General features: G+C 38.7%; 46 protein-coding genes and 2 pseudogenes (2 of these 48 only partly in view). 30 read left to right on the top strand and 18 right to left on the bottom strand.

Going from position 1 to position 57,671, the window contains the following annotated elements; genetic code table 11:
• The 3 genes in view from IPI99_12295 to IPI99_12285 are tightly spaced (at most 4 nt apart) and all read right to left on the bottom strand, a layout consistent with a single transcriptional unit that may run on beyond the window.
• Positions 1-223: the start of an endonuclease III gene (locus IPI99_12295; protein MBK7341294.1), read on the bottom strand. The gene continues 413 nt to the left of window position 1, outside the view; the window shows 223 of its 636 coding nt (coding positions 1-223); it begins with the start codon at positions 221-223; its stop codon lies beyond the left edge, outside the window.
• A gap of 4 nt (positions 224-227) precedes the next feature.
• Entirely contained in the window at positions 228-1,259 is a 1,032-nt protein-coding gene (locus IPI99_12290; protein MBK7341293.1) for an acyl-CoA reductase, read from the bottom strand.
• Positions 1,260-2,336 (bottom strand): RluA family pseudouridine synthase, encoded by a 1,077-nt coding sequence (locus tag IPI99_12285; protein MBK7341292.1) that lies wholly within the window; start codon positions 2,334-2,336, stop codon positions 1,260-1,262.
• Positions 2,337-2,395: 59 nt separating this feature from the next.
• Between IPI99_12285 and IPI99_12280 the strand changes: the two genes are divergently transcribed.
• The 3 genes from IPI99_12280 to IPI99_12270 all read left to right on the top strand — a co-directional run bounded on the left by IPI99_12280 (position 2,396) and on the right by IPI99_12270 (position 7,082).
• Complete coding sequence (locus IPI99_12280) at positions 2,396-3,604, top strand: aminotransferase class I/II-fold pyridoxal phosphate-dependent enzyme (protein MBK7341291.1); 1,209 nt, start codon at positions 2,396-2,398, stop codon at positions 3,602-3,604.
• A 126-nt stretch (positions 3,605-3,730) separates the two neighbouring features.
• On the top strand, positions 3,731-5,953 hold the full coding sequence (gene purL, locus IPI99_12275; protein ID MBK7341290.1) for a phosphoribosylformylglycinamidine synthase subunit PurL: 2,223 nt from the start codon (positions 3,731-3,733) through the stop codon (positions 5,951-5,953).
• Between the two features lie 28 nt (positions 5,954-5,981).
• Positions 5,982-7,082: a TlpA family protein disulfide reductase gene (locus IPI99_12270; GenBank protein MBK7341289.1), complete on the top strand. Its 1,101-nt coding sequence runs from the start codon at positions 5,982-5,984 to the stop codon at positions 7,080-7,082.
• A gap of 435 nt (positions 7,083-7,517) precedes the next feature.
• Here IPI99_12270 and IPI99_12265 read toward each other — a convergent pair whose 3' ends face one another.
• Positions 7,518-8,339 (bottom strand): MOSC domain-containing protein, encoded by an 822-nt coding sequence (locus IPI99_12265; protein MBK7341288.1) that lies wholly within the window; start codon positions 8,337-8,339, stop codon positions 7,518-7,520.
• A gap of 6 nt (positions 8,340-8,345) precedes the next feature.
• Between IPI99_12265 and IPI99_12260 the strand changes: the two genes are divergently transcribed.
• Positions 8,346-9,962, top strand: coding sequence for a CTP synthase (locus tag IPI99_12260; GenBank protein MBK7341287.1), 1,617 nt, complete (start codon positions 8,346-8,348; stop codon positions 9,960-9,962).
• On the top strand, positions 9,934-10,941 hold the full coding sequence (locus IPI99_12255; GenBank protein MBK7341286.1) for an alpha/beta hydrolase: 1,008 nt from the start codon (positions 9,934-9,936) through the stop codon (positions 10,939-10,941). Before IPI99_12260 ends, IPI99_12255 begins: the two co-directional genes overlap by 29 nt.
• A gap of 66 nt (positions 10,942-11,007) precedes the next feature.
• Here IPI99_12255 and IPI99_12250 read toward each other — a convergent pair whose 3' ends face one another.
• Positions 11,008-12,015, bottom strand: a complete 1,008-nt coding sequence (locus IPI99_12250) for a hypothetical protein (protein ID MBK7341285.1) — start codon at positions 12,013-12,015, stop codon at positions 11,008-11,010.
• Positions 12,016-12,086: 71 nt separating this feature from the next.
• Positions 12,087-12,305, bottom strand: a complete 219-nt coding sequence (locus IPI99_12245) for a hypothetical protein (protein ID MBK7341284.1) — start codon at positions 12,303-12,305, stop codon at positions 12,087-12,089.
• Positions 12,306-12,351: 46 nt separating this feature from the next.
• On the opposite strand from IPI99_12245, the gene IPI99_12240 reads away from it, so the two are divergent.
• Positions 12,352-13,230: a hydroxymethylglutaryl-CoA lyase gene (locus tag IPI99_12240; GenBank protein MBK7341283.1), complete on the top strand. Its 879-nt coding sequence runs from the start codon at positions 12,352-12,354 to the stop codon at positions 13,228-13,230.
• Positions 13,230-13,676: a GNAT family N-acetyltransferase gene (locus IPI99_12235; GenBank protein MBK7341282.1), complete on the top strand. Its 447-nt coding sequence runs from the start codon at positions 13,230-13,232 to the stop codon at positions 13,674-13,676. Before IPI99_12240 ends, IPI99_12235 begins: the two co-directional genes overlap by 1 nt.
• Positions 13,677-14,117: 441 nt before the next feature.
• On the opposite strand, the gene IPI99_12230 is transcribed toward IPI99_12235, so the two are convergent.
• The 5 genes and pseudogenes from IPI99_12230 to IPI99_12210 form a co-directional block, all read right to left on the bottom strand.
• Complete coding sequence (locus IPI99_12230; GenBank protein MBK7341281.1) at positions 14,118-15,734, bottom strand: type I restriction-modification system subunit M; 1,617 nt, start codon at positions 15,732-15,734, stop codon at positions 14,118-14,120.
• A pseudogene (locus tag IPI99_12225) lies at positions 15,731-16,764 on the bottom strand (DUF1016 family protein). Before IPI99_12225 ends, IPI99_12230 begins: the two are co-directional and overlap by 4 nt.
• Entirely contained in the window at positions 16,761-18,137 is a 1,377-nt protein-coding gene (locus tag IPI99_12220; GenBank protein MBK7341280.1) for a restriction endonuclease subunit S, read from the bottom strand. Before IPI99_12220 ends, IPI99_12225 begins: the two are co-directional and overlap by 4 nt.
• A 16-nt stretch (positions 18,138-18,153) precedes the next feature.
• Positions 18,154-18,573, bottom strand: coding sequence for a GxxExxY protein (locus IPI99_12215; protein ID MBK7341279.1), 420 nt, complete (start codon positions 18,571-18,573; stop codon positions 18,154-18,156).
• A 29-nt stretch (positions 18,574-18,602) separates the two neighbouring features.
• Positions 18,603-21,635: a type I restriction endonuclease subunit R gene (locus tag IPI99_12210; GenBank protein ID MBK7341278.1), complete on the bottom strand. Its 3,033-nt coding sequence runs from the start codon at positions 21,633-21,635 to the stop codon at positions 18,603-18,605.
• Between the two features lie 440 nt (positions 21,636-22,075).
• Here IPI99_12210 and IPI99_12205 point away from each other — a divergent pair, with 440 nt between their 5' ends.
• The 4 genes from IPI99_12205 (at position 22,076) to IPI99_12190 (ending at position 27,686) form a co-directional block, all read left to right on the top strand.
• Positions 22,076-23,359, top strand: a complete 1,284-nt coding sequence (locus IPI99_12205) for a hypothetical protein (protein MBK7341277.1) — start codon at positions 22,076-22,078, stop codon at positions 23,357-23,359.
• A complete protein-coding gene (locus IPI99_12200) occupies positions 23,337-26,027 on the top strand; it encodes a gliding motility-associated C-terminal domain-containing protein (GenBank protein MBK7341276.1) in 2,691 nt (896 codons plus the stop codon). The genes IPI99_12205 and IPI99_12200 overlap by 23 nt, the downstream gene beginning before the upstream one ends.
• A gap of 692 nt (positions 26,028-26,719) precedes the next feature.
• The gene (locus tag IPI99_12195) at positions 26,720-27,253 is read left to right on the top strand and encodes an IS30 family transposase (GenBank protein MBK7341275.1); all 534 of its coding nucleotides are present in this window, start codon (positions 26,720-26,722) and stop codon (positions 27,251-27,253) included.
• A gap of 112 nt (positions 27,254-27,365) precedes the next feature.
• A complete protein-coding gene (locus tag IPI99_12190; protein ID MBK7341274.1) occupies positions 27,366-27,686 on the top strand; it encodes an IS30 family transposase in 321 nt (106 codons plus the stop codon).
• Between the two features lie 436 nt (positions 27,687-28,122).
• Here IPI99_12190 and IPI99_12185 read toward each other — a convergent pair whose 3' ends face one another.
• A complete protein-coding gene (locus tag IPI99_12185; protein MBK7341273.1) occupies positions 28,123-29,820 on the bottom strand; it encodes a S8 family peptidase in 1,698 nt (565 codons plus the stop codon).
• A 184-nt stretch (positions 29,821-30,004) separates the two neighbouring features.
• On the opposite strand from IPI99_12185, the gene IPI99_12180 reads away from it, so the two are divergent.
• On the top strand, positions 30,005-30,838 hold the full coding sequence (locus IPI99_12180; GenBank protein MBK7341272.1) for an outer membrane beta-barrel protein: 834 nt from the start codon (positions 30,005-30,007) through the stop codon (positions 30,836-30,838).
• A gap of 6 nt (positions 30,839-30,844) precedes the next feature.
• Positions 30,845-32,749, top strand: coding sequence for a RecQ family ATP-dependent DNA helicase (locus IPI99_12175; protein MBK7341271.1), 1,905 nt, complete (start codon positions 30,845-30,847; stop codon positions 32,747-32,749).
• Positions 32,750-32,918: 169 nt separating this feature from the next.
• Here the strand turns inward: IPI99_12175 and IPI99_12170 are convergent, their stop codons facing one another.
• Both IPI99_12170 and IPI99_12165 read right to left on the bottom strand, forming a co-directional pair.
• The gene (locus IPI99_12170) at positions 32,919-33,326 is read right to left on the bottom strand and encodes a hypothetical protein (protein ID MBK7341270.1); all 408 of its coding nucleotides are present in this window, start codon (positions 33,324-33,326) and stop codon (positions 32,919-32,921) included.
• Between the two features lie 979 nt (positions 33,327-34,305).
• Positions 34,306-34,488 carry a hypothetical protein gene (locus IPI99_12165; GenBank protein ID MBK7341269.1) on the bottom strand — a complete coding sequence of 61 codons (183 nt, stop codon included), beginning with the start codon at positions 34,486-34,488 and terminating at the stop codon, positions 34,306-34,308.
• Positions 34,489-34,532: 44 nt separating this feature from the next.
• Here IPI99_12165 and kbl point away from each other — a divergent pair, with 44 nt between their 5' ends.
• The 11 genes and pseudogenes from kbl (at position 34,533) to IPI99_12110 (ending at position 45,686) form a co-directional block, all read left to right on the top strand.
• Positions 34,533-35,738 carry a glycine C-acetyltransferase gene (kbl, locus tag IPI99_12160; GenBank protein ID MBK7341268.1) on the top strand — a complete coding sequence of 402 codons (1,206 nt, stop codon included), beginning with the start codon at positions 34,533-34,535 and terminating at the stop codon, positions 35,736-35,738.
• 35 nt (positions 35,739-35,773) lie between these two features.
• On the top strand, positions 35,774-36,436 hold the full coding sequence (locus tag IPI99_12155) for a hypothetical protein (GenBank protein ID MBK7341267.1): 663 nt from the start codon (positions 35,774-35,776) through the stop codon (positions 36,434-36,436).
• Complete coding sequence (gene ccsA, locus IPI99_12150) at positions 36,429-37,550, top strand: cytochrome c biogenesis protein CcsA (GenBank protein ID MBK7341266.1); 1,122 nt, start codon at positions 36,429-36,431, stop codon at positions 37,548-37,550. Before IPI99_12155 ends, ccsA begins: the two co-directional genes overlap by 8 nt.
• A gap of 250 nt (positions 37,551-37,800) precedes the next feature.
• Positions 37,801-38,947, top strand: a pseudogene (locus IPI99_12145) (Glu/Leu/Phe/Val dehydrogenase).
• A 136-nt stretch (positions 38,948-39,083) separates the two neighbouring features.
• Entirely contained in the window at positions 39,084-39,572 is a 489-nt protein-coding gene (locus tag IPI99_12140; GenBank protein MBK7341265.1) for an Lrp/AsnC family transcriptional regulator, read from the top strand.
• Positions 39,573-39,666: 94 nt separating this feature from the next.
• A complete protein-coding gene (locus IPI99_12135) occupies positions 39,667-40,404 on the top strand; it encodes a TraB/GumN family protein (GenBank protein MBK7341264.1) in 738 nt (245 codons plus the stop codon).
• A gap of 144 nt (positions 40,405-40,548) precedes the next feature.
• Positions 40,549-42,888 carry a TonB-dependent receptor gene (locus IPI99_12130; GenBank protein MBK7341263.1) on the top strand — a complete coding sequence of 780 codons (2,340 nt, stop codon included), beginning with the start codon at positions 40,549-40,551 and terminating at the stop codon, positions 42,886-42,888.
• 11 nt (positions 42,889-42,899) lie between these two features.
• Positions 42,900-43,826 (top strand): DUF4249 domain-containing protein, encoded by a 927-nt coding sequence (locus IPI99_12125; protein MBK7341262.1) that lies wholly within the window; start codon positions 42,900-42,902, stop codon positions 43,824-43,826.
• Positions 43,827-43,833: 7 nt separating this feature from the next.
• The gene (locus IPI99_12120; GenBank protein ID MBK7341261.1) at positions 43,834-44,190 is read left to right on the top strand and encodes a gliding motility protein GldC; all 357 of its coding nucleotides are present in this window, start codon (positions 43,834-43,836) and stop codon (positions 44,188-44,190) included.
• Positions 44,191-44,200: 10 nt separating this feature from the next.
• Positions 44,201-45,193, top strand: coding sequence for a hypothetical protein (locus tag IPI99_12115; protein MBK7341260.1), 993 nt, complete (start codon positions 44,201-44,203; stop codon positions 45,191-45,193).
• Position 45,194: 1 nt separating this feature from the next.
• The gene (locus IPI99_12110; GenBank protein ID MBK7341259.1) at positions 45,195-45,686 is read left to right on the top strand and encodes a hypothetical protein; all 492 of its coding nucleotides are present in this window, start codon (positions 45,195-45,197) and stop codon (positions 45,684-45,686) included.
• On the opposite strand, the gene IPI99_12105 is transcribed toward IPI99_12110, so the two are convergent.
• Genes IPI99_12105 through IPI99_12095 form a run of 3 tightly spaced genes read right to left on the bottom strand, consistent with a single transcriptional unit; the run spans position 45,640 to position 47,423 of the window.
• The gene (locus IPI99_12105) at positions 45,640-46,215 is read right to left on the bottom strand and encodes an NTP transferase domain-containing protein (GenBank protein MBK7341258.1); all 576 of its coding nucleotides are present in this window, start codon (positions 46,213-46,215) and stop codon (positions 45,640-45,642) included. The genes IPI99_12110 and IPI99_12105 overlap by 47 nt on opposite strands.
• A complete protein-coding gene (gene fdhD / locus IPI99_12100) occupies positions 46,212-47,048 on the bottom strand; it encodes a formate dehydrogenase accessory sulfurtransferase FdhD (protein ID MBK7341257.1) in 837 nt (278 codons plus the stop codon). The genes IPI99_12105 and fdhD overlap by 4 nt, the downstream gene beginning before the upstream one ends.
• Positions 47,049-47,423, bottom strand: a complete 375-nt coding sequence (locus IPI99_12095; GenBank protein MBK7341256.1) for a hypothetical protein — start codon at positions 47,421-47,423, stop codon at positions 47,049-47,051.
• A 259-nt stretch (positions 47,424-47,682) separates the two neighbouring features.
• On the opposite strand from IPI99_12095, the gene IPI99_12090 reads away from it, so the two are divergent.
• The 6 genes from IPI99_12090 (at position 47,683) to IPI99_12065 (ending at position 57,560) form a co-directional block, all read left to right on the top strand.
• Complete coding sequence (locus IPI99_12090) at positions 47,683-48,690, top strand: PorP/SprF family type IX secretion system membrane protein (GenBank protein MBK7341255.1); 1,008 nt, start codon at positions 47,683-47,685, stop codon at positions 48,688-48,690.
• Positions 48,675-51,158, top strand: coding sequence for a hypothetical protein (locus tag IPI99_12085; protein MBK7341254.1), 2,484 nt, complete (start codon positions 48,675-48,677; stop codon positions 51,156-51,158). Before IPI99_12090 ends, IPI99_12085 begins: the two co-directional genes overlap by 16 nt.
• Before the next feature lie 11 nt (positions 51,159-51,169).
• Positions 51,170-54,772: a gliding motility-associated C-terminal domain-containing protein gene (locus IPI99_12080; protein ID MBK7341253.1), complete on the top strand. Its 3,603-nt coding sequence runs from the start codon at positions 51,170-51,172 to the stop codon at positions 54,770-54,772.
• 301 nt (positions 54,773-55,073) lie between these two features.
• Complete coding sequence (locus IPI99_12075; protein ID MBK7341252.1) at positions 55,074-56,246, top strand: phosphoribosylformylglycinamidine cyclo-ligase; 1,173 nt, start codon at positions 55,074-55,076, stop codon at positions 56,244-56,246.
• Positions 56,247-56,250: 4 nt separating this feature from the next.
• On the top strand, positions 56,251-56,562 hold the full coding sequence (locus IPI99_12070) for a hypothetical protein (protein MBK7341251.1): 312 nt from the start codon (positions 56,251-56,253) through the stop codon (positions 56,560-56,562).
• Positions 56,559-57,560, top strand: coding sequence for an acyl transferase (locus IPI99_12065; protein ID MBK7341250.1), 1,002 nt, complete (start codon positions 56,559-56,561; stop codon positions 57,558-57,560). The genes IPI99_12070 and IPI99_12065 overlap by 4 nt, the downstream gene beginning before the upstream one ends.
• A gap of 17 nt (positions 57,561-57,577) precedes the next feature.
• Here IPI99_12065 and IPI99_12060 read toward each other — a convergent pair whose 3' ends face one another.
• Positions 57,578-57,671 carry the 3' portion of an N-acetylmuramoyl-L-alanine amidase gene (locus IPI99_12060; protein MBK7341249.1) on the bottom strand. The gene runs 1,256 nt beyond the window's last position, so only the last 94 of its 1,350 coding nucleotides appear in the window; its start codon lies beyond the right edge, outside the window — the gene reads right to left on this strand; its stop codon occupies positions 57,578-57,580.

The following is a 57,671-nucleotide window of genomic DNA, read 5'->3' as shown; positions in this document are numbered from 1 at the left end:
CTTCTATGGTTTCAATTTTTAGTGCGCTCATCCTTGAGGGATTATCTGCCAAGGCAAAAAGCGTCGGTATTACTTTGTTAACCCTTTCATCTGTGCATTGAGCTGAGAGCACAACAGCTACTAAGAGTGTATAAGGATCCGTAAAGTGTAGTGGGATTGGAACTTCAGGAAACAACTCTTCCAGTACTACTCGAATTTGTTTCGCTTTTTCTTGTTTTTTCATTTTCCTATAACTCTGCTAAAAATTTCAGAGTGTCTACACCATCGGAATAATCCCAAAGTTCAGGTCTTTGTGCAGATCCGAAAGCGAATAAATCAGCGTGCATTGGGTCGATATCAGATACTATACATTGTAAATTATCCTTTTTACGTTCAAGCGCCAGTATCAGGTTTGAAAAATCATCGTAAAATTCATAATGTAAAACGGAAACAGGAGAATTCAATAGTTTGCTTTGCTTGGCAATGATGGTCTTGCCCTGAAAAAATTCTTCTTTACCCATTATGCATAATGCAAGTTGATAATCATAATTGTTTGCATACTTTGGGTGGTGTGCAAGGTGTGCAAAATCATTATCCAGGGAGGATATTAATTCTTCTAATGGAAATCCTTCAGGTATGAATATTTTACTTACATTTCTACAACCAAGACCAAAGTAGTTGAATATATCTTCTCCCAATTGATGCCACTCTTTCAAAGGATAATTCTTGGTCAATACTGCAACTGAATTTCTGTGAGCTCTGATAATGTGGGGCACTTTTTCAAAATAATGACGAAATTGATTTGATGCGAGATCAGATCCTGTAGCTATGACTGCATCAAAAGAATTAAGCCTCTCAACAAACTTCGTTTTTTGGTTTAAAAGTGGACAATGTTTTTCTAAAATTGTTTTTATCCAATAATACAATTGTTTGTCTTTGGAAGATAATTTTAACTCTGCTTTGTGTGGACTGACCCAGGTGCAAAGCAAATCATGAAAACTGACAAGAGGAATATTTCCCGCAGCAATAATTCCTATTGTTTTCGAAATTGAATAGTTTAAATGATATTTTGATAACCAGTATTCTAATTTTTTCTGATCAAGGTATTTTTCGCAAATCGCATCAATCATTCGCACTATTTCCGGTTGTGTAAACCAGCTGTTCTCTGCCTCGGCGCGCAACAAAAAATTTTCCTTTTGTTCTGATTCCGTTTTTAATTCAGCTTTGAGAATTTGGAGTTGTTCCAATGTTTGATATAAGATATGCTGATTTGGCTCCATCTAATCTTCAAATTCAAATTTACCATCGTCGAGTATTTCTTTGCGGTGAGCCGTATAATGTCTCCACTTGTCTACAAGATTTTTAAAATTTTCCGGTAGTTCCTGCTCAAAGTACATTTTTTTTCCAGAGTTTGGATGGATAAATCCTATGCTTCTAGCATGTAATGCAAAATGGGGTAGTATTTTATTGCAGTTCTGTATAAACTGTTTGTATTTCGTAAATAACGTACCTTTCAAAATTTGATCTCCACCGTATTTTTCATCATTGAATAGGGTATGGCCGATATGTCTCATGTGTACTCGAATTTGATGAGTTCTACCTGTTTCCAATTTGCATCTGACCAAGCTTGTATAATAGAATGATTCTACCAGTTCGTAATGAGTTACAGCATGTTTGCCTTCCAACCCATCTTTGCTTACTCCCATGCAACTTCGCCTTTTGGGATCTCTATATATATTCGCCGTGATAGTACCAATGGCAGGATCAGGTTCGCCCCATACCAATGCCAGATATTCGCGATCTATGGTATGATGAAAAAATTGTTTGGAAAGATGTGATACGCTATGTTCGTTTTTTGCAACCAGCAGCAATCCTGACGTTTCTTTATCGATCCTGTGAACGAGACCCAACCTTTCATTACCATCTGTCAATATCTCTTTCTGGCGATAACCAAGATGCCAAGCCAAACCATTGAGCAAAGTCCCTGTATAAACTCCGGCTGCAGGATGGACGACAACACCTTGTTTTTTGTTGATCACAAGTAGGTCATCATCTTCATAAACCACCTCGAGATTTTGATCTTCAGGGATTAATTCGCTTGTCGAAGGCGACTTAGGAATGTAAAATTCAATCAAATCATTGCCTCTGATCTTATAGTTCGATTTTGACTTTTTTCCATTAACAGTGACCAATTCAGACTCTATGGCGGATTGAATTTTATTTCTTGAGACTTTAGCTATTTTTTCTGATAAAAAGTGGTCCAGTCTTACAGGCGTTTGTCCCGGGTCAATTTTGTATTGAACCAGTTCCGGTTCACTTTCTTCTTGTAATAATTCTGAAAACTCTTCTTCCTGCATCCTGATTTAGCTGCCAATGATTAAAAATAATGTTGAACTTTGTAATTCAATCATTTCAAATGAAAGACAAAGCTATAAAACGTGCGGAAACAATTTGTGCACAAGCCATAAAAGAAAAAAAGAATACACAGCCACACCAAATGTCGGTTTGTTTTAGCTCAGCTTTTCGCTTTGATCAACTCAGTGATAGCATCAAGGCATTTGAAAATCAACCGGGTACGCATGTATACTCCAGGTATGGAAATCCCACGATGGAATCTGTTGCTGCAAAAATAGCTGCTTTGGAGATAGCCGGTAGTGATATAAGTGCCCACGGACTTCTAACCAGTTCAGGTATGTCAGCTATATATCTGGCAGTTACAGCCTTGCTTGGAAAAGGAGACATGATCATTACTCAAGCAAATCTTTATGGAGGAACTACTGAGTTGTTTAACAAAGTAATACAGCCTCAAGGTATCAAGTTGGTCTACATAGATTTGTCAAATCTTGAAAAAGTCGAAAAATCACTCCGACAAAAACCACTACACAAGATCATTTACCTGGAAACTCCATCAAATCCCACATTGCACTGTTATGATATCCAGGCTCTGGCAGAGTTGGCCTCCCGCTATCATGCTTTTTTAATCGTTGACAATACCTTTTGCACTCCAATCATTCAACAACCTTTGTTATTGGGTGCGGATATAGTCCTTCATTCTACTACTAAGTTTATACATGGGCATGGTGCTTCTACAGGTGGGGTAGTACTCGTCAAAGAGAAAACATTATTTCATCAAAAAATTTGGCAAACCATGAAGCTGATTGGTGTGAACTCCAATCCTATGGATGCGTGGATGATCCAACTGGGTATGATGACCTTGCATTTGAGGATGGAGAGACATTCAGAAAATGCATTTTTACTGGCAAAGTATCTTTCTTCACACCCAAAGGTGAGTCATGTTAATTATCCTTTTCTCAGCTATCATCCCAGCTTTGAAATTGCTAAAAAACAGATGTCTGCAGGAGGGGCAATGTTGAGTTTTGAAGCTAAGACGGACGTCTCAGGGTCAAAAAAAATGATCGATAGACTCCGTCTCGCAGCTATTGCACCCTCATTGGGAGAGACCGGCACGATGGTTTTACATCCGGCCACTTCTTCCCACTTGAAGGTAGATCCTGAGTTGAGAAAAAAAGAAGGCATTACCGACGGTCTCATTCGGGTTTCGGTCGGACTCGAACACATCGACGATATCATTTCGGATTTCGATACAGCTTTGAAAAAAGTGTAAAGCTGTCGCTGTTGAACAAGTTTTGTAGGTTTATTAAGATTGGTTATGAGGGTTTACACTTGATAATATATTGCAATGTATAGGTGAGTATATGTACCTTTGCAGGACAACATTATTTATTACTACATGACAGCAGGTGTTGATACCGCACTCAAACTTGGGCTCAATCAAGCAGAGTATGAAAAAATTTGTAAAGTACTTGGAAGGATTCCAAATTTCACTGAGCTGAGTATTTATTCTGTGATGTGGTCGGAACATTGCTCATATAAAAATTCGATTATTTACCTCAAAAAGCTACCCAGAAAGGGTTCCAGATTGCTGGTAGAAGCAGGCGAAGAAAATGCAGGTCTTGTCGATATCGGAGGTGGGCTGGCGTGTGCTTTCAAAATAGAATCTCACAATCATCCCTCTGCCATAGAACCATATCAGGGTGCTGCTACGGGGGTAGGAGGCATCCATCGGGATATCTTTACCATGGGTGCAAGACCCATTGCAGCATTGAATTCATTGCGCTTTGGAGATCTGGCGAGTGCACATACCCGCAAATTAATGAGAGGTGTTGTCAAAGGAATAGGCAACTACGGGAATGCTTTTGGAGTACCAACTGTTGGTGGTGAAGTTTATTTTGACTCTTGTTACCAACAAAATATATTGGTTAACGCAATGTCAGTCGGTGTTGTCGAAGTAGGGAAGACTGTTTCCGCTCGAGCCGACGGACCTGGGAATCCTGTATTTATAGTGGGATCCGCTACAGGCAAAGATGGAATCCACGGGGCTACTTTCGCCTCCGCTGATTTGACAGAAAACTCAAATGAAGATCTGCCAGCTGTTCAGGTAGGCGATCCATTTCAGGAGAAATTATTGCTAGAAGCTAGTTTGGAAGCAATTGCTTCCGGTCAAGTCGTAGGTATGCAAGATATGGGTGCTGCCGGGATTACTTGTTCTACCTCAGAGATGTCTGCCAAATCAGGCACGGGAATGAAAATTTGGCTCGATAAAGTGCCTACTCGCCAGGCGAACATGCAAGCGTGGGAAATCTTGCTTTCAGAAAGCCAGGAACGGATGCTTATCGTTGCACAGAAAGGAGGAGAACAGACCTTGTTGAAAATTTTTGATAAATGGGATCTTGAATGTCATCTGATCGGTGAGGTGACAGATTCAGGTAATTTGGAATACTATATGCATGATACTTTGGTCGCACATGTGCCCGCAGAAAGTTTGGTCTTGGGTGGAGGGGCACCGGTTTATCAGAGGGAATTCAGGACTCCTGATTACATGGAAAAAGTAAATTCGTTTGAGGCAGGGAAAGTTTCTCAACCTGACAACCTTGTGGAAATAAGTAAGAAATTATTTGCTCTTCCCAATATTGCTTCTAAGCGGTGGATATACCATCAATATGACAAAATGGTAAGAACCGGAACTATGAATTCAGTCAATTCCTCAGATGCTGCTGTGGTGAGAATCAAGGATACTGATAAGGCTTTGGCCATGACAGTGGATTGCAATTCGGCATACGTTTACATGGATCCAAAACAAGGAGGGATGATCGCTGTTGCAGAGGCTGCGAGGAATGTCCGATGCTCCGGAGCAGTACCTGTTGCGATCACAAATTGCTTGAATTTTGGCAATCCATACAACCCAGAAGTATATTTTCAGTTCGTCAAAGCACTGGAAGGAATGGGCGAGGCATGCATTAAATTTGATACTCCCGTCACGGGCGGTAATGTCAGTTTTTATAATCAAACTGTGTCCAAATCAGGAAATGTTCCAGTATATCCTACTCCGACTATAGGGATGCTGGGTGTGATGGATTCTGTGAGGTATTTTACTACTTCCGGATTTGTTCAAGAAGGTGACCTTATCTTTCTGATTGGGGTTGAAAATGCTCATATTGCTTATTCGGAGTACCTGAGATACTTTCATGACATCAGCCATGCGCCTGCACCTTATCTCAATTTGGATGAAGAGCAGAAACTTCACGTAGCGATCACTTCTTTAATTCAGCATCAATATCTTCAATCATGTCATGATGTCTCTGAGGGAGGTATTTTTACTTGTCTCACAGAATCTGCGATTCAATCAGACTTAGGTTATGAAATCAATATTCCTGCTGAATTGAGGAAAGACATCTTTTTGTTTGGGGAATCGCAAGGAAGGGTATGCATCAGCATAAAAGAAGAATTGAAAACCCAGGTCGAAAACCATTTAAAGGATTTAGGCGTTCCATTCATTCAGTTGGGTGTCTGCAAAGGAAAAAAAATGATCATCGATCACGAAGATTTTGGATCAGTATCGGAATACGGTCAACTGCATGATATGGGGATTAGCCAATACCTTGAAAAAGAATAATTTTAAGCAAAAGATAAAAAAGCAATCAATGAGATTAGTACAATTTGTTTTATTTCTCGGTTTAGCTGTCATTTTGTTTTCTTCTTGTCAGAAGGGAGCAGTGATTACCGGAGATTTTTCAGATGCGGGCAACGGTAAAGCTGTGCTTACACGCATTGGTCTGGATGACAGTAAAGTAGAACTTGGCCAAGCAGAAATGTCTGGTGGCAAATTTAAAATTCCACTTGGGGAAAATTTCGTCCCTGGACTGTACAGTTTAGGTTTAGGTCAGCAGAGAATAATTTTTGTTATGGACGGAACTGAAAAGAAAATTGAATTCAGTGGTTCTACTGCCAATATCCAAAATGGTCAATATACAGTTTCCGGTTGTCCGGCAACTGCAGAAGTTTTAGAAACATACAAATCACTCTCTCAGGGTCAGCCGGGAGCACAGGATTTGGTGAATAAAGTGAAGAATGCAAAGCATCCTTTGGCGGCTGGATTAATGGCTGCTCAGTTTCTTGGAGGCAGAGCAGATTTTGTCGATACTCACAAGGAGGTTTTGGCAAAAATGAAAAGTGATTATCCCAATTCAGAGTTTACCAAAACTTATGAGTCTTTCATCAATCAAATTGAAGAAATGGCTGCTCAGCAAATGGCAAGTGAAAAAATTAAAATTGGGGTGATGGCTCCTGATATTTCACTCCCTAGTCCCAAAGGCAAAACTTTTCGACTCTCTGATCTGAAAGGAAAGGTGGTCCTGGTTGACTTCTGGGCTAGTTGGTGTGCCCCATGTAGAAGAGCAAATCCACACGTAGTTGAAATGTATAATAAGTATAACAGCAAAGGATTTACTGTATTCAGTGTTTCGCTGGATGGTGTGGACAGCAGGATGAAAAACACGATAACCGATCCAAAACAACTTGACGAATTGACTACAAGAGCTAAGGATGCATGGCTTGCTGCCATAGCCAAAGACGGTTTGAAATGGGATACTCATGTGAGTGATCTTAAAAAATGGGAAAGCGGTCCAGCTGCTGAATATGGAGTGCATTCTATACCTAAAACATTTTTACTGGATAAAGAAGGTAAAGTGGCTGCCCTGGACCCTAGAGATAATCTGGAAGAAGAAATCAAGAAACTGCTATAAAATAAAATAAAAGTATAATTATATTAAAGTCTGGTGAATCATTCGACAGCCTTTTTTTGTTTTGGTGGATTGATAGAGATCAAATGAATCTTGAAGCATATCCATCTGGAATTTATAATCTTGTAATGCGAGATCAAAAAAGAAAGACGGCTTTGAGAAAATTGATCAAAATCTAAATGTAGTATTAAATAATTTTTTTATTGGTTTTAATGAGCTCAAGTGCTTATGCATAGAGCTATTTTAGTAAAGTATATGAGGTAAAGACTAAGGGTAGAGATACTGTAATATTTACTTCCTCATTTTTTTATTGTCCATAATTGAAAAAGATATTTTCGTATAAATTTAAGATAACCGACAGATTCCAGTTATAAAAAAATGGAGATGAAGTTGACCTTGCTTTTTATCAGCTCAATAAGGCAGGGGAAAAGAGAGATTCTATACCTGAAATGCATATATTCCAAAATGGACACTGTTTCCAAAATTTCTATACGATGAGAGTGTTTTTAGTGGCTCCTTCGAAAAATGATCACTTTCGGGCAGTAAGTTTATCATGATGCAACGTACACAAGCTTTAACTTTTCTGAAATGAACACCATCTACCAAAAATTCTTCCTCGAGGTCTTCAGAATACGGCTTGTTTCCATCGTAGATGATACTGGCTCTGAATTGTTCAATAAATAGATTGTCATGGATTCTATCTTTTAGCTCGGCGAATGACCTGACATTGATAAGATGCTCCGGATATCCATCTTCAAAAGCCAGATCCAGCTCGATATTTTTGCTTGCTATTGTTTTTTTTCTTTCACCTTGTATCGCCCTTACCAGTCGTATTGATTTGTGAAATTTTTCAGAAAACCAATTGTTGAGTTCTTTGGATTCTAAATAAACTTGAACTTCTGAAGCCCAGATCTTTGAAATCAGAGTTTGGCTTTCTGTTGAATCAAAGTTTATTTTAATGCCTTCATGTATTTTTTCAGGTTCATAAATATGAAAGCCATCGTCTGCCAATTTAGTTTTTAGTATATTTAGAGCCGGTATTTCTCTTTGCGTCAGAAATTGATTTTTATCGTCAATGAGCATCCAGTTCCGGTCCCATTTTTTCATTTGTAAAAAGTCTGCTATCCTTGGAAACCTAACTTCTCCACATGATTTTATAGGAAAAATGGAATAACTGATCCCTTTGTATTCATTCATGATTGATGAAAGATAAGTATTTATCCATTGGAATGATGTAACTTTGTGTCCCGTAGCAAACATTTTTTAATGAGTAAGTACATTTTTGTTACGGGTGGAGTAACATCGTCACTTGGAAAAGGAATTATTGCCGCCTCATTGGCGAAGCTTTTGCAAGCAAGGGGATTTGATGTCACTATCCAAAAATTCGACCCATACATCAATGTCGATCCGGGTACTTTAAACCCTTACGAACACGGGGAGTGTTTTGTGACGGATGATGGAGCTGAAACCGATTTGGATTTAGGGCATTATGAACGATTTCTCAATGTACCCACTTCCCAGGCCAACAACGTAACCACAGGTCGCATTTACCAGACGGTAATAAACAAAGAAAGGGCAGGGGATTATCTCGGAAAGACAGTTCAGGTGATACCTCATATTACTGATGAAATCAAAAGAAGGATCACTCTTCTGGGTGAGACAGGATATGACCTGATTATTACTGAACTGGGAGGGACCGTAGGGGACATTGAATCTTTACCTTATCTGGAGGCTCTCAGACAACTCAGGATGGAGTTCGGTCCTGAAAATTGTGTGTCGATCCATCTTACTTTGATCCCTTATCTTTCAGCGGCCAAGGAACTGAAGACCAAGCCAACACAGCATAGTGTGAAGGAGCTACAGGAAGCCGGTATTCAACCTGATATTTTGGTTTGTAGGACAGAAAAGCCCATTTCAGATGACATTCGGAGCAAGCTAGCCCTTTTTTGTAATTTGAAATTCGAGCATGTGATTGAAGCTATCGATGCAGAAACCATTTATGATGTGCCATTGCTGATGTTGAAGGAGAGGCTGGATCTTCGCACCCTGGAATGTCTCAAGTTGAGCTCCAAAAGAGAGCCCGAACTTAAGACCTGGAAAGATTTTCTCGGTCATCTAAAGAATCCGAGTGAAGAGGTCAACATTGGCTTGATCGGCAAATACAATGAGCTTCAAGATGCTTACAAATCGATATATGAAGCTTTTGTGCATGCCGGTGCCGCAAATGAATGTAAAGTACGGATTCGCGCTATCCACTCTGAAGATTTAGTTGACCCTGACGAGACGAGCAAGTTGCTTTCTGATCTGGAAGGCATCCTGGTAGCTCCTGGTTTTGGGGAAAGAGGAATTGAAGGCAAAATCAATGCTATCCGCTATGCCAGAGAGCGCAAACTTCCTTTCTTTGGTATCTGCCTTGGGATGCAATGTGCAGCCGTGGAATTTGCTAGAAATGTCATGGGGATCTCTGATGCTTCCTCTACTGAGGTTAACCCCAATACCAAGAATCCGGTGATCGAGATGATGTTGGAGCAAAAGAAGATTAAGGCAAAGGGTGGTACTATGCGTCTCGGCGCTTATGCATGTACTCTTTCTAATGGTAGTTTGGCTGAGAAAGCTTATGGGAAACAAGATATAGCGGAAAGACATAGGCATCGTTATGAATTCAATAATGGCTATTTAGAGGGATTTGAAAAATATGGTATGCATGCCAGTGGAATCAATCCTGATAAAAATTTAGTGGAAATAATAGAATTGGAAAGCCACCCCTGGTTTGTCGGAGTTCAATTTCATCCGGAGTTGAAAAGTACGGTCGAAAAGCCACATCCTCTTTTTGTCGATTTTGTAAAAGCTTGTATTGTCCACAAGAACAAAGCATCCAAATGAAATGAATTGGAGTCGCTTCCTGAGATATCTTTCGCCCTGCTTTTTGTACAGTCTTGTCATTGCTCCTGTATCTAAGGCTCAGAATGTTGAGTTTTTGGACTCCATTGGTTTACAGCAAAGAATGTTGAGATTCAAATCCCAATTTGTCAGTTCCCGAAATCTGGACATTTTGTTGCCGGTTGATTATTTTCAAAGCGGGAAAGAATATCCGGTACTTTACTGGATGGATGGACAGAATGCTTTTGATGATAAAGTATCATATCAATCAGAATCTCTACATTTTGATCAAATCGTCGATAAACTCATACGAGATTCAGTGGTGAGGCCATTTATCCTTGTGGGTGTCTGGAATTCTGAAAAGCGATACAGAGAATTTAACCCTTCCAAAGCGTTTGAGAAATTGAATTCCATCACCAAGGCAGCCATCAAAGCTGAGTATGGTGGCAAACCATTGTCAGACAAATACCTGAGTTTCTTGATCAGCGAGCTAAAACCTTACATAGACAGAAATTTCAGAACCTTATCGGGTGCAGAATCTACCACCGTTGGTGGTGCAAGCATGGGAGCCTTGATCTCATTTTATGCCCTCCTGGAGCATCCTGAAGTCTTTGGTAGTGCGATTTGCATGTCAACGCATTGGCCTCTCAGCAGGATCAAAGATTGTAACGCGTGCTCAGACGGCTTTGTCAAATACTTGAGTACAGTAGATGATACAGCATTGAAAGATAAACGCATCTATTTCGATTACGGGACGGAAAATCTGGACTCCTGGTATGAACCCGCTCAGCAAAAAATTGACAAAGTACTTGATGAAAGAAAATTGTCGGTACAATTGACAACTGTGAGTCATAAATGGCAGGGAGCATCACATAGTCATGCGGATTGGAGCCAAAGGTTAAGCTCACCATTAGAGTTTATATTTGGTCTACATTCAGATGAATCTAAAGCGGACAGACAATATACCCCAGGGAAGCTTTAAAAAGTAATTCAGGAATAAAATTGAAGATCCAGCTGTAAAAGTCTGAACCAAGTCAGCAGACTTCTATCAATTCAAGGGCTTGTTTTGACCTGCCGATACAAAGGTCACCACGCCACATTCCTTCTTAGGCGCTTTGTCGTTAGGCTTGAATCTGCAATCTTTCATTGTTTCCAATGCTTTTTTGATGAAAGCGATGTCTTTACTTTCAGATTGTCTGCTGTTATATCTGCAATAAGTCACATAGCCTTCTCTGTTGATACAAATATTAAAGGCAACTTTTTGGGGTTTTGGTGTAGCGAGCAGTTTAGTATTCGGACAATAGTCTCTTTGTCTTCTGAGTGGTCCCGTTTCGTCAAAATCGACACCAACACCATCACCTGTTCCCGAGCCGGTTCCTGCTCCGGAACCACCTCCCGTACCGCCACCGCCACCAGTTCCTGTGCCACCACCTGCACCTGTTCCACTACCTGAGTTTGCATCGCCACTGCCTGTGCCACTACCGGACCCAGTTCCTGTGCCACCACTACCCGGTTGATCATCATCTCCGGCTGATGTGCTCGGAGTCGTTGAAGGTTTGGTCGGTTCAGGCACATTGACTTTACCTGGACTGCTTGGAGCCGTAACGACATCCGGAGCAGGCTTTGGAGGTATTTTGATAGGAGGAGGTGTAGGCAGTTTTACTACATCAGGTTCTGATGAAGTCACCACTGGAGGGGGTGATGTAGGCACCGTTTGTGTTTCTACCGGCTTTGTTTCTACTTTTGAATCTGCTACAGGATCCGGTTCCGGTTGAGGGGTCTGCTCAGCATTGCCCTTAGATCCACCTTCCAGCTCTTCCAGTCCCGGAGCTCCTTTACTCCCTCCAGCATCTTCATAATCTTTTATTCTCTCAATAGGTATAAAGTCCACCAAACTCAAATACGGGGGTGCGTCAAGTTCTTCAGGTGGTTTGATTTCAAATCTAAGGAAATAGATGAGGATCAATAGCAACAATAAGATGCTGATAGAGCCTACGAAAGCTTTTATACTGTTCTTTTGCTCTGTTTTGACATAACTAAAATATGCTACACTCATCTTTACTCCACATTTATTCACAAAAAACGCATTTTTTCTGCAATTCGTTTGTATTTGGCCAAAAAAATATATTAAAAATTATTTTTATATAAATAAGCCAGGTAGGCCAAACATATGCCCAATACCGCAACAAATCCTTTCAAAAGATAAGAAATTCCCGGTCCAAAACTGTCTAACCAAGCCAGAGGAACAAGTTGTGCTCCAATCAAATTGAGAAAGATACCGATGAAACCCATTAGAAACAGAGCAAATCCGGAGATGAGAAGTGATAAATATTTTGTTTGATTCATATATGTATTGAAAATCTGACAGAATGCGGCTTACATTTGCTTTATAATGGAAAAACAGGGTCGGCTAAAATTTGTTGAATGTCCTCGTGATGCCATGCAAGGTATGCCTGCTTTTGTACCTACTGCACTCAAGATAGAATACCTGAACCAATTGCTGCGAGTAGGATTTGACACTCTCGATTTTGGCAGCTTTGTCTCACCGCAGGCGATACCTCAGATGCGTGATACAAAGGAAGTGGTGCAGCACCTTCAACTTCAGGAGGGGACAGATTTGCTCGCAATAGTAGCCAATCTGAAAGGTGTACAGGATGCCTGTAGTTTTGAACAGATTCGATTTATGGGTTATCCTTTTTCAATATCAGAAACCTTTCAATTGAGGAACACAAATTCCACCATAGAGAAGTCCTTTGAATTGGTAAAACGGATGCAAAACATGGCCAACGACTCCGAAAAAGAGATCGTGATATACCTGTCGATGGCATTCGGCAATCCTTATGGAGATGAGTGGAATGCTGACAAAATTGCCCTTTGGATGGATAGACTTGCTTCCCTGGGGATACATAAGTTTGCCTTGTCTGACACAATAGGCGTTTCAACCCCGGAAAGCATTCGATACTTGTTTGGTTTTGTTTTACCGAGATTTCCTGCATTAGAAATTGGGGCTCATTTTCACTCACTTCCGGACAAATGGGAAGAAAAGCTCGAAGCTGCATATCATGCAGGTTGCCGGAGATTTGATGGCGCTCTGAAGGCATATGGTGGCTGCCCTATGGCCAAGGACGAACTCGTAGGGAATATGCCGATGGAGAAAATGCTGTTACATCTTAAAAACAAAGCTTTGATGCCGGATATCCATTGGGAAGAGCTCCAAAAAGCACTGCTGATTTGTGAACGCGTTTTTTCACAAGCCAAACTGAAACATTGATGCATTACACACAAATACTTTATGGCTCGCCAGAATATGATGCTTCCCTGAGATTGAGATATCGCGTTTTGAGGGAACCCTTGCATTTAGATTATACCATAGAGCAAATAGAAGCTGAATTTGATTCAATACATCTGGCGGGTTTTGATGATCAAGAGCAAATGGTCGCTGCACTCGTTCTACATCAGATAAGACCTGAGCCTGTATTCAAAATGAGACAGGTCTGTGTAGAGCCTGACTTGCAAGCAAAAGGCATAGGAACCGCTTTGGTGGAGTTTGCAGAAAAAAAGGCAAAACTTCTGGGTTATGAAAGGATTACTTTGCATGCACGTGATGTGTCTATTCCATTTTATGAGAAACTGGGATATCAAAAACTTGGAGATCCATTCATCGAAGTTGGAATACAGCATCATGAGATGGAAAAATCGCTGGTTACTATGATTTGATATGTGAAGTATTCATGAAATATCCATGAAATATCTTAAGGAGTAAAAGCAGGCCCTTATGCTCAGAAAATCAATAATTGGGAAACTGTACATGCTTGATTTATTCAGTCACCCCGGATAGAGTAGAAGAGTCAATTTGTACCGATATTGATCGAATGTATTGGTAGGCCTATCGGTACTATGCAGAGCTTTGTATAATTCTTGTAAGTTATGGGCTGGTTTTCTGTTCCTGTCCTTGCAAACCATATCTTTTTGAGTTTTCATGTTATTGCCTGTCGGATTGAGCGTTGCGTTTTTTAATTTTTTTAAAGGGTCTGGAAATTTTAAAAAACGATCTTGTCTTGCGTTTGCTTTGCAAGCTCTTTGACAAAGCTGTGGTCTGTACGTTGGCTTGTGTGGCTTTGGAAATGTGCTTGTATATAGCTTTGGTTCATCATTAGTTTATATCGGAGGAAGTCCCAGCTCTTTTAAAAATTTGTTATGTGTTTCTCTTGCTTCGGATATTTCTTTGTCAAGGTCAATGAGTTTTTTGTTTACCTCTTTCAAGTCAATGAGTTCTTCGTCCAAAGTTGTGCTTACATAACGTGAAATATTCAGGTTGAATTCGTTTTTCACAATTTCGTCCATTGTCACTCTACGAGAGTAACGAGTTTCCTCTGTTCTGTTTCTGTATGTGTTAACTATCTTGTCAATGTTCTCAGGTAGTAAACTGTTTTGTCGTTTGCCCTTTTCAAAGTGGTCAACGGCATTAATGAATAACACATCGTCAAATTTTTTGCACTTCTTTAAAATCAAAATACAAACCGGAATACCTGTCGAGAAAAACAGATTTGCAGGAAGACCAATAACGGTGTCAATATTTCCGTCCTCTAAAAGTTTTCTTCTGATTTTTTCTTCTGCTCCGCTTCTGAATAAAACACCGTGAGGTAATATGATTGCCATTGTTCCCTCTTTACTTAAAAAGTGAAAACCGTGTAACAGAAAAGCAAAGTCGGCTGCTGACTTTGGTGCGAGACCGTAACTTTTGAAACGAAAATCTTCTCCCATTGCTTCTGTTGGTTCCCAACGATAGCTGAATGGTGGATTGGCTACAATCGCATCAAATTCTAATTTCTTAGATGGATTTATTTCATTGAGTATTTCCCAATCGTTGAGTAAAGTGTCTCCATGATGAATTTCAAATTCTGTGTCTTTCACGCCATGCAAAAGCATGTTCATTCGTGCTAAGTTGTATGTTGTGATGTTTTTCTCTTGTCCGAATATTTTACCGATTGTTCCGCCTGCATCTGTCATTTTTTTGCGGACGTTGAGCAATAACGAACCCGAACCACAGGCAAAGTCTAAAACCTGTTCAATCTTTTTCTTTTCGCCTGAACTTGGGTCTTGGCTGTCAAGTATCACAATAGAAGAAAGTATGTCTGAAATTCTTTGCGGTGTATAAAACTCGCCAGCTTTTTGTCCTGAACCTGCTGCAAACTTACCAATTAAAAACTCGTAGGCATTTCCTAAATAATCAGCATCGTCCCCTTTATCGAATTCTTTTATGCCTTCTGCAATGGTTTGAATGATATTGCAGAGTTTCTTATTTCGTTCTTCGTAGTTCTTTCCAAGTTTGTCAGAATCTAAATTGATTTCAGAAAACAAGCCCTGAAAGGTGCTTTCAAAGGATTCATTTTCTATGTATTTAAAACCATCTTGCAAAGTGCGAAGCAATTCTTTGCTTTGTGTTTTAGCCAATTCCGCAATGCTGTTCCATAAATGCGTTGGCTCAATTACATAGTGAACCTTTCTTCGCATTTGCTTTTCGAATTCCTTTACATCGGTTTTGTTCTGCGCATACCAAATAGAAAGCGGTGTTCGTTTATCATTATCTTTTAGAATAGGATAGTCTTTGCCTAATTCCTTTTTGGCTGATGCTTCGTAGTTGTCGCTTAAATAACGTAAAAACAAAAACGAAAGCATATAATCACGGAACTGGTCAGCGTTCATGGCTCCACGCAATTCGTCAGCAATTTTCCAAAGTGTATTGCCTAATTGGGTTTGATTATTTTCTGTCATGGTTGCTCCTGATTATTTTCTTCCACAGCTTTTATTTCATTTTTTAACAAAGTGTGTAATTCATCTTTGGGTAATAATAATTGGTATTCAGCGACACCAATGGGTTTATTGATGTCTTGCAAAGCAATTTCCACATCCAAATGGTCTTTGTCTGCACAAAGTATAATGCCAATAGATTGGTTTTCGTTTTCGCCTTTTCTAATTTGTCAAGCAATGAAAGATAGACATTCATTTTGCCTACATATTCTGGTTTAAAACTTCCTATTTTGAGTTCCATAGCCACTAATGAGCGCAAGCCACGATGAAAGAAAAGCATATCTACAAAATACTCTTTGTTGTTATACTCCAATCGGTATTGGTTGCCAATAAACGAAAAACCTTTTCCCAATTCCAACACAAACGATTTTATCTTTTCTACCAGTCGTTTTTCTAAATCTGATTCTTTTGCTTTTTCTGTGATACCTAAAAAACCAAGATTGTACCTGTCTTTAAATACTTCGTTAACATAGTCTGCTTGAGCTATGGGAAGCGTTTCGATAAAATTATGCGATTGGATTTGCTTTTGGGCATGGGTATAGCTGTCCATTTTAATGGCATTGAGTAACCAATCTCTACTCCAACCTTTATTTACCGCTTCGATGGCATAAAAGGTTACGGCATCAAGTGATTGAACCTTGTTGATTAACAGCACATTGTGCCCCCACGGCAAAACTGCGACAGCCTGTCGCAGTTTCTCATCTGCCAAATGATAACGCTCATAGAAGCGTTTCATATCCCACAAATTGCGAGGCGAAACGCCCATATCGGGAAATTCTTTTTTTAGGTCAATAGAAAGTTGATTGACCACTCCGCTACCATAACCTTCTGCTAATTGCTTCTCAAACAGCAATTTCCCCAAGTTCCAATACACCGTGTTGGTTGCCTTTGCCAATTGCCTGGCAACCAAATTTCGAGCTGCATGAATTTCGGCAACAGCTTGTTGCAAAATTTCACCATATTCCGGATGGTTTATGTTTATTACTTCGCTCATTCTGTTACTTCATTTAGATTAGGGAACAAACCTTGCAACAATCCTTTTTTGTGTAGTTGCAATGCTTCTATTTTTTGGGTTTGGGCAATGATTAATTCGTCAATGGAGGAAAGGCAAGAGGCGATTTTTTGTTGTTCTTCTTTATTATCAGGGTATTTGATTTTCATCCTTTTGAAATCAGAATTGTATAATCTGCTAATAACTCCGCCATCAGATGTTTGCCACGTCAAATTAGAATAACAGTAAAGCAAAAAACGATTTAGGACAGCATCTTCATAATGACCTAACCAAATAATATTTGAATCTTGAAAATAGGCGGGCGAACCATCATAAATAACTAATCTTCCAATTGTTCCAGAGGCTGAAATCAATATGTCTCCAATTCTAGGAAAAGAATACTTGCTTTTATATTCCTCATAAATTTCTTTAGAAATATATGCATCTGCTGAACGACCAAAAGTTCCAATTTTGTAAAATGGAACACCATTATTTGGATTTGGGGTAGTCTCCTCCTTGAAGATTCTTTTACACATTAAAGGTTCGCCAATTTCCCCTAAAGTAGTTTCCATCCACTCCCCACTATCCTCAAACTCCTTAGATCTCACTTTCGGCACATTGTCTGAACCTTGATTTTTTTGATTTTCTTGATTGCCTTGATTTTTTTTCGTGCCCATCATGCTCATCATTTCATCAGATAAATCACGGTTCAGACGACTTTGCGGAAACAAATTTTGCAACAAGCCTTTTTTATGTTCTTTCAGCACTTCCAGCTTTTGGCTCTCGGCTGTGATAACTTCATCTAAAGAAGAAAGGCAAGCAGCGATTTTCTTTTGTTCACTTTTATCCTTATCGGGTGGAATTAAAACCTCAAATTTAGAAATGCTTTCTTGTGATAAAGTTGGAATTGCTCCTCCAACAACCGATGCTTCTATTTGCTTTTGAACAGGAGCATTAGAAACGATATAAAATAAAAAACGCTTATCAATCTTATTTGGCTTTAATACGACTAATTGAGGATTAATTGTAGATTTTTCAGGTAGATTTTTTATTAGTGCTGCTTTCCCGTAAGAAGAACCTGTTTTCACTAGGACTGTGTAACCATCTTTCAATTGTATTTCAGGTGATTCATTATACTTTTCCCATGTTATATAAGTTGACTTTTCAAATTGCAATAAATTATTATCGCTTATATTGCTAGGACTGAGTGAAATTGCACCCTCTCCTATACCTACAATGTCATTTACTGTGTATCCTCGATAGCCAATTCTGCCTTTGATTTCGATTAAGTTACCCAATTCATCTTTTTCCCACTCGCCTGCAAAGTCAGAAAAGCGAAGTTTCGGCACCAATTTATTTTCGTTTATCTTACTCATTTGTCTGCACTGTGATTTATTTGATTTTTGGATTGCCTTGATTTTTTTGTTTGAACTTTTTGTTGGTCACTCTTTTGAATTCAAGGCTTCTTGCCCCAAAATTTATTAATAACCCAACTTCTAAATCATATGCTTCGAGATAATTAATTGCCTGAGCTAGATGAACATCCTCTAATTGTATGATGGCTTTTAACTCCACAGAAACTACTCCCTCTATCAAAAAATCTACTCGCCTCATTCCAATCTGTTGATGCTTGTAGTATACAGGCATTTCATACTCTCTGCTAAACTCAATTCTTTCATCGGCCATTTCTATTTCCAGGGCTCTTTGATAAATCACTTCCTGAAATCCGTTACCCAAAGCCGAATGAACTTTCATTGCACAGCCAATAACTTTTGAAGTTAGGTCAGAATATTTATGCTCTGCTTTAATCATCTCCATCATTTAATCAAAAAAATCATAGTTCAGACATTATATGCTTTCAATCCACTAATCTCTCTGCCTTCGGCTTTTTTTCTTAACACAGGAACAAGTTCTTCCATCAATGCCAGTTCTCTTTTGGTGCGTTCTTTCCAGCCTAAATCCAAAGTTTCAAAGAGTTCACTTAGTTTGTCAGCATCAAAAATCATTCGGCTAATGATGGCATTTGTAAATTGGTGCAATGCTGAAAATTCCAAACCGTTATGCTGTGCTATCTCAGCTAATTTTTTAGCAATCTTTTCTTCCTTGAATGCTTGATAGCCGTCTTTTATTTCCCGCTCGTTTAGTGCTTTGCCAACTTCCAGTTTTTTGATGTAGTCAATAATATCTTCCCGTTCTTCCATCAGGTTGGCACTGCTACTCAACACACCAATCAGTTGGTCACGGGTCATTTTCTGCTTTTTCGGTATGCCTTGTGTGTATTTGGCAATCAGGTTCATGATGTAATCATAATCCACCACCGAAGAAGCAAACAACACAAATTCAAAATCCAATTGCTGAATGTTTTCTGGTGCTTTGTCGCCTTCTTTTTGCTGTATTTCTTTGAGTTGTTTTGCAATTTCTAAATAAGAACTGCGGAACGAACGCAATTGCTCTTCGGGCATCAGGTTTTCAATCTTTGCCTTCTGTTCTTCGTTCAGGTCGGTATATTGGTCAAGCTGCGTTTTCAATCGTTGTACTTCTTTAAAGCGATTGATAAACTCTACTCGTGCAGCATCACCCTTGATGTTGTAAACTTCCTGCGGTTCGGATACCATGTTTTTATCTTCCATCCACTTTTCCATTGCCTTAACCGCTTCTTGGTATTTTTCAATAACCTTCGGTGCAGGTTCAACCAACCAAATTTCTTTGGCTCGTTCTGTCACCCTTTCTCCGCTGAATAGAGCAATAGCTCTGTCAACTTCGGCTTGTTGTTGGCGGAAATCTAAAATATTGCCATAAGGTTTGGTGTCATTCAAAATGCGGTTGGTTCGGCTGAAAGCCTGAATCAGTCCGTGAAATTTCAGATTCTTGTCAACATACAATGTATTCAAATATTTACTGTCAAAGCCCGTGAGCAACATATCCACCACTATCACCAAATCAATTTTATTTTTGCGTGGATAGTCGGCATTGCTGAATTGCTGAAATTTTATACGTTGCTGAACATCCTGGTAATACAAGTCAAATTCAGTGATTCTATGGTTGGTGCCATACTGCTTGTTGTAATCGCTGATGATGGCTTCCAGTGCTTTTTTCTTCTTTTCAGGTTCAACTTTGTTGTCGGCTTTTTCTTGTGCCAAATCATCTTGCAACTGTTTAATATCAGCTGCATTCTTCTGGCTCTCTTTATCCCCTTCCTTGGCAATTAGCTGTGCAGGAGGAGAAAACACACAAGTAATATTTAAAGGAAGGAAGCTTTCATCTTCATTCGCTTTAACAGCTTGCATGTCTTTGAATAGTTCGTAATACTCAATAGCATCATTGATAGATGCTGTTGCCAATATTGCGTTGAAATGTTTACCATCTGTTGCAGAATCATGCTTTTTCAAAATAGTATTCGCAACTGCCTTTTTATGTTCCAAGCTTCCAATAGTTACATTATTCTCAGGCTTGAAAAAGTCAATATGAAAACGTAACACATTTCTATCATCTATTGCATGGGTTATGGTGTATGAATGAAGGCGGTTTTTGAAAATATCCGCTGTAGTTTTATAAGAACCTACTTCACCTTCTACTTGCTTGTAAATAGCGTTATCATCGAAAATGGGCGTTCCAGTGAATCCAAATAGCTGTGCATTCGGAAAAAAATCTACAATGGCATCATGATTATCTCCGAATTGCGAACGATGACATTCGTCAAAAATGAAAACAATCCGCCTACTTCTTAAAGGTTCTAAACGTTCTTTTAAGGTCGCCATACCTTTATCAGACTTTAGCCTGTTTCTCTTACTATTTTCATCTAGAATTATTCCTAATTTTTGGATCGTGGTTACTATAACCTTATTAGCCTTGTCTTCTGAAAGCATTCGTCTTACCAAAGTTTCTGTGTTGGTGTTTTCTTCAACACAACCTTCCTGAAACTTATTGAATTCCTCACGGGTTTGTCGGTCAAGGTCTTTACGGTCAACCACAAACAAACATTTTTCAATATTCGGGTTGTCTTTGAGCAGGGTAGATGCTTTGAAAGAAGTCAGCGTTTTTCCACTTCCTGTTGTATGCCAAATGTAGCCGTTGCCTTTGTGTTCCTGAATAGAATTGACAATTGCCTTCACCGCATAAATCTGATATGGTCGCATGACCATCAATTTTTGTTCGCTTGCCACCAATACCATGTATTTGCTAATCATTTGGCTTAGTGCGCATTTGCTCAAAAACTTTTCAGAGAAATCGTCTAAGTGTGTGATTTTCTTGTTGTCCTCACTGGCATATTGATAGATAGGCAAAAACTGTTCGTCAGCATTAAAACTGAAATGTACAGAGTTATTATTTGCAAAATAAAATGTGTTTGAACGGTTGCTCACAATAAACATTTGCATAAAGCAAAGCAATGAATTTGTGTAGCCGTTGCCCGGGTCACTCTTGTAGTCCACAATTTGCTCCATGCCTTTTCGTGGGCTAACCTCCAAACTTTTCAATTCAATTTGCACAACGGGAATTCCGTTTATTAGCAAAATCACATCATAACGGTGATGGCTGTTGCTTGTACTGATGCGTAATTGATTGATTACTTCAAATTCGTTTTTGCACCAATCTTTGATATTTACCAACGTGTAATGCAAAGGCGTGCCGTCTTCACGGGTAAAGGTGTTGATTTCTCTCAGTCGTTTTGATGAAGCAAAAACGTCTGGATTTATGATTTCCTTAAATAGTCTTTCAAATTCTGAATCAGTCAAGTTTACACGATTCAAGGCTTGAAACTTCTCACGGAAATTCTTTTCAAGCGAAGCCTTGTCCCGAATGTCTGCCCTGTGCATGTATTTCAGGTCAGTCAATTTGGTAATCAAACTAACTTCTATTTGTATCTCTTTTGTCATCTAAAATTTATATCGGTCAAAGTTACTTTTTTAATCACATTGATCCGTCTTTGTGTTGGTAAAAAGTGGCTCTTTGGGCTTTGCGAAGGGTCGGCTTGTGAATGGAGCAAAGCCAAATGTGCCACTTGAAGTCCGGCTAAAATTGTTTTAAAAAATGTGGGTGGGAAAAAAATAAATAGCACAGGGTCGGCAAGGAATCGGCTTACTCGTTGTCCGCTTGAAATATAGTCATATAGTAGTCCAACTGTCAAAATGGTTTACTTTCTTTTCGTTTTTAGTTGTCTGTTTATGTCGTGTTGTGTCGTCTTTTAAGCTTCTGAAAGTAATTTTTCGAAGAATTCAATGAATTTGTGAAATTTTAGTGCAGTAAGTTTTATTATTTCAGAATCTTATATTATTATTGGACCAAGAATCCTTTGGAAATATGTTTGGTTTAAATAATGTCCAACTTTTGCCTGAAATATTATCTTATCTGTATCGTCATATGTTGTCAGACTGAGCTTTTCGGCCAGTTTCAAATATGCGGTAATCCTGTAAATCTATCGAATGATTGTGCTGATGCTTGTGTAGTATGTGAACTCAATGGAGCTGCTGGTACTACCTCTCATACAATACCGGGGAATGCTCCTCCCGGCTACTGTACATTTGTCGTCCATTCTATCAGATATTTTGCTTTTGTAGCCGGATCAACCAGCCTGAGTTTCAATGTAAACGTAACAGGATGCACTTTGGGAAATTCTATTGAGTTAGGTGTGTATGATACCCCCGATTGTTCTTCATTCAATCTGGTAAGCAACTGCAATACATATATGCCTAAGGGAGTTCATGGTTTTACCGCAGGTCCACTCAAAATTGGTTGTCCTTATTACATCGTAATCGATGGAAATGGTCCGGCATCATGTTCGTTTATTGTGACGGTCACTTCAGGCTCTGCTACGGCTCCTGTTCCCGGGATTGGTGGCAATATTATGGGACGAAGCAATGTATGCGAAGGCGAAACAGAGACATATTCAGTTAATGCTATAAACGGTGCATGTGAAGCTGAGTGGGAAATTACCAATGGCAACTTGATCTCTCAAACTTCAACTTCGGTTACTGTGCAATGGCCTCAAGCAGGAAAAGGTAAAGTATGCTTACATGCTAAAAATCCTTGCCATGAAAAAAATTTCTGCTTAGACGTGATCATTGGGAAAGAATCAGAAAATATTATAGGGACTTTTTATACCTGCCAAAATCAATCCTACAACTATAAAGGGAACGAATATTTTAAAGGAGAACATGAGATTCGATTAAAGAATTTCACAGGATGCGATAGTGTTTTGAAATTGACGATTGAAGAATATCCGCTTGCCACTAAGAATCTGGATACTTTTCTTTGTCAAAATGAGTGTATTGTGATATTTGGGAAGACATTTTGCTCTTCAGGCAATTTTGTTGAACTCGGCAAGATGATAACTTTCCCATTTTGTGATAGCATAGTTTATATCAATATCAAAAAGGACTTGAATGATATCAGCTTATCAAAATCTAATGACCTGAGTTGCGATACAACTACTTCTGTCCTGCAGGTGAAGACGAGTATTCCGGTAGACAAAACATACTGGAAGGATAGCCTGGGTCGAATCCTGGATAGTTCTCAGACTTTGCAAGTTACTCAGCCGGGTTTGTATACTAAAAGTATGCGAATCTATTGCGTTAGATTTGACCACCATCCAGGTTGTTGACTCTAGTCGAGCAACAAGTAATTATAACTTTTATTTTAAAGATCCTGGTGGCGCCTTTATAGAGATTCAGAACCAGTCCCTCATAGATCGTGATACAGTCATATTTATTATTGGTATGAATGGCAGCTGTTCTGACACTGTTGAACTTGAGATTAAGCTAGTTGAGAAAATAGATTTGGTCACAAAAGATAGCTTTGTCTGCGCAGGGAGTTCAATCAATCCCTATGACTTTATAATTGACCCTCCTGTTGTCGGAAATCTGGATTATTATTATTCAGATTTGAATCGACAAGAAAAAATAGATAGTATCATTTTAATCACTCGAGATACGAGTTGGTATGGATTTGTGGAAAATGGAAACTGTATCTCTATTTTTACTCAGTTGGTGAAAGTAATTCCTGAGCCGGAACTCAAATTATTATCCTTGAGATCAACTTATTGTGAAAATGAGTTAATTACTTTGAATTTGGGATTAAATTCTTCTGCTAAACGAGCAATAATTGAGATTGATGGCAATTTAGTTTATAGTGGACTCAAAGATAGTTCATTTGTTTTGCCTAAACTCGACACAGGTTACCATAGCTTGAGGTTTAAGGCATACAATGATTATTGTGCCAAACAGTATGAGCATAGTTTTCGGATACTACCCACACCGGTTGACCCGCAGGTGATATGCACTGCATCGGACTCTACTTTAGTATTTCATTGGAAAGATAACAACCAGAGAGTATACTGGTTGCTTGATTCAGTAATCACATTTGGTTCAGTACGGATCACTCAGGATTCTGTGATAATTTCCGGATTAAAGCAAGGTGAGTTGGTCAGGATAAAATTTATTCTTCAAGACAGTATATGTGGTGATCGCGTCTTTTTCGAGCAATGTCGTGCAGTTGAATGTCCGATTGTCGATATTCAGATATCTGCTGTTCATCAAGTTTGTTTGCATAATGGAGAGGATACTATTCGGACAATTCCATACCTGATTGTAAATCCTCAATCCGGCTGGAATATTCGTTTCCATGGGATAGGAATAATAGACAGCACCATTGGTATTTTCGATCCGAAATTGGCTGGGCCGGGAATTCATAAAATCAAAGTTCGGTATTTCAAAGCATTGTGTGAGTTTGAAAAAGTAATTGAGTTTCATGTCGTAGATATTCCTGATCTGCGTATTGAATTGGACAGTATTCTATGTGTAGGTGAAGAGACAGAACTTGTTATCATAGGATTAAAGAATACTGAAGATCAAGATAGTATTGAGTTGGATGGTGCGGTTTCCAGTCAGAAGATTGCTGATAGGAGATATAAAGTAAAATGGAATAAGCCAGGCTTAAAGAGAATTCGATTTGAAGTCAAGAATCGATTTTGTAAAAAAGAGTTTTATAAAGAGCTGATTGTTGTTCCAAAACCTGAGCAAACGACAGCTGTTTGCAAAGCCGGATTAAATTTTATTCAATTTTCATGGGATAAATCAATTAATGTTAAAAATTTCCAGGTAGAACTCAATCCCGTTTTTTCTTATTTTTGGGTAAATGATTCAACTATTTCAATTGAAAATCTGCCGCCAAATACACAAGTGCAATGCAGGCTCATAAGTCAGGCGCAGGGAGATTGTTCAGATGCAATAGGTCCATGGGTAAGCTGTCGGACGCAGGATTGTCCTATGCTAAATTTGTACCATGACACTCTTTTTGTTGGTTGTAGAAAGGATTTTCCTTTTGTATTGGAATTGGATCAATTTAAAAATTTCAATCATCTCACTTATCAATACAGTATTGATAGTCAACTTTTGGTGGACTCAAAATTGGAGATGAATTCACTGAAAGCAGGTGCACATATTATTCGGGTTGAAAATCAGTCTGATTTTTGTAGGTATCAAGACAGTGTAGTATTGATATTGGGGGATGAGCCCCAATTTGAGTACAATCAGGTAGATATGAGTTGCCTTGAAGATCAAAAATGGGGAAAGATAGAATTTACTTCAATCCATTCAGGTATTCCACCTTATCAGGTGTTGCTCGATCAGCAGATAATTTTGAATTTGAAAGTTGAGATGCTGGATGCGGGACCACATTTAGTCGTGATCAAAGATTCGCTGCAATGTGAAACCAGTTTTGTTGTTGAGATCGACGATGCGGACTCTGTGAGCGTGGATGCAGGTATTGACATCGAAATTCAAAAAAACCAAAGTATCAGTCTTGAAGCTAAAATAGCTGGTAATTTTGAAAATATCATCTGGAGCCCCTCGAACCAGTTAGATTGTAACCGTTGTATAAATCCGACATTGTTGGCAACAGAGGATCAAATGATATACGTCTTGGTAGAAAATGAAGATCACTGTACGGCATTAGATAGTGTTTTTATTCGCATTATAGATGAGCAGGTTTACATCCCTAATGTAATCAGCGCAAATGGAGATGGACTCAATGATTATTTGGAATTGTTTGGCAGCAAGGATATCACTCAGGCTAAGGTGTCAATATTTGATCGATGGGGCGAATTAATTTTTTCTTCAGACAACTATCCGGTAAATTCAAAAGAAGCCGCTTGGGATGGGACTTATAAAAATCAAGCGCTAATGCCGGGAGTTTATGTTTATTTGATAAAGATTAGTTTTAGATCAGGAAGAAGTAAAGATTTGGTTGGGGAGCTGACCTTGATTAGATAAGTCGGCGGAATAGCTATATCAGAGCAAATTTTTTCAATCTAATGAGATCATTTTTCTCTTTGTATCTGTACAAATTGGATAGATATATTCAGCAACTTCATTTTTAACTATCAATAAGGCATCCACTAAATCCAGACATTTTTTGACCGCACTTGTTTGTAGGAGGTCTATGCCAATGATTGAAATATTTGTTTTTACGACAAGTCATTTACAAAGAAAATCACATTCAACGAATATATAAATGAGTACAGCATAATGGATTCCGGGCAATTTCTTTTACGGTTTCACCGGCACCTCCCTCTAACAAAACGTTGTAAGCCGGAATTGCTTGTGCTTGTACTGTTGGAATAGTATTGTAATTTTTTGAGCTCTAAAAAACCAATCTGTTGCAATTGAGATGTTCTTTTTTTGAATATCTTCTTCATTATATGTCATCTGATTTTACTGGCAAGAGACTATGCTATATGGCACTCTATGGCCAGATCTAATTGGCAGAATTGGGTCCAACAACTTTTTAGTCAATTGCTATTGTGAAATTTCCGGATTTATATTCTTCGGATCTTATGATTCTTTAATGCTAATAAAAGTACTAGATTCCATAAATAAGTGCGACAGTTAATAAAACATTCTTTTGGAGAAAGACCTATTATAAAAATAGGTACTTTCCCCTCAAGATTTTTAACTGTACACAAATGTATAAACAAATCACCTACCCTCAAAGGGTATTAATTGAACAATTTAAAAGGCAAGGAATGAGCATTATTCAGATTGCTGTGGAATTAGGATATCATAGAAGCACTATATATCGGGAACTCGATAGAAACTCTTCACCTGGTTCATACAAGTTATATGGAAGCGCAAGAGCTCAGGATCGGAGTGAACAGAGAGCACAAGGAAAGGGAAGGAAGAATAAAATTACAAGCGATCTTAAAAGCAAAGTGGATCAATTACTTAAAATCAAGTGGAGCCCAGAGCAAATCGAAGGTCGAGCGAATATTGATAAGTATGAAAGGGTTAGTAAAGAGTGCATATATCAATATGTATATGAAGATAAAAGGAAAGGAGGTGATCTATGGAGTAATTTAAGACATTCCCACAGAAGTAGGCGAAGACGCAAAAATACCTATAAACAAAGGGGAATTATCAAAAACAGAGTATGTATTGAAGATAGACCAAAGATTGTTGAATCTCAAAAAGGTATGGAGATTGGGAAGGAGATACTATAGTAGGAAAGAATCATAAGTCCCAAATTGCCAGTATGGTGGAAAGAAAATCCTTGTTTGTCAAGATCATTAAGCTGGAGTCCAAAGAAGCTAAATTCACAGCCAAAACAATCAGTTGCAAATTGAAAAATATAAAAACTTATGCCATACAATTACATTAGACAATGGAAAAGAAAATGCAGATCATCAAACATTGGCAAAAGCATTGAATACTAAGATATACTTTGCTCATCCATATTCCGCTTATGAAAGAGGTTGCAATGAAAATATCAATGGTTTAATACGACAATACTTGCCAAAAAAATCAGACTTTTCCATGCTCAAGCAAACTGACTTGGATCGAATTGAATCCCAAATAAATAATCGACCAAGAAAAAAATTAGGCTACAAAACACCAAATGAAGTATTTTTGAACCTTGTCGCACTTAAATGTTGAATTCAGCAGTGATAATTTAATAAAGCGCGGTAAATTCTTGCAAGGCGCGATTTTTATTTAGTCCACAAGTTGCTATTATTATTTCGATGGTACAACCCTTAACTGTATTTTTTGTCCATTGTTTATACTCGATACAACTTGATATACCTTATTCGTTGGAGCTTACATTGTAAAAACTAATTATATAATTTAAGCATTATGGGATCCGCAGTAAAAACCATACTTTAAAGAGCTGAATTCGATAAATCGGAAATGTAAAACCAAATGCGTTTTTCATTTAATGCTGAATGAATACATTCCTACTGACATCCAGAGCAAAAGTCTAGTGCAAATCAATAACTTATTCTTTTATTAGATCTTTTATAATGGAGCAGTAAGTTCATCTGATGTATTTTTAACCAAAAAGTGATTGAAAACCCAGCTTAATCCTGTCAAACTATGCCTTAGGATTCGCTCTGTATTCACCTGGTGCGGTCATTTCCGACTTTGAACTTTTACTGATTTTCTTTTTTCCTTTTGTTTGCTGTGCAAGCTGAATCGCTTTGTATGCATTGATCATACCTCCTGTAACACACAATTGGGACATCTTTTTTTCTTCATCCATGCCGGGTACTTTCTGCTCTGATGCGATAGGAACTACACTCTTTAGAATGATCTCTCTCACTTGCTTCGCAGTTAATTCCGGAAAATAAGATCTGATCAATGTCGCAACACCTGCTGCAATGGGCGAGGCCATAGAAGTGCCTTGTAAATTTCGATAAGCATTACCTGGTACAGTAGAATAAATCGCTACTCCGGGTGAAAAAATATCGACAGAATTCTTACCGTAATTGGAGAAATCCGCCAACATGTTCGGGCTCTGTTCGTAGGAACTCGCTCCGATTTCTAACCAATTTTTTGCTTTGTTAGATTTGAACCAGGATTTTTTAGCGAACTTCTTGTTTGGAAAATTGGAAAGTTTGTCATTGTCTTGTGCACTATTACCTGCAGCATGCACCAGCAATACGTCGTGTTTTTCAGCATATTTGACGGCTTCGTCTACCACTCCTTTAAGGGGTGAGTAACCCTTGCCAAAACTCATATTGATGATACTGGCTCCGTTGTCTACTGCATATCTGATTGCATTGGCTACATCTTTGTCGTGTTCGTCACCATCAGGAACGCATCGTACTGACATGATTCTCACATTATCGGCTATGCCATCCATGCCGAGACTATTTCCTCTGGATGCTGCAATCAGTCCTGCCACATGCGTACCGTGAGTAGCATCAGGGCCTTTGACGTCTGAGTTGCCATATTTGTTTTCGTATGGATCATTTGGATTGTCCCCGATGATTTTACGGGAGTCATAATCCGGGTTAAAAGCAAAATCTAGCTCATTTTGGAAGTGTTTGCTGCCTTCTTCAAATTCAACATCTAAGGCTTTTCTTAAGTCATCCATTGTTTTGATGTCAGGATTTGAGGAGACGAACTCTTGTGCTATGGAGATGCCAACGGACAAGGATTTAGAGTCTGGTTCACCGAGGGCATTTAAATTTTCAGCTGACAAAGCTTTACCTCCAAGTGCTGTTTCCACGGATTCAATAGCTTTGTAAACCATATCTTTTGATTCATTGATTCCTTTTACATTGCTTTCAGCAGTAGCTCTTCTGGATTTTACTTCTTTTTCTGTTTGTTTAAATAGTTCGTATTCTTTTTTCTGTTCAGAAGTGAGCTTTGCAGGATCAGCAGTTTCATACTTGTACTTAAGCTTTGCATATATTCGTGTTGACTCGTACGTGTCAGGACCAATATTTTCACCGTTTTTATTTCCAAGAAAATTCCATCCATGGACATCATCTATGAATCCATTCTTGTCATCATCTTTTAAGTTGCCGGCAATTTCTTTAGGATTGGTCCACATTACATTTTTGAGGTCTTCATGTTTATCATCTACACCGGAATCTAAAATTCCCACAACGACAGTTTTGCTTGGTCGTCCTTTCAGAAGTTCTTGGAGCGCTTTTTCTGAACTAATTCCTTGGAAAGAATCTTTGTCTTTGTCAAGTTGATACCAATTTTTAGGTAGGCTTGACTGTGCATTCATAGAAGAAAAAATCGCGAAAAAGAGAATAAAAGTGATTATATTTTTCATATAATAAGCTGAAATTGAGAAGAGTGATTAAACAAATTATATTTTTCTTTTATTAATAAGTCTTTCAAAATTATGACGATAGTCTAATTCCATCGAACTTGTGGCAAAAATAAGTTTTTTATTTGCTGCAATTCAGTAAAAATATTTTGACCCATATTCATTTTTACCCCGTCTAAACGCTCAAATGAGATTTTTCGTCTTTTTGTTTTTACAATCTTTGGTATTCTTTGCTGCAGCTCAAAGCATTGATGTAGGCATCAGTTTGGGAGGATCAAATTATAGTGGTGACTTGACCCCTAATGCTATTGCTGCTATAAAACAGACCGGTTTAGCCGGAGGCATTCATCTCAGATATGATTTTTCAAATGCTATTGCATTTAAGCTGCAGTATATGAGGTTATCTGTAAAAGGTGATGACTCTTATGGAAAGCAGGACTGGTACAGGCTCAGGAATGCGAGCTTTTATAGTGCTATCAATGAGGTGTCGCTTTTGGGTCAGGCCAATATTATGGGTTTGTTTTATGAAGAACCGCGTGTGATGAACTTTTACCTGACATTGGGTGCCAGCTATTTTAACTTTAATCCCAAAAGAAAATACAATGGTCAAGTTGTGGAGCTGAGAGATCTGGGGACAGAGGGGCAAGGACTACCCGGGTACAAGGATTTGTATGACCTTTCCGCTTTTGCTTTGACTATGGGTATGGGTGTTAGATACTTCCTGAATTCTAATTTGGCGCTAACTGTGGAATATATCACTAGGAAGACCAGAACTGATTTTCTCGATGATGTGAGTGGTAACTACATTGGTTATGATATTATCAAGAATGCAAGAGGAGATATAGCTGCCGAAATTGCCAATAAGTACATGATCCCGAACGGTTCCCAAAGAGCCAATGAAATAGACAAGGACTGGTTTCATAGTCTGATGCTGACAGCGTCATGGCACTTTGGAGCAGACTTTAGACAAAAGAAAATCAGGTTTAGAAAGAGAGGCATCAATTGTCCTTCCGTCAAGTAAATACTTATGGTTCCAGATGCGCGAAAGTACCTAAAGCAATATTGGACCTATGAGGCTTTCAGACCTTTTCAAGAAGAAATCATATCTGCTATATTAGCGGGTAAAGACGTATTGGCATTGCTGCCAACAGGAGGTGGCAAATCAATATGTTACCAGGTTCCAGCTTTAATGAAAGAAGGCTTTTGCCTAGTGGTTTCACCATTGATTGCTTTGATGCAGGATCAAGTTTCTGCACTCAAGGACAAAGGCATACCGGCGGAGTTTCTACATTCTGGATTATCCAAAGCGGATATTCAGAGGATCATGGACAATGCAATTTATGGAAGTCTGAAACTACTCTATGTGTCACCGGAAAGATTGGAGTCCGGAGTCTTCCAGAATTTTTTAAAACAAGCACCAATCCATTTTGTAGCCATCGATGAAGCACACTGTATCTCCCAGTGGGGATATGATTTCAGGCCTTCCTATGGGAAACTGGCATCACTGAGAGAGTGGTTGAATTGTCCTGTTATGGCCTTGACAGCCACAGCTACAGAAGATGTAAGACGCGATATTATTCACAGCCTCCGGCTAAAAGAGCCACTTGAGTTCGTACAATCTTTTCGAAGAGAGAATATTTCAATAGTAGTTGAAGAGAATGAGCAAAAACCATCTAGACTGATCTCAAGTTTAAGAAAGTTTAGAAACACCAATATCGTCTATGCGAGAAGCAGGCGAGAGGTAGTCAATCAATCGAACTTACTTCGTATGGAGGGTATAAGTGCAGATTATTATCATGCGGGTTTATTGTCCCAGGAGAGAAAGGAGAAACTAGAACACTGGTTGGCAGGTAGCTACACAATGGTGAGTACAAATGCTTTTGGGATGGGTATTGACAAACCTGACGTGCGTATGGTTGTGCACCTTGATTTACCTCCTAGTCTTGAAGAATATTATCAGGAGATTGGTCGAGCGGGACGTGATGGACAAAAGTCATACGCTGTCATGCTGTATGATCAGGACGATAGAAGAAAAATTGAATTGCGGTTCGAAGCAATGTTTCCTGATTTTGAACAAGTGAAATCAACATTTACAAAACTGTGCAATGATCTTCAGTTTTCTTATGGTGATTATTCTGCAGAGTCTTTTGATTTTGACTCGAGCGGATTTGCAACAAAGTATCAGATAGCTCATGAAAAATTAACTTACATTCTGCAGATTTTACAGCAATCCGGATGGATTGAGCTGAATGATTCGGTTTTTTCTCCTTCGAAGTTGCAAATTATAGCATCAAAAACCGAGTTGGAGGAATTAGATAAGATGGATCCTTTGTATTCAAAAATCCTTGAATATTTGATGAGAAATTATGAGGGAGTTTTTACACTGCCGGTCAGTATTTATGAGCTCCAGGTAGCAAAATATCTTCATTGCTCGGTCGTCGAACTCGTGGAAAGATTGAAACAGCTGGATCGGCAGGGAATGATCAGATACAGGATTCTGAAAAATCTACCTCAAATCCGTTTTCTCAGGGAGAGACCACATTTGGATATCATAGATTTGGATATGGGATGGTTTGTCAAAAAAAGAAAGATGTATCGAGCCAGATTCAAGTCAGTATTGAATTTTTTGGATGAGAAATCATGTAGGCAAGGGTTTTTGCTGAGTTATTTTGGAGAGAAGTCTAAGGAGGACTGTGGCATTTGTGATAATTGCTTGAGATTGAAGAATGATAAAATCCCAATGGAGATTTGGTCAATGTGGTATAATGAAATCAGTGTTCATATCCGTCTCCATAATCAAATCACCGTCCGCGAGGTCTATCATTTTTTTCCAAGTAACAAAAGGCACTGGGTCGATAAAATTCTTCAAGAACTGATCGGAGAACAAAAAGTCATCCGCGATCTGGAAAATTTAAGATGGAACGAGAAATAGGCTAGTGTACATAGTAAAATGAATGAGAATTAAAAATTTTCATATTTCGCAAAGTTGGATATAGCTTTCATTTGTTTGACTGTAATTTTTTCTAAGCTGGATAACGCGATTTTCAATCATATACCTTCTGGCTTTGATAGCAAGGACTAGGGCGGCGGTTAATAAAGTTCTACTTTTTTGTATAGTAATATTTGAAACAATCTATGCATTGTTCTATTAATTCAAGATCTGAATCTTTAATTTTTGTGGCAAGTTTTTCCCCGGATTCAAATTGGATATATTTTCTCACGTCTGTGTCAATGAGCTTGTCTTTCGAAATTCCGGACACAAATTTTTTTTCATAAACCAGGGAGTCATTAACGTATTCTCTATAAATATTATCAGTAATGATCAGTTTTCTGGTGATATTCTCACTTTCAGGTGTTAATGTCCAGCCACCAATCCCACCCACTGATTTCAACCAGACCCATTCTCCTTGTATCTGATCATCAATGATGCAGTCCTTATTTTTATTGCATCCCAAAGAACTGAAAAGAAGGAAAGCAATTGCAAATAAACTTATTTGTATAGATTTCATGTTTGCGTAGATTATATTCATTTTAGCAGTAAATTTCTCATAAAATTGATATTGTTTTTGGGATAGAATTGTTTATCTCTTTGAAGGAACTTTACTCTTGTATCGGATGTAATAGTTTTATAACGAATGCTTAGAGCATGTTATTGTGGACTGATTCCTAGAAAATGGATGCTATTTACCTGATTTTCAAATATGACACTCGTGATTTTCATCTGACTTGACATGCCACTAAAATCATATATTAAATTAAATGAATCTTTCAAAAGTCTAAAAATAAGTGGACCATTTTGGAATATATACTTTTCAGGTAAAGGCAAACTTATCTTAGCCCCATTTTTATCAAGGTCATTTTGTTGAATCTCGAGTTTTTTTGCAAATCTTTCTAAGGACTATTTTGCAGGGCCTGATATTGAATTTATTCGTATTGCATTAGTATAAAGATTTGAACTTTGAATCAAATTATTATTCATTCGATTCAAAATTTACAAAAAGTTATCCTCATTAATTTAAAAAAATATTTCAAAGTCTAATTCGGGTGATTCTTTCCAGGAAGCATACCTGCGAAGTCAACATAATTAAATTGATTATCCTTAATCTCAATAATTGGTCTCTAGCTTTAAATTGGATTTGGGGAAAACCTTAATATTGTGAAACTACTTGAGCTCGGATTTCAACTGTGAATTATATGCATATAAATTGGTTAAAGGTTCATTTTAAAGTTGATTTGATGTTCATATGGCGAATATTTAAATATTATCGAGATAATTTAGACATTTTTTTGGATAATATTCGATTTAAGGCATTGACTAATTTCGAACTTTGCATACTGGGTGAGATCCGGTAATTTTAAAGACTGAACTAAGTTCTGATTGCTTCATCTGCTATTTCTAGAATGACACATAAGGTATATCTTAAGCAAGCCATATTTTTTTAGCATAGTAAGACAAATGGAATTTGTGCTTTTTACTAATTCATGTAATTAGACAATGGCTTCATCATTGCGGCAAAAATGCTTTGTTTTCATCCGCAATTTGGCCATCAGGTATTTGCGAATATCACCAGGCATTTTTATCCTGTCAGGATCTGGAAACCCCACTTGATTGCCCTTTTCCATGGAATACTGCATCCGGTTGCTTGTAATGTGCTGGCTTTTAACTATCATAGTTATAAGGAATTGAATACTTTTGTCGGATAATATGCAGTGATATGTACGGAGATTTTCAAAAGCAACTTCAAGCTGAGTTGGACAAAATCAAATCTGAAGGCTTGTTCAAAAGAGAGAGGACGATCACTTCGGCTCAAGCTGCCGAAATTGACACGGTGGAAGGTGGCAAAGTCCTCAATTTTTGCGCCAACAACTATCTCGGTTTGTCCTCTCATCCTGAAGTAGTAAAGGCGGCAAAAGAAACTATAGATACACATGGTTTTGGGATGTCGTCTGTACGATTTATTTGTGGGACTCAGGACATTCACAAAACATTGGAAAGCAAACTTTCGGAGTTTCTGGGTACTGAGGATACCATTTTGTACGCAGCTGCCTTTGATGCCAATGGCGGTGTTTTTGAACCCTTATTTGGCGAACAGGATGCAATTATTTCAGACGAACTGAATCATGCCTCGATCATTGATGGTGTTCGGTTATGCAAAGCGATGAGATATCGATATTCGCACAATGACATGGGCTCTCTTGAACAAAAACTTCAGGAGGCTGATGCCGCTCAGGCGAGACGTAAGATCATCGTAACAGATGGAGCTTTTAGTATGGATGGCACTATCGCACAGTTAGACAAGATTTGTGATCTGGCTGACCGATATGAGGCATTGGTGATGATTGATGAGTGCCATGCCAGCGGTTTTCTGGGTAAAACAGGACGAGGCAGTCACGAGATGAAAGGCGTTATCGGTAGAATTGACATTATCACCGGAACTTTAGGAAAGGCCTTGGGAGGTGCTTCAGGCGGGTTTACTTCAGGTCGTAGAGAAATAGTCGAGCTGTTGAGGCAAAGGTCGAGACCTTATCTGTTTTCAAATTCCCTCGCTCCATCCATAGTGGGGGCTTCTATCAAAGTCATGGAATTGCTAGGATCCTCAACAAGATTGAGAGACAGGCTGGAAGAGAATACCAAGTATTTCAGACAAAAGATGACAGAAGCGGGATTCAAAATCGTCCCCGGTGAGCATCCGATAGTTCCTGTCATGTTGTATGAAGCTGCATTGGCACAACAGTTTGCTGCGGAACTCTTGAAAGAAGGCATCTATGTGATCGGATTTTTCTATCCTGTAGTACCTCAAGGGAAAGCAAGAATACGTGTACAGCTGTCTGCTGCCCACGAACGCGAACATCTGGACAAAGCCATTAGCGCTTTCATCAAAATAGGAAAATCTCTTGGTGTGATCAGCCTTAGCGAGTAATGTCGGACCGGCTCGACAACAGCCAAAAGGGGAAATTGAATTCCCGTTCAAAGACCATAGCCCTCTTGCTCAAGGAGTGGAAATATGAATGGAAACATTTTCAATCTATTGCTTCCGTTTTGTTATTTGTGATCAGTATTGTATTTCTTTTGTACTTATATTCCGGAAGCTTACAAAGTACTCATTGGTGCATGTATTATTGGTTGACATCTATGTTCCTGATGCTTTTTTTAGGCAAAAATTCTATTGAAGAAGATTTGCTTCGAAATCGCTTGTACTTATTTCAATTGATTAGTCCACTTCGTTATTTGGTCGCTAAAATTCTTTTTCTCAGCTTCGTTTATTTCATATTGCAATTGGTTATATTTTTTATATTTCAACTGTTGATTCCAATGAATAGTTTGCTGTCATGGCATTGGCTATGGATCTGTCTTCTGACTGCGTTGGGGATGTGCTCGATCAGTGTGGTGGGTTCATTTTTTTCCTATCTGGCATCTCAAAATGGCCATCTGCAGATGATCCTTAGCTTACCCCTCTGCTTTCCCATAGTTGGACTGGCCTACGCCGCAACCTTGGTGTTGGCTGATGGTGGAGCATGGAGTAAAATGTTTACACTTGGATCTATGCTGATGGCGGTTGACTTGTTCAATCTGGCAATGATCCTTTTTGTGGTACCTCTAATGTGGAAGCATGGCTGAGCTGAATAAATCAGGTTTGATAATTGGTGTGTATCGGTTCATGAGAAAATCATGGTGGAAAATAGCGAGCGTATTATTGTTGAGCTACGTCTTGATCAGAGGATTGTTGACTCCTTTGAAGCCTGGGATAGTTGACTGCCACCCACTTGTGCTTTGGAGTGGCAAAGCATACTCATTGGACATTGAATTGTACAATAGTAAACTGAAATCTGGCCAAGGCCACTTGAAAGCTTTCTTACTTTACGACGATACTTTATTCTATCAAGTCGAAGAAATCTTGATTCACAGTGAAAATGAACTGACTCTTACAGGCAGATTGCCGGCTCCAATGCCGGACAAGCTTGATGTGACTAGCCTTAGTGTCGTTTTGGACAATGTACAAGAGGGAGTAATGATACTTCCTTCTAAACTGGTTTTGAGAAAGGGATCTGAAGTCACCGACTCCCTTGTAGAAAACTTTAGATCGGCTGCTTGGCAAAAGCTGCTTCCGGGCATGTTCCATTATCAAAGTAGTGTATATTACTTTCCTTACAGGAACATTCTTTATGAAACTATAAGGAATACATTTTTCCATGTGCCGATGTGGTTTTCGATGTTTTTGTTGCTTTCATTGTCGGTGATCGCGTCCATTTCATATTTGTATTTGCGAAAGTTGGAATATGATATTTTGGCGAGTTCTCTGATTGAGGTGGCTATCGTCTTTGGCATTTTGGGCTTGATCACTGGGTCGATTTGGGCAAAGTTTACCTGGGGAAGTTGGTGGACCCGGGATATTAAGCTCAATATGTCAGCGCTCACATTATTGATTTATTTTGCTTATCTGATTTTGCGTATGGCCATTCCAGGTAGAGTAGAAAGGGCAACGATAAGTTCGGCATATGCGATTCTGGCATTGGTTTGTGTGATTCCAATGGTTTTTATCCTTCCACGTCTGACGTCCAGTTTGCATCCTGGTAATGGCGGTAATCCTGCTTTCGGCCAAGATGACATGGATAATTCACTGAGACTGGTATTTTATCCTGCAGTACTTGGTTTCATGCTGCTCGCAGTTTGGATAGCTTTACTGCACTATAGAGTCAAGAGATTACAATTGTATAAAGAAGAAGAAAACTGAAAAATATTTCGTTATTAGAGGAAATAACCTCAATTTCGCGTCGCAAAAATGCTTGAAATCCTTTAGGGCAATGAATTTTAAACCACATTCAGGATGTTTTTGATACCACTTTTAATGTCTTTGGATTTTCTTAGATCTACGGGCAAAATCTATGTGGTTTTTGGGGTTGTTTTTATTGTTTTCTTGGGGTTGATTGGTTTTTTGTGGTATATCGAACGAAAGATTAATAAATTAGAAAATAATTCAAATCATGAGTAAGGGAAAGGAAGTTTCTTTTTTGGATAGTGTGCACATGAATTTTGACAAAGCGGCAAAGTATACAAATATACCTGCCGGCTTGCTCAGGCAAATTAAAGTTTGTAATGCAGTTTATGAGATGCACTTTCCGGTCCGGATAGGAAATGAGATACACGTGATTGAGGCCTATCGTGCCCAGCACAGTCACCATAGACTTCCCACAAAGGGAGGTATTCGTTACAGCATTCATGTCAATAAAGAAGAAGTGGAAGCTTTGGCGGCATTGATGACTTACAAATGTGCAATAGTTGACGTCCCTTTTGGAGGAGCAAAAGGAGGCGTTAAAATCAATCCGCGGGAATACACTGAAGAGGCTCTTGAGAAAATCACCAGGAGATATACTACAGAACTGATCCGAAAGAATTTCATCGGCCCTGGTATTGACGTCCCTGCTCCGGATTACGGTACAGGTACAAGGGAGATGGCTTGGATTCTTGATACCTATTTAACTTTCAAAGGTGGAGAAATCGATGCAGCAGGATGCGTGACAGGTAAGCCTGTCAACCAAAATGGTATTCAAGGCAGAAATGAGGCCACCGGACGAGGTGTATATTATGGTTTGCGAGAATTGTGCATGACGGATGATGCGATGAAGAAAAGCTGCTTTGGAAAACCAAATTACGGGAGATAATGCGAAGCGAATCAAAGCTAAAATCATAGGTGAAGCTGCCAATGGACCGGTTTCTGCTGATGCAGCAGAAATCCTTCAGAAAGCAGGTTTGATCATCGTACCTGATATGTTCTTGAATGCAGGAGGAGTGACAGTATCTTATTTTGAATGGTTAAAAAACTTGAGCCATATGCGATTCGGTAGGATGGAGAAGCGTTTTGACTCCAATGCTTATGCCAATATCGTAGATTACGTCCAGAAAGCTACAGGTAAGACGATCGGCGATCGCGAGAGAGAATATTTGACTCGTGGTGCTGACGAGATCGACCTGGTGAGGTCAGGACTCGAAGAGACAATGGTAACCTCCTTCCAGGAGATTTGGGAAACTTTCAAGACCAAAAAAGACATCGATGGTTTAAGAAGTGCAGCATTTGTCGTTGCTCTTGAAAAAATCCAAAACGACTACAACAATCTCGGCATTTTCCCATAGGAAATAGCTTCTGCCTGCATAGATCCGAAGAAATAAAAGATTATTTTATCTTTATTTAATTATTTATTCAAAATTCAGAATAATATTCTAATTTTGTGGGTTATAAGCATTGTCCACAAAATTAAAATCTATAGCTATGTCTGAAAAATTAGATAAAACCGACGTCAAAATTTTGAATTTGCTTCAAAGTAACTCCAAAATTACCAATCTGGAGCTTTCCAAAAAAATCGGCTTATCTCCGGCACCAACTCTCGAAAGGGTCAAAAAACTGGAACACTCAGGAGTAATCCAAAGCTATCATGCTAAGGTGAATCCTCAAAAAGTGGATTTGACTATCAGCACTTTCGTTTTGGTTAACATTGCTTGGAACAAGGCAAAAGCTTTGGAAAACTTTGTTGAGAGAATCAACAAAATAGACGAAGTCATAGAGTGTTTCGTGATTACAGGTGATGCTGATATTATGTTACGCGTAGTATGCAAAAACATAGCGAGTTATGAATATTTGCTCTTCAAACAGCTATCCCAGATTGAAGAGGTGGAAAGACTGAAAACTTTGATGTGTCTGTCGACAGTGAAGAGTTCAAATGCGCTACCCATACATCCAGACGGTGTAGATTTAGATTAGTAGCCCATAAAATACGTTTTTACTGGATCGGATTACTTCTCTGCTTTACTCTTGTTGTCACTCTGGGCAGTTGCGAGCTTACATTTTCGGTAGCATGCATGTAGCCCATCATGAGTCATCACTGTTGTGTAGTCAGATCTTACCATACCTCCAACAATGTTCTTCTTTTTTTGCTGAAGTGGACCTGAGCACGCTTAGGGAAGAGGATATTCGTCATTTGTTAATGTTGGAGAATGGTCAGAATATCAGTCAGATTGCCGGGGCTAAAGAATGGGAAAAAGTGGTGCACTTGGCTGAAGAAATATTCAATGTCGACTTGGAGCCAATGGGAAATACATACCCTTACCTTATTTTACACCATTTGCAAATGGGATTCCTGTCACTGGGAAGGCACGAAGCAATGGATCAGGCATTATGGACTCAAGCAAAAGCACTTGGTAAAGAATGTGGCGGTCTTGAATCCATGTCAGAACATTTTGGAGTGCTAAAGGCCATCCCTTTAGAAAAGCAGTGGAGAGATTTGTATTTGTTCCTCAAAAATCCGATATCGTCCAAGCGAAAATTGAATTCGCTTTTCAAAGCGTATATGCGTCAGGATATCAGAAGTTTATACAAGAGCTCAAGGAAAGGACTCGGCAGCTCCAAAAATGTTATGATTTACAATAGGAATAAGCTAATGACAGAATTCCTTAGCAGCAAAATGCAACTTGACCGGGTCAGTTTTGCAGCAGTAGGTGCAGCACATTTATTTGGCAAGTATGGTATGTTGGCTTTATTGAAGAGACAAGGATATCAGCTCAAGCCATTAAAATTGGAGCAGATCAGCAGTTGATGATCGTTCAGGTTCAACGACTTAAATTTCACAAGTTTCCAAGCTTATCCTAGAGCTCATGAGAATTTGTAATGGCCCGTACAAAGGATACAGATAGCATTTCCGGGCTCAACTTATTTTATATTGTTTTGTTCCAAACAGTCGATGAAAGTAGCTTTAGCATTGTGGTTGGGGTGTATGTGTTTTGTCACGGCATTTTCGCAAAAAAAAAACATCACCGTCAGTGGATATATCAAAGAAAAATCCACGCATGAAACTCTGATCGGGGTCAATATTTATATCAAAGAGAATCCCTCTTTAGGGACAGTATCAAATCCATACGGATTTTATTCCCTGAGTTTTCCCCCTGGTTCCTATACTTTGGTGTATTCCTATATCGGATATGAATCATTTGAGCTTAAGCAGGATTTTCTGGTAGACCAGGAACTACCTGTAACTCTTTCACCCGGAATATTGATGGAAGAAATTGTCATCAGTGACGAGGAGAAAAAGAAAGATATTGAATCCACACAAATGGGAACCATAGAACTAAAGATGGACAAGGTAAAAAAATTGCCCACTCTCATGGGAGAGGTGGATATGCTCAAAATATTGCAGCTTTTGCCAGGGGTTTCTTCTGCTACAGAGGGCTCTTCTGCGCTCTATGTAAGAGGCGGCGGACCTGATCAGAATCTGGTATTGTTGGACGAAGCTGTGGTTTACAATACAGGGCATCTATTGGGTTTCTTTAGTGTGTTCAATTCAGATGCAATCAAAAATACTACCTTGATAAAGGGCAATATGCCCGCTGAGTATGGAAGTAGGATTTCCTCGGTCATAGACGTGCAGATGAAAGATGGAAATATGAACCATTGGACAGTGGAAGGAGGTATCGGTTTGATTGCTTCCAGACTAACCGTACAGGGGCCTATTTTGAAGAATAAATGCTCAGTAATTTTTTCCGGTAGGCGAACCTATGCACTTGACCTTGCCCAGCCTTTTATCAACAAAACAAAGTTCAAAGGAACCAATTATTTCTTTCACGATTTTAATGCCAAAGCAAATTATATTCTTGGAAAAAAAGATAGAGTTTTTTTTAGTGGTTATTTTGGAAGAGACGTATTCAGTTTTGCTGACAATGACCGTGATTTTGATATTAGATTGCCATATGGCAATACAACTCTGACATTGAGATGGAATCATATTGTCAGTGATAAATTATTTTTTAATACTTCATTGATCTCAAACAATTACTCTTTCAAGATTGCTGGAGGACAGGACGATTTTAAATTTGCAGTAAATTCAGGTGTGATTGATTATGTCGCAAAAGCTCAAGCAGAGTATTATCCCAATTCAAAACATACTGTCAGATCCGGATTTCGCTATACTTGGCACAAGTTGTCTCCCAACGTAGTCACAGGCACGAATGGGGAGACCGATTTTAATTCAGGATTTGATCCTAAGTATGGTCACGAGAACGAAATTTTCTTGTCTGATGATTGGCATGTGTCTTCATGGTGGCGGGTGAATCTCGGAATGAGGTTGAGTAACTTTATACAAGTTGGTCCTTATACCTCTCAAGAAAGTGGAGAAGTATTTGGGAGGAATGAGATTGCTAAAATGTATTTTGAGCCGGAGCCCAGACTGATCGTAAATCGCAAAATAAATTCCAATTCAGCGCTTAAAGCAGGAGTGAGCAGAGCAGCGCAATATGTTCATCTGGTGAGCAGTTCTAATTCAACACTTCCAAATGATGTATGGGTGCCGAGTTCTGCAGTAGTAAAACCTCAAATCGCATGGCAATATACATTGGGATATTATACAAGATTCAATGCTTGGGATTTGGATTTTTCTGTGGAGACGTATTTCAAAGATCTTGCTAATCAGTTGGACTACCGCGATAGCTATGTAGACAATTTTTCTGATGAGTTGGAAAATGAATTTGTCGCCGGAAAAGGGAAAGCTTATGGAATTGAATTTTTATTGCAAAAAAATGTTGGCAACATATCAGGTTGGATTGGTTATACTTTGTCCAGATCTGAAAGAAAATTCGATGAGATTGAAAACGGGCGAATATTCAGAACCAGTTATGACAGACCGCATGACCTCGTCGTTGTAGGGCAATACCAACTGAATAAAAAATGGCAACTCTCAGCGAATTTTGTGTATGCCACAGGACGCGCATATACTCCCATCCGAAGTGTATTTATCATACAAAATGAACCACAGATCGAATATGGTTTACGCAACAGCGAGAGACTAAAATCATATCACAGATTGGATTTTTCTGCTGTGTATTCTAATGAGAGTAAGAATTCGGAAAAATATTATTCTACATGGGCATTTTCTGTATACAATGTCTATAACAGGAAGAATCCATTTTTTAGTTATACAGATTTTGAATCCGATTATTTGAAAGGTCGAATCGTCGCGAAGTCCGTCAATGTATCAATATTTACAATCATACCGGCAGTAACATGGAATTTCTATTGGAGAATAAAATAAATTTTGGGGGATTGAAAACATCTTGGATCTATAGCATCCTATTTATGATCGGCCTTGCATCATGTGAAGAAGTGGTGACGCCTCCTGATTTGAACCATCCACCCTCATTGGTAGTAGAGGCTTATATAGAATCTTCTGCTTCCGGTTCGACACCGGTTTATGCGATCCTTACGGAATCTTATTCATTTTCTGATACTATAGGATTGAATACGATAGAAAGCAAATTTGTGAAAGGGGCTACAGTTTTTGTAGCTTACGGATCGGATAGCATACAACTACAGCAGCTCTGTCTTTCAGATTTGCCTGAGCCAGTTAGAGTAGAAGTGTTGAAAAGTTTGGGTTATTCAATTGATTCTGTTACCATTGATTTTTGTATCTATGCTGATTTACAAAATTTGATTGACCCCGAAAGACAAAAGGAATATCGATTTCATGCGTATGCCGGAAGTAGATATGCACATGCATCGGTGATTATACCTGATTATGTGCCGCTGGATAGTATATGGTTTGAAAAAGCTCCCGGAAATCCGCCTGATTCATTTGTTCAGATGTTTTGTTACATCAAGGATCCTCCGATAAATAATTTTTACCGTTATTTTACTCAAGTTTCCAATTCAAGATTTGTTGCAGGTGTGAGTTCTGTGGTAGATGATGCTTTTTTTAATGGTCAGGAATTCAAATTTACACTTAATCGTGCGCTTGGGGCAAATGAAGAATTTGATGAGACCACCGGACTTTGGAAACTGGGTGATACAGTTGCGGTCAAATGGTGTTTAATAGATCAGAGCCAATATGATTTTTGGAATACATTAGAAGTTAGCAAACAGAGGCAAGGTCCTTTTTCATCATATATCAGAATTAATGGCAATGTGGACGGAGCACTGGGTGTATGGGCCGGATCGTCCTGTGAGATTTATAAAGTTATAGTTAAAAAGTGAAGTAGAAATGGAAAGAAAAGCCCAAATTAATATTGAGGTTCAGCTGAATGAAGACCAAATACCACAGAACATCATCTGGCAAACCAATGATCAAGGTGTTGCAACAGGACGAGAAGTGAAAGCTGTTTTGATTTCATTGTTTGACAAGGAAAGTAGGGACACCTTTAAACTGGATTTGTGGACCAACGAAATGCAAATTCAGGAAATGGATCAGTTTATGTATCACAGTTTGAGTGCTATGGCAGAAATTTATAAGAAAGCCACAGGTAATGAAATGTTGTACCGAGATTTTTCGGATTTTGTCCAGCATTTTGGAAAGCAAATCCAATCGCAGTCACCCATTACTGATTCCGACAAGAATTAAATGTGAAGCTGTGGAAAAATCTCCTGAACATAGGGATAAAATATTGTACCGACTGACTGCATTGTGGGCTTTTATAGAAAGTGGTTTAGGAGGGATATTGCATGCTTTACAATTTCCCTTCACCGGATTAATCATTGCCGGATTCGCACTATTGTTGATCACCTTGATTCTTCATTACAGCGGTAAGAATAAGAAATTCATTTTTACTTCGTTAATGATTGTATTGTTAGTGAAGATGGTTCTAAGCCCTCATACGTCTCCCACAGCATATTTTGCTGTCACATTTCAGGCATTAGCTTTATATGCTATCGTAAAGTTATTTGGATTGAATCGCTTTGCATTATTTGCTGGATTTGTCATCGCTATTCTGCAATCTGCTTTCCAAAAACTTATTGTTTTGACTTTGGTCGGTGGATTTACTTTCTGGCATTCTGTTCAATCATTTATAGAATGGGTACAAAAAAGCGTGTTTTCATCTGCAGGATTCCTTTCTGTCAAACTGATGATATTACTCTATCTCAGCATATACCTTGTTGGGGCAATATTATGGGCATGGTTGACATTCCGGATATTAAATGATTTGCAGAGGCATTTATTTGCTAATCGCACTTTGCAATTGGATGTTGTGAATGATTTGGACACTGTTCCAAAATCCCAGCGCAGAAATTTTATATTTCCGATTTTAATGATTTGTATTGTAGTTACTGGATTGGTATGGATGGGTTTTCGACAAAAAGATGTTCTGTTTTATCTGTTGAGAGTGATCAGTATAATTTTTCTTTGGTACTATATCATTGGGCCTCTCCTTACAGGATTGATTAAGAAATATTTGTATAAGAAAATGCCGAGTTATCAGGCCAAGGTGGACGATGTCTTGGATATTTTTCCAAGAATAAAAAAAGTGGTTACTTACAACTGGTTAATTTCTGCAAAATATAGATTTTTAGAACGGATTTATCAATTTATATTGGGTACGATTGTCATGGTTTTAGCACTGGAATAAAATGAGTTTGATTTTTTTAACCGGAGATAAAAAATCCGGAAAAACCAGTTGGCTGGGCTCAAAATTTATGCACAAAACGGATGCGGATGGAGTGATTTCTCCCGACATTGGAGTTATTCGTTTTTTCCAACTTTTAAAAAGTGGTATGTATCTGCCATTTTCAAGACCTGCTGCAGGAGTTGATAGTATTTCTATCGGAATGTACACCTTTGCCAAGCAGTCTTTTGAAATAGCAGCGAGGCATGCAGCTTCTTCTTTACAGACCAACACCTGGACCATCATAGATGAATGGGGGCCACTGGAGTTAGACCGACAAGGATTTTATCCTCTATTATATGAGCCATTGCAAACTGCAGCAACCGACGATGACAGACGAGTTATTATCGTAGTTCGACCTTCGCTTTTGGAGCCGGTTCTGGATTCATTTGAACTCAGGAATGATAAAGTTACCATCTGGACTTTTCCTGAAATACATAGCTTTGGTATTCACTGATGGTATTGATGCCTTGAAGGATTTTAGAGCTTGCGGTATCAATACATTTTGCATTTGATCTTGAGAGCACATTTCTAGCAGATTGGTTGCCTGCTATCAATTCATGTCTGAGTTCATGAAATATTTGAGGTTGATAAAGGGTCAATAGAGGAAATCTCAGCGAAGCCTGAGTATCCTCATAACATATCGCAGGAAAGTCGGGGTTGTTTTCCTGTATTAAAATCACAATATCTTTTGGACTGCAATAAAGTAGATCAACAGCAACTACCAGAAGAGCTTCATTCGGAAAATTAGATATTGCGTTGACTATTCCGTGCAACGGCGCATGAGCACTCTCTTCTTCTAGGAGCAATGGAAATCGGTTTTGATCCAAACCATGACTTGCTTTGCAAGCGATTCGAAAATCAATTTGCAGGGATTGAAATAGCTTTTGCCACCAAGAAACAGCAGTCATTCCTTCTTTAATCAACAAGTGCTTATAAATACCTATCCTGCTGCCCTTTCCACCACAGAGTAATATCGCTTTCAAAACACGATGCGCTCTGGTGCTGAGTAGATATTGAACGACTCTTTTCGCACAAATCCACATAGGGTTTGGCTAAAGTTTCTGGACATTTGGACGGCAAGAGAAGTAGGCGCTCCAACAGCAAGGATTACGGGGATTCCTATAGCTAAAGTTTTTTGGACCATTTCAAACCCGGCTCTTCCACTTAAGACGACGATGTAATCTCTGGGATGGACGGAAGGATTTTCCAGTAAGAAGCCTATCAATTTATCCAATGCATTGTGCCGACCGATATCTTCCGATATGTGAATCAATTTACCCTCGGAACTGTATAACCCGCAGGCATGGACTCCACCAGTTTCTTTAAACATGAGTTGGTGTTTTTTCATTAAATCCGGCAAACTTCGTATGTATTCTGAGGATACAGTTGGGTGATCCTTTTTGAAAGTGTAAGGATATTGAACAAATAAATGATCTATCGATTGATGCCCGCATATCCCACAACTGCTCCCTGATACGGTTTTCCGATCCAGCCGACTTTTGTCCCACCGATAATGCGTTGTGAATTGCACATAGATGCTGTCTACACAAATGTCTTCATCCGTGTATCGCGGGTGTGAATCGATCTTGTCGATATCCTGTGCAGATCGGATAATACCTTCAGAGTACATATACCCTAGACATAATCTCTCATCATCGCCGGGTGTGCGCATCAATATACCAATGGTCTGTGAGATCCATTTTCCCGAATCAAGATACCTGCAAATGATTTCTAAAGGCTCTTCAATGGCAATCTGATCCTGGATGAGCTGAACCTCAGCCCGTACTTGACTTACTGTCGTTTCGAATGTCGTCATCTAACAATGTTTATTCGGATTGGGAAACATCCTGCTCTCGTCTTCGGCACGAGGGGATAGACACTGGAAGTCCTTTTCTACGAGTATTTTGAATCTGTCCCCACTAGAGGTGAATATTTCTGTTGAAAATCCAACTTCTTCCTCTCCATACCATTTGCTCAATACAGTTGTAGGAGCATAAACCCTGAGGTGATTGGTCAGATAATTCATGCTGATCTCAAGTTCATCCGTAGCGATGAGAGAATAGCTGAAAGAACTAGCTATTTCGCCGGGAAAAAGTATCGTGCAACAGAGACAATTTTGTGTTCTCATTGTTTCTACATCATCTTTATTCAGCCTTAATCTGATGCTGTTATTTGTTGTACGCAACTTCATATTCTATTTTTTATTACGAAAATAATCAAAATTATATAAATTTCCTTTTTATAAATTAAGTATCAGATAATCAATGAAATATGAATTATTTGGAAATGTTATTTGAAATTAAATTCCATAATTTTGTAAAAAAAAAATAATGTATATGATATTTCGAAATATTTGAAATATCTTGCGCCTGATTAGAATTCTCCCTCGTGAATTCAGGATCCCGCCGAATTTTACAATCAACTTTGTTTAGTCTTTATAAATTTGAATAATGTTTAAAAATATTATTTGCTGTACATTTATTGTCTTAGGTTTTGCCCTCAAAGCCCAGGATTTGCATTATTCTCAGTTTTATCATCATCCTCAAAGCCAAAATCCTGCTTTTTTAGGATTTTTTGATGGCGATCATCGAGTGTATGTCAATGGAAGACAACAATGGCGCACAGTACCTGTAAATTATTTGACCGCAAGTCTGCTCTTTGATAGCAAGTTTTTTGTTAAACATAGCAGCTCTTATATTGGCTGGGGTATCGGCATTGATTATGATCAGGCCGGCGATAGTAAGCTCAATTTAGCAAAGTTGAGCGGTGGTATCAACTATATGTATTCTATTGGAACAAAACACCAGTTTGGCCTTGGTATCATGCCTTCTATAAGTCAAAGAAGATTTCAAGATGAAAAATTGAGATGGGATTTGCAGTGGGACGGTGAGCGCTATGACCCTACCTTGAGCCCTCAGGAATCGTTTGAGAACGTTGGTAGTTTCTATTTTGATCTCGGGGCAGGAGCCCTCTATTCTTATAAATATAAAACTAGAACTAGAATTCACCTTGGGGCGGGATTTTACCATCTGAACAAGCCGGACCAGGCGTTCTATGGGTCTAACACTATTGATTCTAAGTTGCCCATCCGCCAAGCGTATCAAGCTGCAGTTCAGCTACCCGTTTTCCCTATTCTAGATATCATCTTCCACGGACAACACCAAACTCAGGAGAAATATGAAGAAACAAATCTTTCCGCTTTACTTCGTCTTTATGTGAACCGAAAACCCGGATCTTTATTCAATATTCTGGTAGGTTGTGGGTTGAGGATGGAAGATGCGTACTATCCTACACTTGCGATTGAGTACAACAATTGGATGGTATCTGGAAGTTACGATTTCAATCAGTCATCATTCAAAACTGCAACTGATCAAAGAGGAGGTTCAGAAATTGTTGTGCGATATATTTTCAAAAGTGTGAAACCTTTAGGATTTTACAAAAAATGTCCAATTTATTAATCCCAAATTCAGAATCTGTGCTCAAAAATATATTTTCATTAATTCTTCTGGTATCCTTTGTGCAGGGAAATGCACAATCGTACAGACAATATCAGGAGATTATTGCTGAGGCATTTGACAAGCAAGACTATTATAGTGCTCTGGTTTATTGTGAGTCGGCACTCCAATATGGTAAAGACGTAGATAGTCTGCATTATCTGGCAGGAGAAGCGGCACTTGCTATCAATGCTTATCCAAAGGCTGAACTACATTTCAAAATGGTTGCGAATTCGAACTATTCTGAGGCAGTCCCGCAAGTAAACTATTTTATTGGAGAAATTCTATATGCTCAAGGAAAGTATGGTGAAGCTCACCAATATTTTACAAAGGTGATCGGTCAGGTTGAAGATCCTGAATTTGTGCAAAAAGCTCAAGAGAGGATCAAACAGTTGAAATGGGCTAAAGAAAACCAACAACTTACAAACCCCCTTGTCAAATCATCCAGAGTAGAATATGATGGTATTAATACGCCTGAGAACGAATTTGGGCCAATGTCTGTCAATGGACAGCTTTACTTCGTTTCAATGAGTAAAAAATATTCAAACAAAAAGGAATTTCCGAAAAAAGATAAAGGCCATATCAGAGTTTATGATGAGCACAATTTAAAACTCATGGCTCCTTCATCGGTGCCGGTCGATAGTACGATTCACACTGCGCATCCTGCATTTACCTTAGATAAAAAACAATTTTATTTTACGAAATGCGAATATGAAGAAAATTCAACCAAGTTGCGATGTGAGATATATAGAAAACAGAAGATCGCTTCTGGATGGGGACCGGAAGCAAAGTTACCTGTAGAAGTCAATGTTGTTGGAGCTAGCAATACACAACCTTTTCCGGTATGGGACAGTACAACTCAAATGACCAGACTTTATTTTGCTTCTGACAGAAAAGGAGGCAAAGGAGGATTTGATATATATTCAGTACTGATTAAAGCTGACGGTACAAGTTCAGTTCCAGAAAATATAAACTGGATAAACACGATATTTGATGAGTATTCACCTTTTTATAATGAGAAAACGCGCAGTTTGTTTTTTAGCAGCAACGGTCATCCTGGATATGGTGGACAGGATATATTCAGGTATTCTACGATAGGAAAAGATTCTTTGCGTATTATAAATCTGGGTGCTTCAGTAAATTCCAGCTATGATGATTTGTATTTTAAATCAGATGGTGGAGAGAAAAAAGCATTTTTTTCCTCCAATCGCCCGGGTTCATCATATCTCGATCCTGATTTTAAAGCTTGTTGCTACGATATCTATAAAATGGATGTCACGCCGGCAACTATTGACCTGCTCGCTTATACTCTCGATTCATATGATAGTACTGGTATCAATGGTGCTAAAGTGATCATCTATGACATCACAGAAGATACCCAAGTCTTTAAAATCAGCGAATTACCAGATAAATATATCCATAGACTCCCTTTGATTGAAGGTAGAAAATACAAAATAGTAGCTCTAAAGAACAATTATCTCGGTGACAGTGTGGTCGTTTCAACGATGGATTTACCAAATTTTAATCCAATAACAAAGCAGCTTTATCTGGTAGAAAAGAAAATATTGAATGCACATACTTTTGAAAAAACAACAAATATCGCATTGAAAGGGGTGCAAGTTAAAGTAGTCGATTTGATGAATAATATTGTCGTGAGTGAAAAGACAAGCCTTGATTCTAATTTCTTTGATTTTGGAATTTTAAGAGGGCATAATTATTCTATTATTGCATCTAAACCGAAGTACGAATCAGATACAGTCAAGCTGCTGGCGGCAGATTTTGCCCGATTGGCTGTGATAGACAAGAATTTATTCCTGGAATTGACTGCTATAGCAGAATTGAGGAAATTGTTGCCCATTAAATTATTTTTCGACAATGACATTCCAAATCCAAAATCTGAGTTAGACACTACATCGGTTTTGTTTTCTAAAATATACAGAGATTATTTAGATAAGAAAGGCAGATATATGTATGAATTTGCCGATAAGTTGAAAGAGCCAGCCAAAAGCAATGCAATTTTTCAAATCGACAGCTTCTTTGAGCAAAACGTAAGGAAGAATGCAGAAAAGTTGAATGTATTCATGGACAAATTATATATCATTATGTCGGAAGGACATTCCATAGACATTTTTCTGAAAGGATATGCATCTCCTCGTGCCAAATCAGAGTACAATCAGCACCTTTCTTCTCGACGGGTTACCTCCATTAGAAACGAATTTGATGACTATCAACAAGGAATATTCCATCAGTTCATCAAATCTGAAAATCTTAAAATTAAAGAAATTCCTTTTGGGGAGTCACAAGCATCTTCCGACGTGAGCGATAGTATCGAAGATGTTAGAAATTCCATATACAATTTGAAAGCAGCATATGAAAGACGTGTAGAAATTCTGGAAATATTGAAGGGTGTTGATGATCGTGAAAAATTATAATGGAAAGTAGTATGAAAAAAATATTGGTATATCTCTTTGGAATAATAGTATTCGTCCTTTCTGCCCCCGATCTTCATGCAAGTCACATTGTTGGAGGAGAAATGACTTACAGACATATCTCTGGACGAAAATTTGAGATTCGATTAAGTTTAAGGAGGGATTGCTTCAATGGAAGTGTTGAGGCACAGTTTGATGATCCTGCAAATATTGCAATTTATAATTCTGAAGGCAAATTATTAAACTACCTCGGGTTTCAAGGAATTTTACAACCAAAATTCAATAATGATGATACCCTCAATGAAATTCTAAAAACTGAATGCGAAGTAATTGGTGGAGACGTATGCGTTCACACTACAACTTATATTGATACTGTAGAGTTGCCGTTTTTGACAGGGGGGTATCTATTTGTGTATCAGCGATGTTGCAGAAATAAGACTTTAACAAATGTTTTAGATCCTGAATTCACCGGAGCAACTTATACATTAAGGATTACGGAAGATGCCTTGCGTTATAATAATAGCTCTCCAAAGTTTGTCGCCTGGCCACCGATTTATATTTGTGGGGATCGACCTATAGTATTCAATCATTCCGCAATCGATGCTGAAGGTGACTCTATCGTTTATAGCCTGTGCTCACCCTACCAGGGAGGAGATACTTCAAACTCCAAACCCACAGTAGCTGCTCGTCCACCTTATAAAACAATCGTGTTCAGGCAACCATATTCACTATTTAACCTGCTTGGAAATTCACCTGCTTTAGCCATTGATAGGAATACAGGCCTACTTACCGGTACCCCGGATCCTACTGTCACAGGACAGTATTTAGTTGGGGTGTGTATGAGCGAATTTCGAAATGGTAGGTTGTTAAGTGAGATCAGAAGGGATTTTCAATACAATGTTAGAATATGTACTACAAACCCGGTCGCACAGTTTTCTCCTGATGCACATGTCAAGTGTGAAGGTAATCTCACCGTTGCATTCAAGAACAACAGTGTGAATGCCAAGGATTATACCTGGATATTTGATTATCCATCCAATAATATTGTACATAAAGTAGTGGATACCACCATCACCTATCCAAAAGCTGGAAAGTACAGAGTAGCCCTGATAGCAACCAGACAAACAGGTTGTATCGATACCAATATCCAAAACATTTATCTCTATGATTCTACTTTGCTGAAGGCTGATTTCGATTTCAATTTTGGCTCATGCGATCAAACTATAGATGTAAATTTCAAAGACAAATCATTTGACTCTCTGTTGAATATTAAAAATTGGGATTGGAGCATTCAGCTAAATGGAAATGAGTACAAAGCTGTCATTCCAAGCCCATCTTTTAGTTTGCAGGATACCGGACTAGCTACAGTGACTTTGATCATCACATCAGAGGGCGGTTGTCTGGATACAATAACAAAACTACTGAGATTCAACCGTCTAAAGCCAAATTTTATTGGTCCGATTATTCCAATTTGTATTGGCGAGTCTACACGCTTGATAAATAGTCCTGACAATAGATTTCAATATACCTGGGCGCCATCATCTTCTTTGTCTTGCGATAATTGCCCGGATCCGCTTGCATCTCCAATGCAGACTACGACCTATTATTTAACCATCACAGATGGAAATTGTACGGAGTATGATTCAGTATTGGTGAAAGTATCGACCCTGCTAGACATAGACATTTCAGGCGACCAGATTATTTGTTCTGACACCTCAAGACTACTTGCTATTGGTGGTGTAGTCCAGACCATCGAGTGGTCCAATGATCCGACATTTGCAAATGTGATCAAGAGAGGTGATTTCTCCCTGACTTCGATTGTAAATGATAGTATGATTTTTTATGTTCGAGGGAAAAGTGGAGCGAATTGTCCAGGCGGAGATAGTATAACTGTATACAATGAAAAAGTGAAATTCAAATCTTCGCGAAACGATTATAAATTTTGTGAGCAAGATACGTTTGAACTGGAACTTAAAAATGAAAGGCCTGAACACCAGCTGGTGTTCACTTGGCAGCCTGAGTCTTTGATCCTTTCAGGACAAGGGAGTTCAAAAGTAATAGCCAGTTTATCTTCTTGCCACAGTCAGGATTTTGCCATCACAGCGCAAAATCAACATTTGTGTACGACAAAAGATACTGTCCCAGTAAGTATAATTTGCAAACCGAAAGTAGATTACGAAGTGTTGAAAAATTGTGACAATACCTTGGTCAGTTTTGTCAATAAAAGTGAAGCTGGAAATTACACTTGGGATTTTGGAGATCAAACTACTTCTAATGAAAAAGATCCAATCCATTTTTATAATAAAACCGGAATATATATCGTGACATTATCAGTTCAAGCTGAATGCTTCAATCAGATTAAAGATACTGTAAATGTGGGTTTCATTATGCTCTCGTTGAATGATACAGTACTTAGCTGCCAGGGTACACCAGTTTACCTCAATCCAAATCCAGACCCGAAATTTACATATACCTGGTCTCCGGATGAAGGGTTGAATGATCCCAATATTCCTAATCCTCTTTCTTCTGGTATGAAAACGAGAACATATGATGTCAGGATAACTGATCCGAGTATACCGGATTGCTATATTGATAGAAAGGTCACGGTTTATGTACCTCCTGATATCGACTTGAGAATCAATGATGATACTGTTCTATGTTATTCTCATCAGATCGTTCTACAAGCTAAAACAAATGTATTGGCGAAGATTGAATGGGTCGATGAGGTTGGTCTTTTGATCGGTACAGGATATACCTTAGAAAAAGAAATCAATGACTCCATGTTCGTTTATTCCATTGCTACGGATATATATGGATGTTCAGAGCTTGATTCATTTAGGGTTATCCCGGTTGATACTAAATATCGCATAGAAGGCAAAGACAGGCTCTGTCCTGGAACTGATGGGTTTATTCAATTTATTCCTGAAAATTCTCATCAGTATAAAGTGAACTGGAGCCCGGGAAGTATTGTCAATAACCCGAACAGTGAGCGTGTGATTGTAAAGCCTATTGATACAACGATTTATTATATAGATTTTGTGAATGAGTACGGGTGTGCATATCGCGACAGCTTTCAAGTAAATATCAGCAGGTTTGAACCACCTTTGGAAGCTTATGCAGAAGATGATACCATTTTCCTGTCACAATCCACCGTCCTGCATGTAAATCGCGGTTATAAAGATTACGTTTGGGTGATAGATTATGATTTGAGTTGCAGTACTTGCACCGATCCTATAGCCAAGCCAAAGTTTTCAACTGTGTACACCGTAAAAGCCACAAATGAAGATGGGTGTGAAGAATCCACGAATGTCACTGTCATCGTGATTCGTCCAAATTGTGACGAGTCGGATGTTTATATTCCTAATATTTTTAGTCCAAATGGTGATTCGAAGAATGATGAATTCAGGATACAGAGCAATTTTGTGAAAGAAGTACATATGGAAATCTATAATCGATGGGGTCAGAAAGTATTTGAATCTGACAATCCATCGGTAGGTTGGGATGGTAAGTTTGAAGGAAGAGAATTGCCTCCGGATGTTTACGGTTATTTCTTTAGTGTATTGTGTATCGATGAAAAAAAATATTTCAAAAAAGGAAATGTTACTTTGGTACGATGATATGGAAAGTCCATAGTTGCCTCAGTGGAGAATTAAAACAATTTAGTGGAAAGTAAATTGGACCAAATAAAGAATCCCATCTTCTAGTGATGGGATTCCGGTTGGTTTTAACAAATATAAAAATTTATTTTCTCCGACCAATGATCTGCCGGATTGGGAATGTCAGCAAGAATAATGCCATAGGGATATTTGAGAGTATAATTTCATTTTGCATTCTATATCTTATTATCCAGTTTTAAGCACAGAGTTGCTTAATTCTTTACTAGCCGCAGCTTTAGAGATAATTTGGTCTATCTTTGCGATTATGTCTAAAAGATATGATTCTCTTGGAGTGTCGGCCTCAAAGAATGAGGTTCATCAGGCAATCCGATCCTTAGACAAGGGCTTGTATCCGGGTGCTTTTTGTAAGATTTTGCCGGATATCTGTGGAAATGATGACGAATTTTGCAATGTCATGCATGCTGATACCGCAGGTACGAAAACGGCACTGGCATACCTGAGATGGAAGGAGAATGCTGACCTTGGGGTATGGCATAGATTAGCTCAAGATGCTCTTGTAATGAATCTGGATGATCTGGCCTGTGTGGGTGCAACTCAAAATATCATCGTATCTTCTACAATTGGTCGCAACAAACACATCATACCTGCGGAAGTTATAGAAGCGGTGATAGAAGGGAATAAAACATTCCTTGATACTCTTAAATCAGCTGGTATCCGAGTGCATTATGGCGGTGGAGAAACAGCAGATGTTGGGGACATAGTACGCACCATTGATGTAGGGATTACCGCATTCTGCAGGATGAAAAGAGAAGATCTCATCCTTCCCAATATCACTCCGGGCAATGTGATCGTAGGTTTTTCTTCCTCAGGACAAAGTGCCATGGAAAATGAGTATAATAGTGGAATAGGATCTAATGGTCTGACAGCAGCAAGACATGATTTGTTGAGTAAATATTATGCAGAAAATTTTCCTGAAACATATAGCCCTCAGTCTCCTTATGATGCAATCTATTCAGGGGATTTCAAATTGTCAGATAAAATAAAAAGTGCTTTTGGACAATTCGAAGTAGGGGATTTGTTGACATCTCCAACGCGATGCTATTTACCTATGATAAGCAAGATTATTGAAACCCGTAAGAAAGATATTGCAGCATTTATTCACTGTACGGGAGGAGGCCAAACGAAAGTGAAAAAATTTGCAAGAAATGTAAAGATTATCAAAGACCAATTGTTTGATCTACCCCCTTTGTTCGCTTGGATTCAGCAAAAAGCGAATTACGATTTAAGTGAGATGTACGAAATATATAACATGGGACATCGCATGGAAGTGTACACTTCTTCCCAGGCAGCCCCTGATATGATTGAAATAGCAAAATCGTTTGAAATAGAGGCAAAAATCATTGGTAGAGTAGAGGAATCTCATGGAAACACACAAATCCTGATCCAAACGAATCAGGGAAATTTCGACTTTTAATAACATGGCATTTGAACCAAAGGATATAACATTATTGTGGAAGTATGCATCGGACAGTTGCACAGTAGAAGAAAAACTGTATGTTGAAGAGAAATTAAGGACTGACCTCGAATTTACCAAGAAATGGAAATTGATCCAACAGTTGAACTCTCCTGAGTTAAAGGAAAAGCCTGAGGTTGAAATTTCAGTTGACCCTAAAAAAAGTACAGCGCAAACTACCAAAGAAATTTGGAGCATTTATGCTATTGTTTTTTTACTCTTGGTGATTTGTATTTTATTTTTGGTCATATTCTATTTTTTGAGACAAGCCAGATGAATATTTCGGTAAGGAGATTGGAGGAAATTCAATCTATCATTCTTGACGGAGTGATCCCGTCAGGATTAGAACCCTTGGCTCTGGAATTATTTTCAATTCATTATGATCACAATATGGTTTACAGACAATACTGCGACCTGATTCGTAAAAATCCGGCAAATGTTAGGCTTCTTGATGAAATACCCTACTTGCCCATTCGATTTTTTAGGTCGCATGAAATTGCTCTGTCTGGACTCGAAACTGAGTTTATTTTCAAATCCAGTGGTACAACAGGAGAGGATCGGTCTCGTCATTTTGTTCATTCATTACATTGGTATAGAAGCAATGCGGTTCGACTTTTTGAACAGTATTTTCGCCCATTATCAGACTTAAACATTTACGCTTACTTGCCATCTTATACAGATAGACCTGATTCTTCTTTGATAGACATGGTGAATGCTTTGGGAAAATGTACGCACAAAAAAGGTACAGTTTATTTTTCCCATGCTTCAGAAATCATTGATTATTTGAATTCGGATTCTCCTCATGAGAATGATGTGCTGTTTGGAGTAAGTTTTGCATTGTTAGATCTTGCAAGTAAAGCCGCTTCTCAAAACTGGGATGGCATTTTGATCGAAACTGGGGGGATGAAGAGGAGTGGAAGAGAACTTGCCAAAGCAGATTTATTCGCAAGTTTGAAAACCATGCTCCCGCAAGCCAGGCTTTGCTCAGAATATGGTATGACAGAACTCATGTCTCAGTGTTATGCTGAGTTTGACCTTCGGTTTATGGTTCCGGATACTGTAAAATTGAAGTTTAATCCTATTGATGATCCTTTGGGCCGGGTGGCTCACCGTCGAATCGGACAAATCAACATCCTGGATCTCGCAAATTTGTATAGTTGTCCTTTTATTCAAACGGAAGATTTAGGTATCATGCTGGAAGATGGGAGTTTTACTTTAGAAGGTCGTATCCAGGATGCTGAAATTCGTGGTTGCCATCAACTCTTTGATGAATGACGTGAAGCGTTGATAGATCAATCGCGATCAATAAAACTTTCAGCCATCCATTCGGCCAATAACTGACGATTCCTTGGTACGAGAATTCTTTTGCGATCTTCTTCATTTCTG

The organism is Saprospiraceae bacterium, from assembly GCA_016710235.1.
Taxonomy (GTDB): Bacteria; Bacteroidota; Bacteroidia; order Chitinophagales; family Saprospiraceae; genus Vicinibacter.
Note: the sequence above shows the minus strand (reverse complement) of the source record. Positions and strands in the feature narration are given on the sequence as shown.

Coding starts and splice junctions, on each gene's coding strand:
- IPI99_12205 (MBK7341277.1), top strand. CDS start 22,076: ATGTCCAACTTTTGCCTGAAATATTATCTTATCTGTATCGTCATATGT.
- IPI99_12235 (MBK7341282.1), top strand. CDS start 13,230: ATGCATTACACACAAATACTTTATGGCTCGCCAGAATATGATGCTTCC.
- kbl (MBK7341268.1), top strand. CDS start 34,533: ATGTACGGAGATTTTCAAAAGCAACTTCAAGCTGAGTTGGACAAAATC.
- IPI99_12130 (MBK7341263.1), top strand. CDS start 40,549: ATGAAAGTAGCTTTAGCATTGTGGTTGGGGTGTATGTGTTTTGTCACG.
- IPI99_12265 (MBK7341288.1), bottom strand. CDS start 8,339: ATGTTTGCTACGGGACACAAAGTTACATCATTCCAATGGATAAATACT.
- fdhD (MBK7341257.1), bottom strand. CDS start 47,048: ATGACGACATTCGAAACGACAGTAAGTCAAGTACGGGCTGAGGTTCAG.
- IPI99_12230 (MBK7341281.1), bottom strand. CDS start 15,734: ATGACAGAAAATAATCAAACCCAATTAGGCAATACACTTTGGAAAATT.
- IPI99_12165 (MBK7341269.1), bottom strand. CDS start 34,488: ATGATAGTTAAAAGCCAGCACATTACAAGCAACCGGATGCAGTATTCC.
- IPI99_12175 (MBK7341271.1), top strand. CDS start 30,845: ATGGTTCCAGATGCGCGAAAGTACCTAAAGCAATATTGGACCTATGAG.
- IPI99_12195 (MBK7341275.1), top strand. CDS start 26,720: ATGTATAAACAAATCACCTACCCTCAAAGGGTATTAATTGAACAATTT.
- IPI99_12245 (MBK7341284.1), bottom strand. CDS start 12,305: ATGAATCAAACAAAATATTTATCACTTCTCATCTCCGGATTTGCTCTG.
- IPI99_12180 (MBK7341272.1), top strand. CDS start 30,005: ATGAGATTTTTCGTCTTTTTGTTTTTACAATCTTTGGTATTCTTTGCT.
- IPI99_12185 (MBK7341273.1), bottom strand. CDS start 29,820: ATGAAAAATATAATCACTTTTATTCTCTTTTTCGCGATTTTTTCTTCT.
- IPI99_12285 (MBK7341292.1), bottom strand. CDS start 2,336: ATGCAGGAAGAAGAGTTTTCAGAATTATTACAAGAAGAAAGTGAACCG.
- IPI99_12085 (MBK7341254.1), top strand. CDS start 48,675: ATGTCCAATTTATTAATCCCAAATTCAGAATCTGTGCTCAAAAATATA.
- IPI99_12080 (MBK7341253.1), top strand. CDS start 51,170: ATGAAAAAAATATTGGTATATCTCTTTGGAATAATAGTATTCGTCCTT.
- purL (MBK7341290.1), top strand. CDS start 3,731: ATGACAGCAGGTGTTGATACCGCACTCAAACTTGGGCTCAATCAAGCA.
- IPI99_12070 (MBK7341251.1), top strand. CDS start 56,251: ATGGCATTTGAACCAAAGGATATAACATTATTGTGGAAGTATGCATCG.
- ccsA (MBK7341266.1), top strand. CDS start 36,429: ATGGCTGAGCTGAATAAATCAGGTTTGATAATTGGTGTGTATCGGTTC.
- IPI99_12270 (MBK7341289.1), top strand. CDS start 5,982: ATGAGATTAGTACAATTTGTTTTATTTCTCGGTTTAGCTGTCATTTTG.
- IPI99_12290 (MBK7341293.1), bottom strand. CDS start 1,259: ATGGAGCCAAATCAGCATATCTTATATCAAACATTGGAACAACTCCAA.
- IPI99_12280 (MBK7341291.1), top strand. CDS start 2,396: ATGAAAGACAAAGCTATAAAACGTGCGGAAACAATTTGTGCACAAGCC.
- IPI99_12210 (MBK7341278.1), bottom strand. CDS start 21,635: ATGACAAAAGAGATACAAATAGAAGTTAGTTTGATTACCAAATTGACT.
- IPI99_12120 (MBK7341261.1), top strand. CDS start 43,834: ATGGAAAGAAAAGCCCAAATTAATATTGAGGTTCAGCTGAATGAAGAC.
- IPI99_12215 (MBK7341279.1), bottom strand. CDS start 18,573: ATGATTAAAGCAGAGCATAAATATTCTGACCTAACTTCAAAAGTTATT.
- IPI99_12170 (MBK7341270.1), bottom strand. CDS start 33,326: ATGAAATCTATACAAATAAGTTTATTTGCAATTGCTTTCCTTCTTTTC.
- IPI99_12250 (MBK7341285.1), bottom strand. CDS start 12,015: ATGAGTGTAGCATATTTTAGTTATGTCAAAACAGAGCAAAAGAACAGT.
- IPI99_12095 (MBK7341256.1), bottom strand. CDS start 47,423: ATGAAGTTGCGTACAACAAATAACAGCATCAGATTAAGGCTGAATAAA.
- IPI99_12110 (MBK7341259.1), top strand. CDS start 45,195: ATGAGTTTGATTTTTTTAACCGGAGATAAAAAATCCGGAAAAACCAGT.
- IPI99_12090 (MBK7341255.1), top strand. CDS start 47,683: ATGTTTAAAAATATTATTTGCTGTACATTTATTGTCTTAGGTTTTGCC.
- IPI99_12240 (MBK7341283.1), top strand. CDS start 12,352: ATGGAAAAACAGGGTCGGCTAAAATTTGTTGAATGTCCTCGTGATGCC.
- IPI99_12260 (MBK7341287.1), top strand. CDS start 8,346: ATGAGTAAGTACATTTTTGTTACGGGTGGAGTAACATCGTCACTTGGA.
- IPI99_12065 (MBK7341250.1), top strand. CDS start 56,559: ATGAATATTTCGGTAAGGAGATTGGAGGAAATTCAATCTATCATTCTT.
- IPI99_12140 (MBK7341265.1), top strand. CDS start 39,084: ATGTCTGAAAAATTAGATAAAACCGACGTCAAAATTTTGAATTTGCTT.
- IPI99_12220 (MBK7341280.1), bottom strand. CDS start 18,137: ATGAGTAAGATAAACGAAAATAAATTGGTGCCGAAACTTCGCTTTTCT.
- IPI99_12135 (MBK7341264.1), top strand. CDS start 39,667: ATGCATGTAGCCCATCATGAGTCATCACTGTTGTGTAGTCAGATCTTA.